A 40816-nucleotide genomic window follows, 5' to 3' on the forward strand; every position below is an offset into this window, starting at 1 on the left:
AACTATTCTGACAGTGCTCGGAATTGCAGGATTATTGTATACCGGCTATCTGCTGATGCAAAAAAGCGAAGCTTACACTAATATGAGCGTAATCGGCGTGATTGGACTGATTTTCTTCTTTGCCGGAATCGGTTTAGTAAAAAACACTAAAGACGAAAGTTAAAATTCAATTTTTATAAATTTAAACAAAATGAAAAAGGCATCATCTTAATCAGATGATGCCTTTCTTATTGACTTTATTTGTCTTTGATCTGATCATAAATCAGTTTGGTAACAATTGCTCCGAAAAGATAATATCCCACGGTCATTATTTTCTTTTGATTGCTGCTTGCTACAGGATCCGGATCGAGTCCTAATTTCTGTGGCAGAGCAATCGCTCCAACTCCCGCTAACAGACCGCTTGAGAGATTATGTGTAGTTGCTGTCGTGGCATAATAAACAGCATTACTTATAACATCTCCTGCTAGCGTTGCTGCGTAAAGCTGGTTAGGCTTATTGATTTCCAGCACAGTTCCGTCAGTTATTTTACTGAGCGCCTCTTCGCCCAATTCATTGATGTGTGGGACATCTTTACAGTTTTTTCTCACGATTTCGTGAAGCAGGTTAAGGGCAATAGCTCCTCCAAGTCCTGCGATCATTTTTTTGAACATAATATTTTTTTTGGATTTTAATTCAGATTAAAACTTAATCATTGTCTACTCTAAAGAAGTCAAGAATAGTACCAAATAAAGACTTTTTCAACCTCAAATAATTTATAATCAGGTTTAAAATTTTCTCTTATAAATGTGCTACGCCAATCTCAAAAAAAAAAATAATATTTCGTGGAATAAAGCTTTATAAAACAAAAATGTGTGACAGGAATCATATGTTTACCCCACATTTTAAGACTATCTTTGAAAAAGACTTCAACAAACTTTTCTTTATCATTAGACAGTATTATTTCTGAAAAGATGAAGTGTTCATTCAACCACAAAAAATTACAAATGAAACCTAAGAATATTCCCGGAGTTCCGAAACAGTTGAAAGGTGGCTTTCACGATTCTGAAAGTATCCTGAATTTAGAAAATAATGATGAAATCGAAATTCAGTTTCATCTCTTAAAAGAACGATTTTTAGGAGTAAGCGAATGGCAAAAATATTGTCCTGAAACTTCAGCAGATTTCAAACTCTGCAACTTTAACGGAAATGTTGTTGACCGCCTGCCACAATTGGGCGATTACATCAGGATCGATATTCCCGGTCCGGGTGGAACAGAAGGCCGTTCTTTTGACTGGACTGTGATTGACAAAATAGATTTTGATTCACCGAACAGGCTTTTAATTCAATGCAGACCCGCTCCCGATCCTAAAAAAATCAACAGCAAAAAGATTGCACATTTCTATTGCGATGAAGCAACTTCCACTTTCGTTATAGAACGTAGGGAAAAATCTTTGATGGCGGCTGTTTATGGCAGAAATGAATCTCCGAATCTAAAATCCGGCTTTGTTAATTCTGTAAGAAATATTATGATTGCCATTGGCGGAATGTTCGGACTTTCCAAGATACAGTGGGAATGTCTGGCTGAAGGAATTCTCAAACCTAAAAAATAGGAATTCGCACAATAAATTGATGTTACTTGAGAAAGAAATTTAAAAATACTGTACAAGAAAAAGGAGCTGTTAAAAAAACTGCTCCTTTTTTAGATAAAATTTAAAACTGAAGTTTGAAAGGTCCTTCAAAATAAGTATCATACGAATCTACCAGATTTCCTTTTAAATCAAATACTCCGATCGTTATATTCTGTTTGGAAAGATCCATCTCTTTCTCGGGGAATGTAATGTTGATGGTTCCTTTTGATATTTTGTCTTTTGGCATTGTGATTTTATCAGATCCGCTGAAAATAATTTCGCCATGTGCAGGCTCAAGCACTTTTACGGTTACTATTTTTTTGTCATTGGATTTGTTGAGAAACGTGTAATTGTAAGTGTTGGTAATCAAACCGTCTCTCACAAAATACGTGCTCCCTGCAGGTTTTATAAATTTAGCTTCCATATCTCCGCGGCTGTACAATAAGAATCCAAGAAAAAGTTGTAAAGCAATAAGCACGATCATAAATACCTTCATTCTACCGGTGAATTTGGTTGGTTTTTCTGTTTCAATTTCTGTTTCAGACGCATATCTAATCAATCCTTTAGGAAGTCCTACTTTTACCATTACTTCATCACAGGCATCAATACAGGCAGTGCAGTTTACACATTCCAGCTGCTGCCCGTCACGAATATCAATCCCGGTCGGGCAAACCACTACACATTGATAACAGTCTATACAGTCACCTTTGCCTTCCGCTTTTCTATCTTCACCTTTTCTCCATTTTGCTCTGTTTTCACCTCTTTTATAATCATAAAAAACATTGATGGTATCTTTATCAATTAGTACACCCTGCAATCTTCCATACGGACAAACTAGAGTACAGACCTGCTCACGAAACCATGCAAAAACAAAATAAAATGCCGCTGTGAAAAGTATAATTACAATAAAATTGGTAGGATGAGCGAGTGGTCCTTCTGCAATGGTTCTGAATACTTCCTCGTATCCAACAAGCACCATCACCATAAAATGGGTGAATATGAGAGAAAGTACAAAAAATATCGTCCATTTCAGGGCTCTTTTCCAGATTTTTTCTGCATCCCATTCCTGGCGGTCGAGCTTCATTTGCTTGTTTCGGTCACCTTCGATGGCAAATTCAATTTTTCTGAAAACACTTTCAAGAAAAATGGTTTGAGGGCAGATCCAGCCACAGAAAATCCGTCCGAATGCTATGGTAAAGATAATGATGCAGATCAAACCAACAATTGCTCCCAAAGTTAAAAGAAAGAAATCCTGAGGATAAAAAGGTTGTCCCAGAATAAAAAATTCCCTGTCAATAACGTTGAGCAGCAGGAAAGGATTGCCATTGATACGAATAAACGGTACAGCTAAATACACTGCCAGCAAAATATAGGCGACAATCGTTCTGTAATTCGTAAATTTTCCTTTCGGTCTTTTCGGAAACACCCATTTTCTTTTTCCGGATTGTTCCATTGTTCCTATGGAATCGCGATAGGTTTCAGGATCTAAAACCTGACCTTGTCCGCCACGGATTTCCTCATTTTCATTCGAAGCCATTGTTATTTTTTTTTGGTAATATATAAATTTCAGAAACGAAATTTGTAGTTATCTCTAAGGTACAAGTATAAGACCAAAGAGTAATTTAATGACATTTAAAATATTGATATAAATAAACTTATGAGTATAATCACAACAATCACTTTAAATGTCAATCTTTCATTAGATGAAAATAAAAAAGCCCCTAAAAAGTGTAACTTTTAGGGGCTGTCTGTTTCAGGTCTTATGTTTCTATGGATTATGCATTAATTGCTTTGGAATTGAGATTCGTGTCAGCAATTTTTGATAGCAAATCATTACAGTTTTTTTCTTCATTTAAAGTTAAAAGAAGATGTTTCAGGCATTCTTTTTCCTTGAGAATTTTAGCATACGCCGCAAGAGTTCCGTAGGTTGCGATTTCATAGTGCTCGACTTTTTGAGCGGCAGCAATAATTCCTGCATCACGTACAGCGCCTGGTTTTGTTTCTTCCATGATGCCTGTTCCTTCATCAAGAAGTCCCTGCATTGCATCACATTTCTTAGCTTCAGCTTTTTTCTTCAGAGCTTTGAAACAAGCTTCAAGTCTTTTTATCTGCTCATTTGTTTCTTCCAGGTGTGAACCGATGGCTTGCTTAAGCTTTGCATCAGTAGCATTTTTCTGCATTTTTGGAAGCGCCTTAGACAAAGCTTTTTCAGCCCAGTAAATATCTTTCAATGAATCTTCAAATAGATCGCTAAGATTCTTGGCAGCGTCATCTTTTGCAGGTGTTTTAGCAGATGTCTTTGCTGCAGTTTTAGCAGTAGATTTTGTTGAAGTTTTTGCTGGAGAAGTTGCTGTTTTTTTAACGGTGCTTTTTTTAGCAGTTGCTTTTTTAGTTTCCATATTTAATAATTTTGATTTTGTTGAATCAGAAATTACAATTACCAGACCATGTCTCAATAAAAGACATCTATGTGGTATCTAAATAAATTATTAACAAATAATAGATGACAAGGGAAGTGTGACAGTTTTCACCGCAAAAATTAGATTTGAATTTTTTAGTCTCACTTTGTAATTACTAAAATAAATTATCTTTAATATGATTCAACAAAACCATAGAATAGCTAAGCTATTATCTTTCAGAAGAAAGTGTCGCTCACTGGTTTGCGCGTGGAAAACGTCATCAGAACTGTAAAGAAACTTGAAAAACAGAATTTGGTGTAAATATTCAACGGAATAATTTGTTTCTGAATTTCAATAAAAATCTAAATTTTAAATAGTTATCGTATTCTGGGCAATTTCTGTCCAACCTTGCATCTTTAATACAAGAATTCGTATGACTCCAGTCATATTGAATGTGGAAGATATCCATTTAAATTTGACAATACCAACATCAAAATTTAAATTAATATGAAAACTTTTTCTTTTAATTGCCTTTTTACTGAGGCAAGAGCAATTAACTGTTCTGCAAAGAGACAGTTTCCACTAAAAAATAGATAGGTACTCAAGAACAAGCAATTTTTCACCAGAGACAAATTCTGCGTGAACGATATTTTGTGAACAAATATTGACTGATCAAATTCACTGTTAAAATTGTAGTTAGCGATATTCTGTTCACTGAAAACATTTCATTAAAAAATCTCACTTAATTAAATAATATGGATACAAACAAAGAAAACAACGACAAGTTAGATCAGCTCAATCTGTACAAAACAGACAATTCTGGAGAAAAACTGACAACCAATCAAGGTCTGAAGATTCGCAACAATCAGGATTCCCTTAAAGATGGTGAACGTGGAGCAACACTTTTGGAAGATTTTATTCTCAGAGAAAAAATCACCCATTTTGACCATGAAAGAATTCCGGAAAGAATCGTTCATGCAAGAGGCTCCGGTGCCCATGGAGTTTTTAAGTTGAATAAAAACATGCAGAAATTTACAAAAGCTAAATTATTCACTGAACTCGATAAAGAAACTCCTGTATTTGTAAGATTTTCAACCGTTGCAGGAAGCAGAGGAAGTACAGATTTGGCGAGAGATGTTCGTGGTTTTGCCATAAAATTTTATACAGATGAAGGAAATTATGACTTGGTTGGAAACAATATTCCTGTATTTTTTATTCAGGATGCCATGAAATTTCCTGATTTGGTGCACGCTGTAAAACCAGAGCCAGATAACGAAATTCCGCAGGCTGCTTCTGCGCATGATACTTTTTGGGATTTTATTTCTCTTATGCCGGAAAGCATGCACATGATTATGTGGCTGATGAGCGACAGAGCTTTACCAAGAAGTTATAGAATGATGGAAGGTTTTGGCGTTCACTCGTTCAGATTTATCAACAGTGAAGGCTCTGCATTTTTTGTAAAGTTTCATTTAAAACCTAAACTGGGTGTGCATTCAGTAGCGTGGCCTGAAGCACAAAAAATTTCGGGTGCAGATCCTGATTTCCACAGAAGAGATCTTTGGGAAGCTATCGATAACGGTGCATTTCCTGAATGGGATTTGGGAGTACAGATCGTGCCTGAGGAAAATGAATTTGATTTTGATTTTGATCTTTTAGATCCTACTAAAATTATTCCTGAAGAAACTGTTCCGGTAGAAATTATGGGAACGCTTACACTCAACAGAAATCCCGACAACTTCTTCGCAGAAACTGAGCAGATCGCCTTCCATCCCGGCCACTTGATCCCCGGTATCGATTTTACCAATGATCCATTATTGCAAGGGCGTCTGTTTTCATATACAGACACACAGCTTTCAAGATTAGGTTCACCTAATTTTCATGAAATTCCAATCAATAAATCTGTACCAAATGTTCACAACAATCAGCGTGACGGACACATGAGACAGCAGATTGCCAAAGGAAAAGTAAGTTATGAACCCAATTCTATGGGCGGAGGCTGTCCTTATCAGGCTATGATGTCAGAAGGTGGTTTTGACACGTATGGAGAAAGAATCAGCGGTACTAAAATCAGAGCGAGAAGCGAATCTTTTGTTGAGCATTATTCTCAGGCAAAATTATTCTACAACAGCCAGTCTGCACCAGAAAAAACGCATTTACAAAAAGCATTGGTTTTCGAACTGTCTAAAGTGACGATTCCTGCTATTCGTGAGAGAATGGTTTCGCAACTTAATTTTATAAATAAAGATTTGGCTCAAATGGTAGCTGAAAAACTGGGTGTAGAAGTAAAAACTCTCGAACAGCCCAACGGAAGTATTCCTGCTGACGCTGATGTAGAATCTCTGCAAAGTGAAGAACGTGAGACTTCATTAGATTCTTCAGATGCACTGAGCATGAAAAATACCGTTAAAGATTCCATCGAATCAAGAATTATTGCATTTTTGGTTGCAGACGGTTGTGATGCGAAACGTATCTCAGAATTAAAATCAAAACTTGAAGCACAAGGTGCAGTAGTACAAATGGTAGCTCCAGAAATGGCTCCGGTAAAAGCTGATAATAATACTGAGTTTACGCCTAAACATTCAATCTCAAGCACGATGAGTGTATGTTTTGATGCAGTTTATGTAGCTGGAGGAGCTGAATCTACGCAACAGTGGCTTCAGCCTGACTATAAAAACAACGTGATAGAATTTGTAAACGAAGCTTACCGTCATTGTAAGGCAATTTTCTTCGATAATGAGACAGATGAGCTATTTAAAAAGACAGATGTAGCTGATTTTCATTCTGAAGATCCAGCTGTTGTTCTGGAAAAAAACAATGATGCTGATAACAGTTTTATTACAGCAATAGCTTCTCACAGAGTCTGGGAATTTGAAAAGCACAGAAACGGATTTACCGGTAACGAAAATCAACCAAAAAATAAGTAGTATGAAAGCAGCAGTTTTTCATTCTCCAGGTAAAATTACCTGTGATACCGTAGAAGATCCTACTATTCAGGACGAAAATGATATTATCCTGAAAGTAACTTCGACTGCGATTTGTGGCAGCGATCTTCACATGTATTCCGGCGGAATTCCGCAACCCAGACCCATGGTGATGGGACATGAATTTATGGGAGAGATTGTAGAAAAAGGAAAGAATATCACCCATCTTCATCAGGGAGACAGGGTAGTAGTACCATTTCCGATTGCCTGCGGTTGCTGTTATTTTTGTGAACACGAACTTCCGGGAGGTTGCGAAAACTCCAATCCCGAAAACTATGGTCCTGAAGGTGGAATCATAACTGAAAAAGGTGGCGGAATGTTTGGCTACACAGATTTGTACGGAGGTTACAACGGAGGTCAGGCTCAGTATGTGAGAGTTCCGTATGCTAATTTTGGTCCCAGAAAAGTGCCTGATATTCTGACAGACGAGCAGGCTTTATTCCTTACAGATATTTTTCCGACCGGATACACCGGAGTAATGTGGGGAGATCTAAAAGGTGGTGAATCTGTAGCAGTATTCGGTGCAGGTCCTGTAGGTTCTATGTCTGTAAAAAGTGCTATTCTTCACAATGCCGGAAAAGTAATTGTGATTGATACTTTGCAGTACAGACTGGATCAGATTAAAAAACTTACAGGATGTGAAATAATTTTGTGGGAAGATGCAGAATCAACAGTAGAAAAAATAAGAGAAATGACCAATGGTCGCGGTGCAGATCTTTGTATCGACGCTGTGGGCTTCGAACCTGAACGTTCATTTTTGGATCGCGCAAAAGCGGTTGTTAATTTTGAAAAAGGTTCAATGAAAGTTTTGGAGGCTTGTATGAGTGGTGTAAGAAGAGGCGGAACTGTTTCCGTTTTGGGAGTGTATGCGGTTAATTATGATAATTTCAGACTCGGACAGATTTTCGATAAAGGAATTATTCTGAGAGCCGGGCAAGCTCCTGTTCACGCCATTATAGACAAACTTTTAAAATATGTCGAAAGCGGACAGGTTCGTCTGGATGACATCATTACGCATCGTCTGTCGTTGAATGACGTAGCAAAAGGCTACGAAATTTTCGACAAAAAAGAAGATGGTTGCGTGAAAGTAATTTTAGATCCTTGGAGTTAATCATTCATATTTTTTATGCTTTCTTTATTTTAAAAACAACAGCTTCATTTCAGAAGCTGTTGTTTTATTTTTGGATATAAACTATTTTAAACGAAAATTTTTCTATTGATAATTTTCAAATAATTTTCTTTCTCCAGACGTTTCACTGTTCTGATTACCGTTTCTACCCGAAGTGCCGTTAATGCAGCAATTTGTTGTCTTGTAAGTGGAATTTCGTAGGAATATTTATCCTTATTTTCACTGAAACTTTTATGATACTCTAAAGTTCCTTTAATTCTTTTTTCGGGGCTTAATGACGAGTTATTCTCCAGCATGATATATTTGTAGTACAATCGCTCAGATAAAAATCTGCGAATATCATTTGCTGCCTGAGGATTTTCGTCAAGAAGAAGATTAAAAGCTTTCTTCGGCAGTTTTAAAACTTTGCATTTTTCGAATGTTACTGCATTTACAGGATAGGTTTTGTCAATAAACAAAAGCAGTTCACAAACGCTCAGACCTTTATCCAAAATGGCGAGAATAAGTTCTTTACCTTCATCATTATAATGATTTAGTTTTATTCTTCCTTCAGTGATCTGATAATAATATTTTGGTGAATCACCTTCATCAAATATGGTTTCAGCACGCTTGAAAGTTTCTTCAACTGCACCATATTTCATTAAAAGTTCCTTTTCAATCAACATAATTGTTAGATTTTTTATTTGAATTAAAATACAGAATATCAGTAATAGTTTATTTAAAGATAAGTCATCAATATACATACCCTTATGACTGAAATCATATTATTAGTTTTAAGGTCTAAAATTTTAATCAATTTTAAAGTAAATAAAAAAGCCACTAACTGCTATTGTCACTGGCTTTATAGTATTAAAAAAGTTGTTGGATATTAAGATTTAGTAATCAGATTTTCAATTTTTTCGATAACATCGTCAATATCAAATGGTTTGCTTACAAACACATCTGCATCGCAACGTTCTGTAACCTCGGTATTTTTGGCATGAGCACTCATAATCATCACAGGAATTTCCGCCGTTGTAGGATCGTTTTTGATCTGATTGCAGACATCAGTACCCAGACCGTCGGGCATCATTACATCCAGAATAAAGATATCCGGAATTTCCGATTGATTTCTGTTGTTGAACGCTTCAATGGTAGAAAAAGAGCGTACTTCATAATTTTCAAATGACAAGAGCAGTTGTAAAGCATCTCTTATGCCCGTCTCGTCTTCAACGATATAGATAGTTTTCATATCTGTGGCTAAGCAAAACCGAAGCCAACCGATTTTTTTAACCGAAATTTTTAAAATTTATTTCTGTTATTTAAGAAATTAAAGGTATTAAAGAATAAGATTTTTAAAACTAAAATTTCAAATAGGAAGAGTAAACCAAAACGTGCTGCCGCTACCTTTTTTGCTGTCAACACCAATCTCGCCACCGTGGCGTTTAATAATTTCAGCAGAAATATAAAGCCCAAGACCCAAACCTGAATAATACTTTTCTTCATGATTTGCCCTAAAATACCTTTCAAAAAGATACGGCTGAACATCGTCATCAATACCTTCACCAAAATCCTGAACGCTTATTCTAATAAATTGATGCGATTTTTCAACATTAAGGTTAATTTCTTTCGACTGAGATGCATATTTCACAGCATTATTGAGAAAATTTACCACAACCTGATCAATCCGGTCTTCATCTGCAAAAGCCTTAGCTTCCAGATCACCAGTAATTTTCACCAAGTGACTGTCAGTTAGTCTCAGAAATTCACAGCAGGATTCAAGCATTTCCGAAACGGTGAATTCAGATTTTACCAACTCCATTTTTCCACCGCTCAGTCGGTTTAAATTGAGAAGATCATCTACCAAAACCGTTATTTTCTCAATGCTTTTAGCAGACTGTTCAATGAGTTTAGGTATTTTTTCGTGCGTTGGTTTATCTTTAAGCCTGTCTAAAAGCTGAATACTTGCTTTTAAACTTGTAATCGGTGTTTTTAATTCGTGACTTGCGATGCTCAGAAAATCATCTTTCTGCGTCTCGTAATTTTTTCTTTTGGTAACATCAGTAGTAACGCCCGTCATAAAAGCAGGATTTCCATCATCATCATAACTTGGCAAACCTGAGGCATTCATCCAGTGAAAAGATCCGTCTGGCCATTGTATTAGGTATTCAGAATGATAAGGTGTGGCATTTTTTATAGATTCACTTACTCTTGTATTGACCAGTTGTCTGTGCTCAGGAACTATGGTTTCAATTAAATCTTCAAAATCAAATTTATCACCTTTTGATCTCCCGTAATTGCTTTTGCAAACCTCACTGCAAATCATTTTACCTGATTTCAAATCTAAAGTATAAGTTCCCAACTGACCTGCTTTCAGTGCCAACTCGTATCGCTGATTGAGGTTTTCGAGTTCTTCTTTCTTGTTGATTCTGTCGGTAACATCATTGGCGATTACGATAATTGAAGTGGTTTTTCCGTTCTCATCTTTCAGAGGTTCATAGATAAAATCAAACCAGCATTCATGCAAAATTCCATCATCTTCCAGAATTGCTTTGGCTGTATTTCCTATAAACGTTTTTCCGGTTTTTAAAACATCAGCTAAAATTCCGAAATAAGGTTGTCCTTTCAACTCAGGTAATGCTTCCTGAATTGGCTTGCCAATTACTTCTCTGTCTTTCCTCCAGACTTTTAAGATCATCTCATTGGCAGTTTCTATTATTAAATCCTTACCACTTAAAATCCCGAAAGCTATCGGAGCTTTGGTAATAAATGATTTTAAACGCAGTTCGCTTTGTTCTAATTTTTTATTCGCTGAATTCAGTTTATCGTTATACCCTTTGGTTTCATCATTAATGTTGGCCAGTTTTTCAATCGTTTCAAAAGCCGAAAGTCTAAGCTCAATCTGATCCATTGCAGTTTTTGCCAGTCCCTGAAGAATTTTTCTCTGATGAAAATCAAATGCTCTCGCTTTCTGATCAATAATACAAAGAGTGCCAATTAAATGACCGTCATGTGTAGTCAATGGTGCACCTGCATAAAATCTTAAACCAAAATCTCCGATAACATTAGGATTAGACAGTAAACAGGGTTCTTTCAGAGCATCTTCAAAAACTGTAACATCATTTTCCAGAACAGCCAGGGCACAAAGACTTTTTCCACGGTTGGCTTTTTTGGCATTTCCCATCCCGAAATTGGCTTTGAAAAATACGGTTTCTGTATCAACCAAAGAAATAAGAGCAACAGGCACATCAAAAATCTGAGCCGCAAGTTGGGCAATTCCATCAAAATTTTCTTCGGAAGGCGTGTCTGTAATCCGGTATCTGTGTAAAGCTTTCAACCGTTCATCCTCGTTTTCAGGAATTATATTTTTACCAAAGGTATTCTCAATCATCGATGGGGAATTAAAAAGTTTGTAAAGGTATGGATATTTGACAATCAAACAGTATGCTAATACATTCAGCATTGTAATAACAATATGTAAAAATTGGATAGGTACAGATTTTGTTCAGCACACCTTAACTTATGATTTTTTCTGGTTTTTTATTTCTAAAATCCACCTAATCATTTCACCAAATCTACTGTTATGAAAAAGCTGAAAACAATAATTCTCAAGATATTCAAATGGTTTGGAATTTCCATTGTCACGATACTTTTTTTGATGTTTATCATTCCAATATTATTTCCGGGAACGATTTCGCAACAGGTAAAAATATTTGCCAACAAGCATCTTGCGGGCGAATTGGATTATAAAAAAACACACCTCACTTTCTTCAGGCATTTTCCTTCACTGACAGTCTCGGTTGATGAATTTCTTTTAAAAGGTTCAAAACCATTTGCAAAAGACACTCTTCTTTCAGCCAAGGAGGTTGCAGTGGGAATTAATCTTAAAAATCTGATTTTCGACGGTGAAGTAAAGATTGACGAAATTTACGTAACGGATGCTGTTGCCAATGTTTTTGTGAACACAAAAGGTCAGGCCAATTACAATGTTTATGTTGCAAAGCCATCAGAAAAACCCAAGGATACTACAAAAGGCGGTGCTTCAATAAAACTGGATTTAATAAAACTCAAAAACTGGAATATCAAATATCATGATCTTTCTGCAAGAGTTTTGGTGGATGCAAAAGGGTTGAATTATACCGGAAAAGGAGGCTTGAGTGAAGATGTTTTTGATCTTCAGACCGATCTGGGTATTGATAAACTTGACTTCAGCTTAGACCGGATTTATTACGCAAAACAGAAAACTTTACATGCAGATTTAATTACAAGAATCAATACCGATGCTTTGACTTTTGTTTTGAGGAAAAATGAATTGAGAATTAACGAACTTCCTTTAAAATTCACTGGTTTTTTAAGTATTCTTAAAGATGGATATGATTTGAATATCAATGCTGCATCAGAAAAAACAACAATTAGGGATATGATTTCAGTTTTGCCGCCACAATATCTGGAATGGGCAAAAGACACTAAAATTCAGGGGAACAGCGATCTGTTTTTCAGTCTTAAAGGGAAATTCAGTGAAGCCAAGAACCTGAAACCCAACTTAAATGCAAGACTTTTGGTAAAAGAAGGATTTGTTTCCAATGCGAAAGCTCCGGTTCCGATGAACAATCTGAATATGGATTTAAATGTTGCCTTACCGGCTTTAAACACCGATGAACTTACAATCGATCTTAAAAATTTAAGTTTTGATTTAGGGAAAAACAACAATTTCAAAGCTGTCGTAAAAACCAAAGGTTTAGACGAAATTTTAGTCAACGCAAAAATAAAAGGAGCTGTAAACCTTCAAACTCTTGATGACGCTCTGGGATTGAACGAGATTGATATGAAAGGCTTTATTGACACCGATATCCAGTCCGACGGAATTTTTAATTTAGACAAAAAACTTTTCCCAAAAACGAAAGGATATTTTAACCTGAAGAATGGCTGGCTGAAAACTTCATATTATCCAAATGCGATTCAGAATATCAACATTTTAGCAAATGTATCTAATACTGATGGTACATTTAAAAGTTTAGGTGTAAAACTCGATCCATTTAAATTTTATTTTGAAGGAAATCCGGTTTTCATCAATGCGGAACTGCAGAATTTTGAGGATTTGCTGTATAAAGTCCGTGCGAAAGGAACGCTGAATGTGGGAAGAATTTATAAAGTATTTGCTAAAAAAGGCTTCGATGTTTCTGGTTTAATTATGGCAGATTTATCTTTAAACGGAAGACAAAGCTACGCTACAACCGGTCAGTACAGCAAGCTTGATAACAAAGGAACACTGATTCTGAAAAATATTAAAGCAACCACAGAAACGCTTCCAAAATCATTTTTCATCAGAGAAGGAAATTTCGAGTTTGAAAATGAAAAAATGTGGTTCAGAAAGTTTTTTGCCAATTATGGAAAGTCAGATTTTGCGCTGAACGGGCATCTTTTGAACACCATCAATTATTTTATTGAAAGAAAAGGAACACTGCACGGAAAGTTTAATTTAAATTCAAAATACATTCTCGTTGACGAATTTATGGCCTTAAAAAGCGGCGATAATTCCAAAAAGTCCATTGATGTGGAATATGCCAAAGTTGAAAATCCAAACAGCAGTGGAGTTGTGGTGATTCCGAAAAATCTGGATGTATCTCTTGGCGTCAACGCAGGTAAAGTGGAATTTCAGGGTTTGGGATTAAATAATGTAAAAGGAACGGCATCTGTAAATTCCGGTCAGGTTTATTTGAAGAACACCACTTTCGACATTATTGGAAGCCGGATGGGCATTGATGCAAGATATCAGGATGAATCCCCGCTTACTGCCAATTATGATGTGGCTGTAAAAGTTCAGGATTTCAATGTTCAAAGGGCGTACAAAGAAATTGACATGATTAAAGAAGTAGCAACATCTGCAAAAGATGTGAAAGGAATTGTTTCCATAGACTACAAACTGAAAGGTGATTTTGATAAAAACATGAACCCTATCTATCCTTCGCTTGAAGGCGGTGGTTTGATCAATCTTCGGGATGTGGAAGTAAAAAATCTGAAAATGCTCTCTGCGGTAGGAAACGGTATTGGTTCAAAAGGTTTCGACAATCCGGATATGAAAGGTGTTGACATTGAAACGCATATCAAAAACAATCTGATTCACGTAGATAAATTTACCTTTAAAGTTTCGGTGTTAAGACCTTCTGTGAGCGGAACCACGAGTTTTAACGGGCTTCTTGACCTATTAGTCAGAATAGGATTGCCGCCAGGAGGATGGATAGGTTTGCCAGTCGTGGTAACCGGAACGCATGAAAAACCAAAAATCAAATTTCTGAGTAAAAACGGACAGGGAATTACAGAAGCACTCTACAATAAAAAAATAAATAAAGTAATCAGACAGGAGCAAAGAGCAGAAAAGAAAACCCGCAGACAGCAGCGTTTAGATAAGAAAGCTCAGGAAGCCAAAGCTAAATCTGCAGAGAAACAGATTGATAAAAATCTCAAGAAATAGAATACATTTTTTAACATTTGAAAATCATCAAAGCTTTTATTCATAATAGTTTTGATGATTTTTTTATCTTTAAATTTAAATCAGAATAAATGAATTACAATTTTGATGAAATCATCGAAAGACGAAATACGAATTCGGTAAAATGGGATTTTTTTGATAAAGATATCCTTCCGATGTGGGTGGCAGATATGGATTTTAAAATCGCTCCGGAAATTCAGAAAGCCATTACAGAAAAGGCAATGTCAGGAATGATGGGCTACCAGTTTCTCTCACCTGATTTTAAAACAAGTATAATCAATTGGTTACAAAAGCATTATCATTTCACCGTTTCTGCAGACAAAATCCTTCCGGTTCCGGGAATGCTTTTGGGCGTTTCTGCCATCATCAGAACATTTTTGAAAACAGATGAAAAAATAATCCTGCAGCCACCGGTTTACGATCACTTTTTCGAAACAGTAAAAAACAGCGGTGCAGAAACTGTTTGCAATGATTTAATTTACAAAGAAAATTCTTACTTGATTGATTTTGATGATTTGAAGGAAAAAGCATCAGACCCATTGACAAGATTTTTACTGTTTTGCAATCCACACAATCCCATTGGGAAAGTCTGGCAGGAAGAAGATCTCAGAAAAATTGCTGAAATCTGTTCTGAAAATAATGTGATTGTTATTTCAGATGAAATTCATTCGGATTTGGTTTTCGAAGGTTTCAAACATATTCCGTTTGCAAAAATTGCAGCTGATTATGATCTTATTTCGTTTACCTTGGGTTCGCCGTGTAAAACGTTTAATCTTTCAGGTTTATCTGCCGCATACATTATCTGTGATCAAATAGAAAATTTACAAAAAGTTAGAAAAACGCTTCAACAGCAGGAAACTGAATGGCTCAATCCATTTTCAGCACAAGCTTTTACCGCAGCTTACACCTTTGGTGAAGACTGGATGATGGAAATGAAAAATTACATTTTTAAAAATTATCTTTTTGCTAAAAGTTACATTGAGGATAAAATTCCTCAAATAAAAACATTTCAGGCTGAATCAACTTATCTGATGTGGCTGGACTGCAGAAATTTGAATTTAAGCTCAACAATTTTAGAGGATAGATTAATCAATGAAGCTAAACTTAAACTCAATGCAGGAAGCAGATACGGCCTGGCTGGCGAAGGTTTTATGCGGATTAATATTGCATGCCCAAGAGAAATTCTGACGGAAGGTTTGAAAAGACTTGAAAATTTCGTGAATTCTTTATAATTAAAATGTATTTCAGGCTGATTTGGCATTTTGATTGTTTAAATGTAAATACATCAAAATTATTCGATATGAAAAATTCAACAAAGATTTATTCAGTACTTACGCTGGCATTTTTATTGGCAGCTTGCCATCCGCCACCAAGACCAAAAAGACCGGAACCACCACGCAGACCCGAAAGACCAAGACCTCCGCACGGTATGATTGAAAAGAAAACGACAGATAAAATCGCAGTCTTCCAAACAGTAAAAACTTCAAAAGAAGTCTGAATATAAAGCTCCATTTCGGGGCTTTTTTTTGTTTTAAAAATGTAAATCTTGCTTTATTCAGGAGTTTTGCAGAAATTGCAGTTAAGTTTAAAATTAAAATTTAAACTTCATCACATCGCATGAACAAAATAATCTCGGAAGAATTCGGAAAAACAGCAAAAGGCGAACTTATAAACAAATATATCCTTCGCAACGAATACGGGATGGTGGTAGAAATCATCAATTTCGGAGCAATTATAACTTCATTGAAAGTTCCCGATAAAAATGGAAATTTTGACGATGTGGTTTTAGGTTTTAAAAATCCTGAAGATTATTTTAATTCTAATCAATATACCTACGGTGCAGTGGTTGGAAGATATGCCAATCGTATTGCAAATGCCAGATTTTTAATTAAAGGTAAGGAATATCAGGTGACAAAAAACGAAGGTAATAATCATATCCATGGCGGTAAACAGGGATTTGCCAACAAAATCTGGAATGCAGAAATTTTAGAAAATTCAGAATCCTGTTCTCTGGCTTTGCATTATCATAGTCCGAATGGGGAAGAAGGATATCCCGGAAACCTTTCCGTGACGGTAATTTATACACTTACAAAAGATAACGCTTTGGAAATTGAATATTTTGCCAAAACAGATCAACCAACAATTATCAATCTAACACAGCATTCTTATTTTAACCTTTCTGGAAACCATTCTCAGAAAATTACAGATCATCAGTTGCAACTTCATGCCAATCATTTTTTACCAATAGATGAGAATTCAATTCCGACAGGCAAACTTTCCGACGTGAAAGTAACTCCTTTTGATTTTAATAATTTGAAAGAAATAGGAAAAGATATCAATGCTGATCATAAGCAACTTAGCATGGGTAAAGGTTATGATCATTGTTGGGTTCTGAAAGGTTTCGGCTTGCGAAGTGTGGGAAATGTATATCATCAAAATACGGGACGAAATGTTGAAATTTTTACTACCGAGCCGGGAATTCAATTGTATACAGGAAATTTTCTTGACGGAAAATCTGAAACGAAGACAGGTGAGAAAAATAATTTCCGCACAGGGCTCTGTCTTGAAACACAACATTTTCCGGATTCGCCAAATCAAGATTCTTTTCCTTCAACAGTTTTAAATCCAAACGAAATATACAAAAGTAAAACTGCCTATCAGTTTTCTGTTAGAATTCTATAATATCAACCGTTACTTTAAGTTACTAAAATATTTTTAATTGGATTTTTTGATTAATAAAAAAAAATTCTAAATAAATTAAATAATTATTAAAAAAATACACAATCTGTTGTTTTGTGTAGAATTTGATAATTGGAATTATTACAAAAAAGGTTAAATAATTTCTACAAATATTGGTATTATGTCTAATTTATTCTACAAATAATGTGATATACCACATTTTTACCGAAAAGATATAAATTTATGAACTAAAAGATTTTTTTCTTGCTAATTGCAAAATTTTTATTAATTTTGGTGAAAAAATACAAAGATGAAAAAAATCGAGTTCCTATCAGAGGCCGGCGAAGTGCTTGGCGACGTTGCAGTTAAAGGTATCAGTGTTGCAGAAATCCAAAAATTTTTAGAAGAGATTGATAATGAAAGTTTTGAATACTTTTCACTTTATTATGACGAAGAAAATAAAATTCTTTGCATTGAAGAAGAGAGAGGTGTGATATTCCCCCAATATGGCCATTTCATTACCAAGATTTCAGAAAGTAAATACAAACATTGCTTTGAATTTGCATAAATAATAACATAAAAAACGGTACCTCAAAGTACCGTTTTTCTTTTACCAGTTTTTGTCGATCATAAAAATAAATTGACTCATCACCACGGCTCCCAAAAGGAGTTCGCGTTTATTCACTTTATCAAAAGTATCTTCGGTAGAGTGGTGATAATCAAAATATCTTTGGGTATCAACTACCATTTCAGCAAGCGGAATATCTATTTTTTTTAATGGCAAAACATCCTGAATGGCTTCTGTCTGATCAAAATCGTAAACGCCGTAAGGCAGAAAATAATTTTTCCATTCAAAAATCAACCGTCTTCGTTGTGGAGACATATCTAGCCTGAAACCTCTCGGGGAATATCCACCAGAATCTGAGCCTAATGCCAGAATATGTTTTTCTTCTTTCTTCTTAACATAAGCTGCGTACATATCGCGACCCTGACCGCCATTTTCGCTATTAGCGTACAATATGACTCTGATTGTATGATTATTTTCCAAACCTAAAGCCTTAAAAGCACGCAAAACCTCAATGCATTGCACTACACCAGCACCGTCATCGTGTGCACCTTCAGCAAAATCCCAGGAATCGAGCTGAGCTCCCAGTAAAATAATTTTCCCGTCTTTTTTTCCGGGAATTTCTGCGATAATATTTTGGTTAACTGTTTCGCCTTTAGACTGTGCAGACATATTCAGTTTTGCCTTAACACTTTGTTTAGACAATAATTTCTCCAGTTCATCAGCAGATTTTGCTCCAATGGTTACCGCAGGAATTCTTGCCTTGTCATCTGCTTCGTACACAATCATTTTGGCATGAGGAACATCGTCAGTTGATGTAGTTAGAGATCTAATAATTAAACCTTTTGCTCCTTTCTGACCAATTACGGAAGCTGCAAGAAGTTTGTTTTTTGCGGCAGCTAAGTAAGCATCAACAGTATTTACATACGTTTGATCCATCGGGTGATTAACGAAGATGATTTTATCTTTAACATCTGCGGAAGTGAGTTTGTTTAAATCTTTCACATCGTTAATCATCATTAAATCCGCAATCATATCTTTCCCATCTGTACCTTCGGAATTACCGAAAGAAAGCATTCTGATGGATTTCCAGTCACCGTTGGATGTTTTAATTTGCAGAGATTCACGACCACGAATCCAGACCGGAACTTTCACATCCTGTCTCCAGATTTTTTCTGCACCTGCTTCCTTTAGATTTTTTTCCGCCCAATCAGCAGCTTTTGTGTAACCCGCAGTTCCGCTGAATCTTGCGCCAACACCTTTCGTCAGTTCGCCCAGATTGTTGTATGCAGTTCCGTTAATCATAATTTCATCTGATATTTTTTTAAATTCAGAATGATAATTAAACTTTTCAGCTGCCGGTTTTGGCTTCTTTACAGGTTTTTTCTGTGAAAATAAAAATCCACTCAGAAAGAGTGGAAGTATAATGAGAATTTTTTTCATTTTAAAACTGCCCGAATCATTTCAGAGCATAAATTTAATTAAAAAATAAAATAATTACTGTTTCATGTCATACATTAACAATGCTGTAACCAATTTTGGTTCTATAAAAGTACATTTTGGTGGCATCCTTAACTTTAAATCCGAAATTTTAATCATATCATTAAAACTTACAGGGAAAATCCCAAATCCTACTTTGCCTTCACCATTATCTACCTTTTCTTTCAGAAGATTGATTCCTGCCAGATTGGAAGAGCCTTTTACGTAGGAAATTTTATCCGAGCTGTCTGAATCTTCGATATTTAAAATATCATTGATGATGTATTTATCTAAAAGATGATGATCCAGATTGTCCAAAGACATTTCCTGAGAACGGAGGTCATGTTTTACGTGGAGAGAGTAGTATTTCCCGTCTAAATACATAGAAATATGGAACTTCTGAGAAGGGTAGTACGGAGTTTCGCCTTTTTCGTGAATCAAAAAGTATTTTTCGATTTTCTTTAAAAATTCCTCTGTTGAAAGACCATTGAGATCAGTGACAATACGGTTGTAATCGTGAATTTTGATAGACTGGTTTGAAACGATAAAGCTGTAAACAAAATTATAAGCTTCGGTTCCTGTATGTCTTTTGTTTTTTTCCTTCAGACGCTGAGCGTGAAGCGCTGTTGAGCCAATTCTGTGGTGTCCGTCAGCGATGTAAAAAGAATCAATCTGGTCAATTACTTCTTTGAACTGCTGAAGTTTCAGACGGTTATCGATTCTCCAGATTTTATGTCTGATTCCGATGGTGTCTACATGGTTGAAAATTGGAACATTTTTTTCCTCATGATTCATCAGAAGCTCGATTTTCGGACTCGACTGATAGGTCAGTAAAACCGGTTCTGCCTGCAAATTAACCTTATCTAAATAATGAGCCAGTTTCTCTTTTTTCTGTGGAATGGTACTTTCGTGTCTTTTGATTTTTCCGTTCCAGAAATCTTCAATACTCGCAAGTCCCATTAAACCTCTGTAAACCTGTTTATTTGGATAAATCTGCTCGTACAGGTAAAATGCAGAGCTGTCCTGCACTAAAATATTTTCCTCAAGAAGTTCTTCAAAAGTTGTGCGTATTTTCCTTAGATTCCTGTCTACATCTTTAGATTTGCTCACCACATAAGGTTTTATCATATTGATATATGTATTTTCCTTCTGAGCTTTTTCTGTAATCTGAGCCTGAGTGAAATTGTCTAAAGGGTGCGTAGGGAAAGTAGACTCATGGTCTTTATGAGGTCTGATTCCGCGGAATGGTCTAAAAACAGGCATATTTTATTATATAGTTTGGTTGATTTTAATAATTTGCTCAGCAAGCTCGAGCCCGATTTTTTCCTGTGCATCCATGGTATTTCCGCCAACGTGTGGTGAAAGCGAAAGATTAGGATTCATGAGAAGAATTAATTCAGGTTTAGGTTCGTTTTCGAAAACATCAAGAGCTGCACCTGCAACTTTTCCGCTTTCTATGAAGTCGAGTAGGGCAACTTCGTTCAGAACGCCGCCTCTTGCAGTATTTACAATAAACACTCCATCTTTCATTTTTTCAAACTGTGGAGTATCAATAATATATTCTGTGGTTTTTGGTGTATTGATGCTGATAAAATCAGATTCTTTCAGAAATTCATCGGTATCGTTTGTAGAAGTGATTTCGAAATTTAAACTCTGTCCGTCAAAAAAATCCAATTTTAAAACTTCAGTTCGTGGTTTTCTTGTCAGTACCTTAATCTTCATACCTAAAGAAATTCCGATTTTTACCACTTCCTGACCGATGCTTCCAAAACCGATAACGCCTAAAGTTTTACCCGAAAGTTCACAGGCTTTGTTAAAAGATTTTTTCATTGCATCAAAATGCGTGTCACCCTCCAAAGGCATCAGCCTGTTGGATTCATGAAGAAATCTCGCAAGAGAAAAAAAATGTCCGAAAACAAGTTCAGCAACAGATTTTGAGGATGCCGTTGGTGTATTAATGACATAAAGCCCTTTCTCAATGGCGTATTCCACATCAATGTTGTCCATTCCGATACCGCCTCTTCCGACGATTTTCAAGCTTGGACAGGAATCAATGAGCTCTTTTCTTACTTTGGTTGCACTTCTTACAAGAAGAACACTGACGTTGTTTTCGTTAATAAAATCAGCAAGGTGATCCTGAGCAACTTTGTGCTCCAAAAACTCAAAGCCCGCATTTTTGAGTGCGGCTTCTCCACTTTTTGAAATTCCGTCGTTGGCTAAAATTTTCATGCTCATTTTATTTAGTGAATATCAGACATCAGAAAAAGAAAAAATCCTGTTCCAATGTCTGATATTTTACTTTTAATTATATTAAAAATTGGGTCGTCTAATATAAGTTATTTTATTGAATTCATCACATCAACCAAAACCTGCACGCTTTCAATAGGTAAGGCATTGTAAATGCTTGCACGATATCCCCCTAAACTGCGGTGACCGTTTAGCCCGCTGATGCCTGCAGATTTCCACGCAGCATCAAATTCTTCTTTCTTAGAATCATCAATTAATTTAAATGAAACATTCATCAAAGAACGGTCTTCGTCACGACAATACGTCTCAAATAAAGGATGATTATCAATGGTATCGTATAATAATTTAGCTTTGGCAATATTTCTTTCTTCAGCAGCTGCGATTCCGCCGTTGTTTTCCAAATGCTGTAACGTAAGCAAAGTAGCGTAAACAGGGAAAACCGGTGGCGTGTTGTACATCGATTCTTTAGAAATATGCTGAGAATAATCCAGAATTGAAAACATATTTTCTCTTCCTGTTTTGCCTAAGATTTCTTTTTTAATAACCACCAAAGTAACTCCGGCTGGACCCATATTTTTCTGAGCTCCGGCATAAATCAGATCAAATTTACAAAAATCCAGTTGTCTTGAAAAAATATCAGAACTCATGTCGCAAACCATTAAAGTATCTACTTCAGGAAATTCTTTAATCTGAGTTCCATAGATTGTATTGTTTGATGTACAGTGGAAATAATCGTATTCTGAACCAACTTTATAATCTTTAGGAATGTAAGAGTAATTATCTTCTTTTGAAGAACCCACCACATCAACGTCGCCTACTTTTTTAGCTTCTTTTATGGCTCCTGCAGCCCAAACTCCTGTATCCAGATAAGCGGCTTTACCACCAACCTTCAGGATATTATAAGGCACCATTGCAAACTGTAAGCTCGCACCGCCACCCAAATAAAGCACTTCATAATCATCACCAAGATTCATTAATCTTTTTACAATGGCACGCGCTTCATCCATTACAGCTACAAAATCTTTACTTCTGTGGGAAATCTCAAGAAGAGACAAACCGATTCCGTTAAAATCTAAAATTGCTTCCGCTGATTTCTGAAAGACTTCCTGAGGTAAGATACAAGGTCCTGCGCTGAAGTTGTGCTTTTTGCCCATAATTTCAAATTGTTTTTTGCAGTTTCTACGCTGCGGTTTATTTATTAGAGTTTATATTTTTAAAAGTTTAAAGATAAAAAAAAACCGCCTCATTTCAGTTGAGACGGCATATTTTATTCACCATGAAGGAAAGCTTTTTTCTCAAGCAGTGCTTCTTCTGTTTCTACGTGGTCTTCATCCGGTACACAACAGTCTACAGGACAGACAGCAGCACACTGTGGTTCTTCGTGGAAGCCTTTACATTCTGTACATTTATCTGTTACAATAAAGTAAACATCGTCGCTCACAGGTTCCTGTGGAGAATCTGCATCTATCGTAAGTCCGGAAGGCATCGTCACTTTTCCGCTGAGTTCTGTTCCTTCAGAGGCTTTCCAGTCTACGGCACCTTCATATATTGCATTGTTGGGACATTCCGGTTCGCAGGCTCCGCAATTTATGCATTCATCAGTTATTTTAATAGCCATCGCTAATTTTTTTTAAATTTGCACAAAATTACGAAATATTCCCAAACGAAACGAATTATGAATGTGGAGCAGAGAGTTTTAGAACTTGTCCAGTTAAGTGACTGGATAAAAGCATATTTATCAAAAAATCCTAAAAATTTTAATGAAAATGATCTGGAATTTGAGCAAATATTGAAAAGATCTGAAATTGAAAATCCGTGGTTTACACAGGAAAATCAAAAATCAGCTCTTGAACAGTGGGTTTCTGTTTTAAATCATTCCCAAATTGAGCAGTGGCTGAGTGAATATTCTGAAAATAAAATTCAGAAAAGAGTAGGACTTATTCTCGCCGGAAATATTCCGATGGTGGGATTTCATGATGTGATTTCGGTGATTCTGAGCAATCATATTCCGGTCATTAAATTATCTTCCAAAGACAAATCAATGCTTCCTTTTTTACTTAAAAAGTGGAAAGAATTCTCCAACGGAAATCTTCAGTATGAAATTGTGGAGAGACTTGAAGACTTTGATGCAGTGATTGCCACAGGAAGCAATAATACAGCACGTTACCTCGAGTATTATTTCAAAAAACACCATTCCATTATCCGCAAAAACAGAACTTCTGTTGCCGTGATTTCAGGGAATGAAACCGAGGAAGAACTGAAGCTTTTGGCCAAAGATATTTTCCAGTATTTTGGTTTGGGATGCAGAAATGTGACCCGACTTTTTGTACCGAAAGATTTTTTAATAGACAGAATTTTTGAAAGTTTTATTGATTTTAAAGAAATCATCAATCACAACAAATTCGCCAACAATTACGATTACAACAGGGCGGTTTATCTTCTGAATCAGGATAAATTCTGGGATAATAATTTTGTGATGCTGAAGGAGGATGAGAAATTATTCAGTCCGCTTTCTGTGATTCATTTCAGCAGATATGAAAATCTAGACGAAGTGAAAAATTATATTGCTGAAAATGAAGAAAGTATTCAATGCGTAGTTTCTAAAGCTGAAGATTTTGAAAATGCAGTTGCTTTTGGTGAAGCTCAGAATCCGGGTTTAGACACGTATGCAGATAATGTGGACACAATGAAATTTCTCTCAGAGATCTGATAATTTTTCGTATCTTCATCCTACCAAAATCCAAAATATGAAAAAGCTGATTGTCTTTTCGGCATTGATTTTATCGCAACTCTTTTTCTCCCAGACGACAGGAGGAATCAGGGTGGTTGAAAGCAAAAAAACAGACCTGAAATCTGAACTTTCAAAAGATAAGATAAAACTGTATGATTCTAATTTTCAAAGCTTTGTATCAGCGATGAAAAATTCAGATAAAACTAAAATTTCGTCTTTACTTTCAGAAAAAGTGAAGGAAATAGTTACTGATGACCATATTAAAAAACTTTCCGGAGGGATTAGTTTCGACAGAAAAATGGAAGTTTACAAAAGCGGTTATCAGACGATTATCAACAGTGAGACTTATCCTGCGATTCAGTACAAATTTGTTGATGACAAATCTGTACCGCCGGCTGACCTTGTGACGGCAATCTTCGAAGAGAACGGAAAAATTTTAGGTATAAAACCTGAATTCAGACAATAAATTTTAATTAAAAATACCCCTAATAACTTTTTTAATTGGTGTATTTCATATTTTGCAATGAAGAAGACTAGTTTATTTCACATTTTGTCTTGCATTAAATAAATTTCTGTTAAAACGCAGCATTCGTTAAATATTTCAGAATTTAAATCAGCCACAGTAAAAAACATCCGGTTATCAAACGCCCGAAGCCAACATTAGTGGATCTTACGTATAAAAAAGAAATCGACTATCTGAAACTCCGAAACGACATCACAGAGATTATCTCAAAAAATAAGCAACCGAGTTCTAAAAGAGTGATTCCGAAGAGACAGTAAAGGTTATTTAATTGTATAATATTCTGAATCAAAATACTTACTCGGTTTTATGTAAACCATTTTCCTGTCTTTGTCAAAAATCCAGAGGAATCTTCTCATGACGTCGGCTGCAAGGTAGTTTGTCTTTTGATTTTTAATTTCTCCTACAAAAAATCCAGCTGTAACGTCTTTCAAAATTATGTTTCCAAGTTTTAAAAATGGTAAAACTCCTTGTTTTGTAATGATGGATTGTCCTGCAGAGTTTTTCAATGTTTTTTCGCCTGTAATTATAAGTTTTTGGTCTAAACTATTCTCATCAGCAAATTGATTACTGTACATTAAACCTCCGGAATATCCCGATTGCAAAAGGAAGTACGCTTCCTGTTGTTTTCCGTCAATAACATTATCTGCAATGACAAAAAACTGACCATTTTCCACAAAAAGAGGAATTGCCTGATATCCTTTTAAATCCGGCGCTTTATCATAGCTGATGAACTGACTGTTATCATAATCAATTTTAAAATATCTATCTTTAAAAATCCCAGTACCTATTTTTCCATCCGCTTCGTGACCGGTAAATTCATTGTCGTAAAATCTGATATTTTTGTATTTTTCATTGCCGATTTTCAAAGTGTTTCCGTCACTTATTTCATTTTTAAATTTGATGTTCTCCGCTTTTCTAATTCTTTCAGGTGAAATCGACGCATCTTCCATCGCAATCTGAAACATCAGATGAAGCGAATCTTTGTCATTAATCAAAGTTTTGATGATAATATTATTGTGTTTGGTTAATCGGAAAGGAATTGTTTCCTGAGCATTTATAAAAAGAAAACCGGTCAATAAGATTGAGACAAGTGTAATTTTTTGGAACATTTTTCAGATATAATTTTTTCAAATATAATCAATAAATTTTTCTCTACAAATTGATATATTTTGCTTCTAAATTTTAGTTATATTCGTCTGATTAATTTAGCCAAATGACGAAACATCAACAGCGCGTGAACGAAGTTCAGCATTTTTTCGACAATAAAGATACCGTTCTCGGGTTCAGAAAACTGCTTGATTGTGCCATGGATACTCAAAACATGGAGATTTACAGCGAAGCCATCGAACTGACAGACTGGAAAGAAAAGTTCCCGACGTATACCGAAGAACTGATTGAAAAATCAAGAATTCTTCTCACAAAAATCGAAAAAATTCCCGTGCAGGAACATGTGAGGGAAAAATCTGTGCTTCGGGCAAGAAATATTCTCAAATCTTACGGCAGTAACCGCTTTTCTCTCGGTCCGGTTTCCATGGAAATCAATAAAGGTCAGGTTTACGGTCTGGTAGGAGAGAACGGAAACGGAAAAACGACTCTTTTGAGAATTTTAGCCAAAGAAATTTCTTTTAATGAAGGCGATTTGAATTATTCATTTAATCAGGAGCCAAAAGATGATTTTGATCTTTGTACCAAGCTGGTTTACATCCCGCAGCGAACTGAAAAATGGTACGGAAGTTTGAAGGATAATTTGAAATTTGTCCTTTCAAATTACGGCGTGAAACCTGAAGAAAACGAGACCCGAACGTTGATGATGATTGCCCGCCTCGGACTTTGGAATTACAAGCATCTGAAGTGGAGCGAACTGTCATCGGGTTACAAAATGCGCTTCGAACTCGCCAGAACATTGCTCAGACAGCCGGAAATTCTGCTTTTGGATGAACCGCTGGCAAACCTTGATGTGTTGGCTCAGCAGGTGATTCTGGAAGATTTAAAATCGATTGCAAATTCTGTTAATAATCCAATCGCTTTGATTTTGAGCTCACAGCAACTGTACGAGGTAGAAAAAGTTTCAGATAAAGTGATCTTCCTGAAAAACGGTCAGTACAAAGACAATTCTGAACTGAATAATGCCGAAAATGATGGTTTAATTATCGAAATTGACACCCCAGGTTCGAGAGAAAGTCTGCTGGAGGTTTTCAATGCTTTCCAACTTGAAAAACTAAATTTTAACGGTGGTGTATATGTTGCGTATTTCTCGGCAGATACTGAGTTTTATGATGTAATGTCAGCGTTGGGAAATGCCAAAACCGAAATTGTTTACATCCGGAATATTTCGTCTTCCACCAGAAGGTTTTTCGTCAATTAATCCCTCATTAATTTAAATCACAATGCAAAAAATCAATAAATTCAATCAGTTTCTGCTCGAAAAATATCCTACGGTCTGGAATACCAAAATTGTGTGGATGCTTTCGGCGGGAATTGTCGTTCATATCTTATTTTTCATTATCGGTTATCTTTCACATATCAACCCGATGTCTCTACAAACATCGAACGTTACAGACGACTACTTCCGTGACGGCATTATTCTGATTCATCTGATTATCTCCATTCTGATGATTGTCGGATGGCTGATTATGATGTTTAGAAACAATGCTTTCAAGAATTTTTATCCTAATTCCAGAGGAAAACTGTTCCTGCAGTTTGTTCAGTATTTTGTAATTATTTTTGTCTGCACTACTTTTTACTTTTCGTACATGATGGGTTTCAGGACGTTTATCAACAGTAAATATCCCGATGCCGAGATGAAACAGAACATCGAAACCATCAACCTTGGAAACGCTTTTTTAAGTCAGAATTTAGAACTGTACACGTTAGACAACCGTATTTCGCCAAAGCAGTTTTATGATTTATACTGCGAGACAGATATTAAGAAAATTGACCGCACCAAAAAATACCATGTTTATTACAACAGGGTTTATCAGTTCAATGCTGTGTATTCAAAAACGTCTTATAAAAAAGACAATTACAACCAATTTATTGTTCCCGAGCCTGAAAATTCCCAAAAAAAAGGCATTGTTTATTCTCAGAGAGACGGCAATAAATCTGAAACCTTCTTTTTTAAAAAAGAAGTTGTGGATGTTTCCTATGATATCAAATCTGATGGCCTCAGCTTCTATAACTTTTCTGATTTGTTCTATGACAACGGAAATAACGGCGGCAGCCGCGGCTACACAGGATATTACGATGAAGACAATTCCACATTTCACAATCTTGAAATAAAAAAGAAAAAGGCTGAAGTCAACAGAAAAACTGCTGAACTTTTAAATAAAAAAAGTCCTGCCGAAATCGAAAAACTTCTGTCGCAGTTTCTGAAAGTCTCCAACAAATTTGCCATCGAAAACAATCTGGATGCCAAGCAGTGGACGAAGATGGTGTACAATCCGTCAGAATTTAACGTTCGGTATTTTATCAAAAAATACAAACCAACCAATGGGGAAGAGTATGATCCCAACAATCCTCCAGCGTACGATTACGATAGTGAAACCGCTGTAACAATAGATTCTGCGGTAAGTGCAGTAGATGCAGATGCTGCGATTGTGGATGAAAACGGCAGAATTGTAAGTGACAGCATTTTGATCAGAGATTTCAATCCCGAGATAAGTTCGCAAATCTCTCCGGAAGATTATTTCAAAAAAAATACAACAGATTATTACTACTACACCGACAATCTGAAGGAGTTTTTAGAAAGCGTTGACGATGTAAAATCGTATGATTTTTTCTCTCAGAATATTCACATTTATCTTTGGATCGCATTTTTTCTGTCGACTTTTATTTTCAGTTTTAGAATTACAGGCCTAAAATCATTGTTGTTCAGCGTCATTTCTGCCGGACTTTTGGCCTTGGCTGTCACTCTGATTACAGTTTTATATGCCGTTTCAGTTTCAGGAAAAGAAGAGTTTTTTGTGGCTTACATGGTTCTGTTCATCTCGGTTTTCATCCTTTCCATCCCGATTTTTGCGATGAATAAATTCAACAAACTCATCACCTCCATCTTTGTGAATGTATCCATGAACGGTTTTGTACTTTTTGTATTTCTACTCTTCGGAATCGTCACCATTCATCAGAAAGCCGCTTGTCGCGAGATGGTTTACAATCCTGCGCAAAGTGCTGCTTACGAAGGTTGCCAATCCATCATAGATTCTTTAGGATTAGGTTTAAGCTATATCATTCTGATTTGTGGATTTATCTTTATATTTTTCTACACAAAGATTCTGCTGAAGTGGAAGGCCAGACCGGAATAATTTTTTAAAATTAAATCTTAACCTCGTAAGTTTCTTATGAGGTTTTTTAAAAATATAATTAAAAATGAATATTATTGAAACACTCATAAACGCAGATTTATTTAAGAAAACAAAAATAATTGAAAGGCATTCTTTTTTAAGTTTGGAAAATGATGTCGATACCAATATTTATTTCATTGAAAGCGGAAGTCTGAGATTATTTATTAAAGACGAATATGAAGAAAGAATCATCCGTTTCGGATATACGGGAAATATTATTGTAAGTCTGGATTCATTTTTATCAGGTAAACCTTCAAGTTTTTATATTCAGGCAATTAAAAAGTCAAAAATAAAAATAGCTTCAAAACAAGACTTTTATAAGTTTATAAATTCTTCAGACGAAAATTTAAAATTATGGACAATTATCTTAGAAGATTTGGTTTTGCAACAGATTGAAAGAGAGAAAGATTTGCTTGTAAGTTCTCCAAAAGAAAGATATGGACGAGTTTTAAAGAGAAGCCCACAACTATTTCAGGAAATTCCAAATAAGTATATTGCCAACTATCTCCGAATGAGTCCCGAGACATTATCAAGGCTAAAAAAATCTTGATTTTAATCAATATTTATCTCTTTTCAAAGCATGAGATTTGCAGTAAAATTAAATATGAAAATTCAGTCCCAGAAATTACTTAAAGATTTAAAAAGAATTACCCAACAAAACTTAGAATTTGCTGAAAATCTTTTAACAGAAGAAGATAAAAAACTCAATTTCAGACTATCCGAAAAAAGCTGGAGTGTTTTGGAGTGTATTGAGCATTTAAATCTTTATGGCAAATTTTATATTCCTGAAATAAGTAAAAAAATCAAAAAATCAGAAACAAAACCAAAAGAAATTTTCAGTTCTGGAGTTTTAGGAAATTATTTTGCTCAATCAATGCTTCCAAAGGAAAATATAAATAAAATGAAAACTTTTAAATCGATGAATCCGATTCAAAGCCAACTTGATAATAAGGTTTTGAATGAATTTATTTCTCAGCAAAAGCAAATGATTAATCTTTTGAATGAAGCAGGGAATTGTGATTTAAATAAAGTAAAAACCAGCATCAGCATTTCAAATCTGATAAAATTAAAGTTGGGCGATACTTTTAGGTTTGTGATTTATCATAATTTACGACATATGGAGCAAATTAAAAGACTTTTAAATACTCAAAAAACATTGTTTTCGAATAATTGAGAATTTATTTTAACAAATTTTATCATCCTCAAAAACCAAAATCTGACATCCATTTCGTAATTTTAGCAAAATTTAAAATAAAGTGAAAAAGTTATTATTTGCCGTTTGCATTTCGGCTTCGGCTTTCAGTTTTGCTCAGGATTATTCGGTACCGGCAGCGAGCCCGCGTCAGAAAGTGGAGCAGCAGTTTTCTATGTCTAAAATCAGCATCGATTACGGAAGACCGGGAGTGAAAGGTAGAAAGATCTTCGGTGAACTGGTTCCTTACGGACAGGTTTGGAGAGCGGGTGCAAACTCATCTACCAAGATCACATTCGGTCAGGCAGTGAATTTCGGAGGAAAAATGGTTCCTGCAGGAACTTACGGTCTGTTCATTGTACCTACAGAAAAAGACTGGAAAGTGATTTTAAACAAAGATTTCCAACAGTGGGGAGCTTACACTTACGACGCTAAAAACGATGTGGTGGATGTAACTGTTCCTGTAAATAAATTAGCAGACAAACAGGAATGGTTTGAAATTACCATCAATCCAACCGACGAAAACTCAGGAAATTTAGTGATCAAATGGGATATGGCTCAGGCTGAAGTAGCTTTGAAGCCTGCAAAACCAGATGCAGTGACAAAAATCGCAGAGAAATTGAAGGAAATCAAAAAAATAGAAGCTGACGCTGCAAAAGCAAAAAGCTAAGATTTAAAATCTATTATCAATGAATTTTTCAATTCAACCTGAATTAGAAAACGATGAATATCAGTTAATCCCCTTACAGCAAGGGGATTTTGAATTGTTGTACGAAGTTGCATCCAACCCGAAAGTCTGGGAGCAGCATCCCAATAAAGACCGCTACAAAAGAGAAGTTTTTGAAAACTTTTTTAAAGGTGCAATGGAAAGTCAAGGCGCTTTTAAAATTGTTGAAAAATCAACCGGAAATATTCTGGGAAGCTCGAGGTTTTATGATTATGATGAATCAAAAAACAGCATTTTCATTGGCTACACTTTTTATGGAACAAATTCGTGGGGTAAAGGCATCAATCCTCAGATTAAAAAACTGATGATGGATTACATTTTTCAGTTTGTTGATAAAGTGTATTTCCATATCGGAAAAGAGAATTTCCGCTCGCAGATTGCTTTGGAAAGATTGGGAGGAAATAAAATTGCGGAGGAAGAAATTGCCTATTTCGGTGAACCAGCAAGAACTAATTTTGTCTATGAAATTAAAAAGGAAAATCATTTTAGTTGAAATTATTTTCACGCAGATTTTGCTGATTGAGGCAGATTTAAATAATGTAAAAAAACTGTAAGTTCGGCTTAATCAACAAACACTAATGTATCCTTGAAAAATGTTTGTATGCTTTTATGAGTGGAACGGCTTTGTGAAACTTAAAGCAGAATTATTTTAAAAATCTTTGTGAACTTTGTGTTCAAAAATAAGCTATGAAAAAATATAAAATCCAGAAATCCCCTCTTGTCGTTCCTACCAACGACGGCAAACTGATAGAAGAACACTGGGGAAATTCTACCCAAACGCCCAACATCTCTATTGCCCACATGGTTGCGCCACCGAATTGGAGCGAGCCGCATCAGACTCCGGAATTTGATGAATTTACGGTCATTATTTCCGGCAAAAAGAAATTTGAAATCGATGGCGAAGAAGTGATTTTAGAGAAAGGGCAGAGTATTATGATCGAAAAAGGAGCCAGAGTACGGTACAGCAATCCGTTTGCGGAAACCTGCGAATATATTGCGATTTGTCTGCCTGCTTTTTCGATGGAATTGGTTAACAGAGAACAGGAAAATAATTAATATGGGATTACAAATATGTCCGAAATGTAAGGAACAGTCATTCACATGGTTTATTGGCGGGAAATTCCCTCTGCCAACATGGAGCTGTTTTGATTGTGATTACGAAGCAAAAGAAGTGGAGAGCGATAGGCAAACCTGCGAAAACTGTGGTGAAACTGCAAAAATTAAATTAAAAGATAAGGAAAAAGAATATAGTTGGTGTTCCAATTGCAACACCGTCACTGAATAATAAGAAAACCTAAAGATAAAGATTAGACTATTTATCAATGTTTTAAAAACCTGATATGTTAGTTTTTACTTCAATTTAAATCTTAATTTCATGAATTATTTCAGTAAGTTTGCCGCACTAAAATATATACATGAAACAAATTTTATCGTATGGATTATTGCTGGCTTTGGCAATTTCCACAACATCATGCGCAACTATTCTTACGGGCACAAAAGACAAGATTTCTTTTACTTCAACACCCGAAGGTGCAAAAGTTTTTCACAAAGGTGTTGAAAAATGTACAACGCCTTGCGAAGTGGAAATCCCAAGATCTCTGAGCAAGCAGACTGTCACTTTTGCAAAAGAAGGTTATGCATCTCAGGAAGTTAAGCTTACGAAAACTTTCAACGCAGTTTCATTGGTCAACATTCTTATTGGTGGAGCAATCGGAGTGGGAATTGATGCAGCAACGGGTTCTTTAACCAAATATTCGCCAAAATCTGTTACCGCAGAGTTGGTGACAAAGTAGAAAAAAGCAGTGTAGAACTTAACTACACTGCTTTTTAATTTACTTCAAAATTTCCTTCAGAAACATCAGGGTATGATTCCATGCCCTTTTAGCCATCACAGGATTGTAATCTGCTGATTTTGGGTCAGTAAAAGTGTGTTTTGAATTGGCATAAGTAATAATTTGCCAATCCGCTTTTCCATCATTCATTTCTTTGACCAGATTGTTGTAGTCCTCAGGGGTTACTCCCTTATCTTCTGCAGGGTTTTCTACTAAAATTTTAGTTGAAATCAAATCATTCGGTCTGGACTGATCTTTACCAATACTTCCGTGAATGGAAACTACACCTACAACAGGCATTTTCCCTCTTGCCACTTCCAAAGCTCCGGTTCCTCCAAAACAGTAACCAATGACCGCAATCTTTTCAGGAATGGCTCCGTTTTTCTTTAATTCTTCCAAGGCCAGAGAAATTCTCTTCTGATAAGCCTGAAAATCTTTCTTGTAAAAACCTGCCGTTTTTGATGCTGATGCATTGTCTGTCGGAATATTTCCTTCACCATAAATATCAGCTATAAATGCAACGTAGCCTTGTTTTTCTAAATCCGCAGCCGCGGTTTTCGCTTCGTCGTCAATGCCTTTCCAAGCGGGAAGAATGAGAACTCCGGGAAGTTTTTTTCCTGCATTTGAAGTAACTAAACCATTGAGTTTTTGTGCGCCGTCCTGGTAAGAAACTTTTTTAAGATTTTGACTGAAAACTGTTGCTGAAGTGAGTAGAAGTATGGACGAAAATAATAAGTGTTTCATATATAAATTTTTAAGTGAATAATTACACATTGCGTATGCAAATGTTACGCTAAAAAATATCCTATCTGTTTAAATTTTCACTGGTAATCAGTTTGTCAATCGCTGCATTGAAATTCGCTTTTGTAATTCCAGAAACTTTTTCCAGTATATTAAAGTAATTGTCCTGATTTTCACCGTCAAATTTCCCACAGTTTAAAAGTTCTAATACACCATTGAATCCTTTTTCTTTTTCAATTTTTTTAATGATCAGTGCATTAATAAGATTTTCAAGGTAAAGTGGGGTTGAAGGGAGGCTAAAATTTTCTTTAGTACCGTAAAGCGACAGCCAATCTGTTTTTTGAGAAACTGGATAAGCGTTTTTAAAATGAATCCATATCTGTTCCCATTTATAAAAAGGAGATCCATCGTTGATATATGAATAGCCTTCCAAAACAGGCACATACAGATTATTTATTGGGTATTTCTCATTAATCCTAGCTTTCCAGAGGCTGGCAAAAGAAAAATCATCCAGCGTTCCTTTTTCTGTAGCAACAATCATGGTACTTTGAGTATTATCTCTTGCCAATTCCACTCCCAGAAAAAAAATATTTGGAGAGTTATCCCGTTTGTAATCAATTCCCAGCATTTCGTAAGCAATGAAAATATCATCGACACAATACACTTTAGTGGGAATTTTCTGTTCTTTTAAAGTTAAACTCAATTGATTGTTTTTCGCAATAAAATCTCTCAGATTTTTTTCATCAATCTCCTTTTCAGAATAAAAACTGTAATTTTCAATGGTTTTTAATTTCCAGTGGGTCAAATTGTTCTTTATTATTGACGACACAATATATTTGCTGTTAATTTCCAATATTGTGATTTTAATTTTTGCTACAGAATTTTTTATTTCCTTGTCCTCATAGTAGCAATTCAGATGTATTGTGAAGTTATTTTTGTTACCCGATTCAACAGATGTAACCTCGTACATCAGTGTGTATATGGTGCTGAATACTTTGCTGTTCTGTAGTTTTCTAAGCTCATTCAGAAACAGCCATGTTTCCAATTTATTTTCAGGATTTACAATCGTTAAGTCTTCATTTTTGATAGTTTTTTCCAAAAAAAATTGATTTACTACATCAATCATTTTTTTTCTTTTCAAAGGATCTTCTACGACATTAAAATGGTTATTAATTAAAACTTTCGACTGCGAAAAGGTAAATACCGAGAACATTAAAAATGAAAAAAGAACTACATTTCGGATCATCACTTGTTGGAATTTAAGATTTATAGAAAGTATAATTTCCCTCTTCGAATTTCGCATTAATATGCTGCAAACCATTCGTCAAAACAATTTCAGACGCACCGATGATGGAGTTGTATCTTGCAGTCTGTTCAAAAGTTTTTTCCGTTAATTTAATTTGCGGCGCTTTGCACTCGATCAGAATTTTAGGCTCTGTTTTTTCAGTAATTAAGAGGTCAATTCTCTTGGTCAAACCATTCAGGACAATCTTTTTTTCAGTAATTAAAGCTGATGTAGAGTACGATTTCACCGTAAGATAATAATGAATCCAGTGCTGGCGAACCCATTCTTCAGGCGTGAGCAAAAGGTAAGTTTTGCGCACCAAGTCATAGATAAAAAACTTATCTTTGTCTTTCTTGAATTTAAAATCAAAAGTTTCCTGAAAATTCAGTTTTGGAAGTTCCATTTATACGATGAAAGAATTAGATTTAATCCTCAAAAATATTAAAAATAAAGAAGTTTTACCGATTTATTTTTTCCACGGAGAAGAACCTTACTTTATTGATATTGCTGTAAAAGCCCTCGAACACGACTTTCTAAGCGAAGACGAAAAGGCATTCAACCAAACTGTAGTCTACGGAAAAGACACCACATACCCCGAAATTCTTTCTCTTGCCAGACAGTTTCCGATGATGGGCGACAAACAGGTGATCATCGTAAAAGAAGCTCAGGATTTGAGAATGGCAGAGGTGGACACCAATGCTCTGGAAACCTACTTTGAAAATCCCGTACCATCAACGGTGCTCGTTTTTGCCCACAAACACAAGAAATTAGACAGCCGGAAAAAAGTAACCAAACTTCTGGACAAAGGGAAATTTTTATTCCTCAGCGAGTCGGTTAAAGACTTTAATCTTGCCAAATGGATTGCAGATGAATGCATCAGACTTAAAATAAAAACCGCTCCCAATATTTCTCATCTCCTTGCAGAATATCTCGGAAACGACCTTTCCAGAATCGCCAACGAATTGGGAAAACTCAAAATTATTTTGAAGGAAGGTGAAGTTTTAGACGGTACGCTGGTAGAAAACCACATCGGAATTTCCAAGGAATACAATGTTTTCGAACTGCAGAAAGCTTTAGGTTCAAAAAACGTTGATGCAGCGATGAAAATTGCGTATTACATGGGCAAAAACCCAAAAAACAATCCATTTGTAATGATGTTGGCGAGCCTGTACAATTATTTTTCAAACGTCATTATCTACAACACAATGCTCGGGCAGTCGCCACAGTCTATTGCTTCTCAAATGGGCATCAATCCTTATTTTGTGAAAGATTTTGCCGAAGCTGCAAGGTTTTATCCGCTGAAACATGCGACAAGAGTTATTTCTACTTTAAGGGAATTTGACATGAAAGGAAAAGGTCTGGGTGCCGTAAACATGGATGATGCCGAGCTCATCAAGGAACTGGTGTACAAGATTATTAATATTGACAAGATAAAAACGAAAGTGTGAAGGTGAATTGTGAAATGTAAATTGTCAATTTTCTTTTGTAAGTAAATTTTTATTTGGGCGACAAATTGACTGCGTCGAAAGTCAGTTTTGATATTTTTTATTATGGCGACAATTTCCGCCCTCCATTCCCGCTTTTTTGTGCCACCGCATTTTCCTTGGCTTACAAAAAGAGCTCCACTCAGGTCGGGTCGCAAAGTGTTTTAGATAGAACATACTAGCCATCAATTACAATTATAACATTGTTATCAGCACTCTGTATTTAAAATGAACAAAAAATTAGTATTCATATTTCTTACTTTAAATTTGTTCGTTTACTTTTTTCTTGATCTATATATTTAAGCAACCACAAATCAGCACTGCAGCGTAGGTTCGTTTTTTGGAATTACATTTTATATTATAGGAGCTTTGAGTACAATATTTTCTTTAATAGATTATTCAAAAAATAAAAAACTTAAAAAATTTTCTCTTTCTAATTTTGATAGCAATATTACTAATTGTTTGGGGAAGTAGATTCAGAACCATTGTATGTCAGGGGTGTATGATTAGTGGTTAAAAAATAATGTGAACATTAAGTTATACAAACAAGTGAAAGTAGTTCATCGACTTTTAACATATTAAATATTGACAACTATCATTAAATTTTCTTTAATAAAACATTAAAAATTCCGACCTTAGCACCCTTGAAAATGACAAATAAATTATGGAGCAAAATATTTTAGATTGTGTGATTGTTGGTTCCGGACCTTCTGGTTTTACCGCAGCCATTTATGCAGCAAGAGCAGACCTTAAACCCGAATTGTACACAGGTCTGGAGCCAGGTGGACAGTTAACAACGACTACAGAAGTTGATAACTTCCCAGGTTATCCCGCAGGGATTACAGGTCCTGAAATGATGATGGATTTGCAGAAACAGGCAGAAAGATTCGATACAAAAGTGCACTACGAAATGATTACCAAAGCTGAATTTTCAAAAGAGGAAGGCGGTATTCACAAACTGTATGCTGGAAACAAGGAAATTTTAGCAAAATCTGTAATTATTTCTACCGGAGCGACAGCAAAATATCTTGGTCTTGATGACGAGAAAAAATACAATGGAGGAGGAGTGTCAGCATGTGCTACATGTGACGGATTTTTTTACAGAGGAAAAGATGTTGTAGTAGTCGGTGCAGGAGATACAGCTGCTGAAGAAGCGACCTATCTTGCTAAATTGGTTAATAAAGTGACTATGTTGGTAAGAAAAGACGAGTTCAGAGCTTCAAAAGCAATGATTCACCGAGTTGAAAATACTCCGAATATTGAAGTGAAATTCCACCACGAATTGATCGGAATTGAAGGTGAAAATAATTTGGTAGAAAGAGCTGTTGTCATCAACAATCAGACTCAGGAAAAATCTACCGTAGACGTTCACGGAATTTTCATCGCCATCGGACACAAACCGAATACAGATATTTTCGTAGGTCAAATCGATTTAGACGAAAACGGATATATCGCTACTGAAAAAGGTTCTACAAGAACCAATCTTCCGGGAGTTTTTGCAGCTGGTGACGTTCAGGATCACATCTACAGACAGGCGATTACAGCGGCAGGAAGCGGTTGTATGGCGGCTATGGATGCTGAAAAGTATTTGGCTGAATTACATTAAGTATTGACTTCAAAATATGAAAACGCACCTAAAGGTGCGTTTCTTGTTTTGTGAAAAACATCTAATTTTTATTGAAAATTTAAACAAATCTGAAACTGATCCTAAATGAAAAATCTACTTTTTATCTTTCTCGGTGGAGGCGTGGGAAGTATCGCAAGATATTTAATTTCTGTCTACACAAAGAAACTTTGGACAGTAAACTCATTTCCGATGGGAACTTTTGTGGTCAATATTTTGGGTTGTCTGCTGATAGGTTTTCTCAGTTCTTACTTTTTGAAATTTGATAATTACCTCAAATATCTTTTGATAACAGGATTTTGTGGCGGCTTTACAACATTCTCCGCATTTTCAGTTGAAAATTATTCACTGTGGCAGAATCATGATTATTTTACTTTAATAATTTATGTTTTTTTAAGCATAATTTTAGGCTTTGGAGCCGTAATTTTAGGAGTGAAAGCAGAAACTTCAATTTAAGGTATATCTTTAATAAAATTAATTTAACTGATATTTAAGGAATTAATAATTAAACTTAAATTTTATTTAAATAATATTTTGTCAGAATTTAAAAACATTATATATTTGCACCACTGAAAACAACGATACAATCGGAGTTTAAGGAGAGATGGCAGAGTGGTCGATTGCGATAGTCTTGAAAACTATTGACTGTAACAGGTCCGGGGGTTCGAATCCCTCTCTCTCCGCTGAAAGGGTCTTCAATACGAAGACTCTTTTTTTTTTCATATACAAGAAGTCCTTTGTCTTTCATTTTCAAAGCATTATGTGAAAAAATACCAAGCATAGTAGGTGTTCGATAGATGCCGTTTTCATAATAGAGATTGCTGTCGAACACTAAGCTTACAAATTCCCTTTTTTCTATTGTATTTGCCCGTGAATATATTTGTCTTATGTCATTTAAGCAGTTAAGATTTTTCTCTAAGATTTTATATGCTTTATTCTGATTGGTACTTAATCTCTCAATACTTGAGTTTAAAATTTTAATCTCATTGTTGTATAGATTTGACCATCTTTCGAAAGTTTCTTTTGTTATATCGTTCTTTATCCACTTATCTTCTACTGAATATAAGTTTTGTTCAGTCTCTAATAATTTTTTTTGATTTTCTTTGAGAACGAGCTGATTCTCCTTGAGTTCTGAGTCAAGGGATTTTCTACATGAAAGTTTAATTTTTTTTATGTTCTCAATCGATAAACTCATGAGATCACAGATTTTTAAAAACTGCTCATGTGACTTTATTGCACTGATATTATTATGCTTCGAATGTTTGCATTTATAATAGTAATAGTATCTACCGGCTTTGCCTCGAGATGGCGCTCCGGATAGAGGTTGCCCACAATGACATTTTAATACCCCTCTAAGTGGTAGATTGTCATCTATCACGGTTTTAATCTTCAAAGGGCGTTTCATTTTTTCCTGAACAATTTTCCACGTAAGCAGATTTATTATGGGTTCGTGAATAGCCGGAAAAAGTCCCCCAGCATACTCCTTATATGATTCCACTTTTAAAAAGCCGGCGTATACAGGATTACTTAAAACTCTTTCCACGGCCATATTCCCTTTTCTGTTGAAACCCATACTCACAGCATTTTCTTTTATTAAATATAATGGTGTACCTCCTAGATACGAGTCATAAATAAAACGAACTATTTTTGCTTCTGCTTCATTAATTACCAATTTTCTATCCTTTCTTTCACCTTGCTTAGTGTAGCCAAAAGGGGCATCTTTATAAACAAAACGACCCTCTTTTGCTTTTGCAGTATAAATTCCACCCTTTACCTTTATGCTTCTGTTAATGTTATCTTCTTCAGCTAAAAGCAGTTGCAGACCTGCACGGAAAAAACTTCCCGGAGTATTATAATCGAAGGTAATACCCTCAGTAACACTAACAATTTGGATATTGTATTTTTGTTGCAAAAGTTTCACTAAACTCATCGCTTCACCTGCATCTCGACTAAATCTATCAAGTTGGTCAACCAAAAGATAATCTACTGAGCTGTGATGTTTTGTGATGAATTCTCTTAATTTATTAAAATCAGGACGATCAAATGTTCGGGCACTTTTACCTCTGTCAATAAATGTATCAACTAATGTTACATCATTAAATGCTAGCCATTGATCTGTATACAGCTCTTGCCTTTCAATCGATCCATTACTTTGTCCTAGTTGACTGAATCTTAGATATCTTATCGCACGTTTCATAATATTCTTTTAAGGTAAGCGAAACAATTATTTTTACAATCAGTTTATTTAATAATTCCTCTTTCTCCTCTTCGTTTTTCTGTTTGAAGGTTAAGATTTTTTTTTCTATAAAAGAGTTGTCTTTATTATCATTATTTCTTTCCATCACTTCATACATTTATATTAGATAATCCATAGTAGATATCTAACATACTTAGAAAGAGGATAGTTGCACTGGGTGTGGCGTTATAGAGTCAATGTGGGTATTATATGGCTTTACCATCTAAGAAATCTTAAAATTAAATGACAGGTTATTTCTTAGGGAATTATAGCAAGAATTTGCGCTAAGTTACTTATTATCTGTAATTTGTACAATAATTTCTGTTAAAATTTCAAAAATGAATAATCTATAGGTAATCACAAGATTCGTAAAGTTTCATTGTCATTCTTGAATAGTAGAATTTTTTATAAAAAAACAAGTAAAGAGAATGCTAAGGTATAGCAACATTGGATATGCAAATAAAAATTCCAGTTAAAGTTAAGCTACATTTTGATAAATTTTATTTTGATTGTTAAATTCTTCTATTGTTTGGTAATTTAGAGTAT

The 40816-nt window shown here is 35.4% G+C and carries 39 protein-coding genes, 1 tRNA gene and 1 pseudogene (1 of these 41 running past the window's edge); 23 read left to right on the forward strand and 18 right to left on the reverse strand.

The features are described 5' to 3' along the window. A protein-coding gene (locus AC2A1G_RS15915; RefSeq protein ID WP_484047891.1) for a hypothetical protein crosses the window boundary here: on the forward strand, window positions 1–163 show its 3' portion. It extends 23 nt beyond the left edge of the window; only the last 163 of its 186 coding nucleotides appear in the window; the start codon falls outside the window, past its left edge; its stop codon occupies window positions 161–163. 73 nt (window positions 164–236) lie between these two features. On the opposite strand, the gene AC2A1G_RS15920 is transcribed toward AC2A1G_RS15915, so the two are convergent. Further along, window positions 237–650: a hypothetical protein gene (locus tag AC2A1G_RS15920; protein WP_484047892.1), complete on the reverse strand. Its 414-nt coding sequence runs from the start codon at window positions 648–650 to the stop codon at window positions 237–239. 333 nt (window positions 651–983) lie between these two features. Here AC2A1G_RS15920 and AC2A1G_RS15925 point away from each other — a divergent pair, with 333 nt between their 5' ends. Further along, window positions 984–1589, forward strand: coding sequence for a hypothetical protein (locus AC2A1G_RS15925; protein ID WP_484047893.1), 606 nt, complete (start codon window positions 984–986; stop codon window positions 1587–1589). 100 nt (window positions 1590–1689) lie between these two features. Here AC2A1G_RS15925 and ccoG read toward each other — a convergent pair whose 3' ends face one another. Both ccoG and AC2A1G_RS15935 read right to left on the reverse strand, forming a co-directional pair. Then, window positions 1690–3144 (reverse strand): cytochrome c oxidase accessory protein CcoG, encoded by a 1455-nt coding sequence (gene ccoG, locus AC2A1G_RS15930; protein WP_484047894.1) that lies wholly within the window; start codon window positions 3142–3144, stop codon window positions 1690–1692. 238 nt (window positions 3145–3382) lie between these two features. Beyond that, a complete protein-coding gene (locus AC2A1G_RS15935) occupies window positions 3383–4006 on the reverse strand; it encodes a YciE/YciF ferroxidase family protein (protein ID WP_484047895.1) in 624 nt (207 codons plus the stop codon). Between the two features lie 755 nt (window positions 4007–4761). Between AC2A1G_RS15935 and AC2A1G_RS15940 the strand changes: the two genes are divergently transcribed. Both AC2A1G_RS15940 and AC2A1G_RS15945 read left to right on the forward strand, forming a co-directional pair. Then, on the forward strand, window positions 4762–6930 hold the full coding sequence (locus AC2A1G_RS15940; protein ID WP_484047896.1) for a catalase: 2169 nt from the start codon (window positions 4762–4764) through the stop codon (window positions 6928–6930). Between the two features lies 1 nt (window position 6931). Continuing rightward, the gene (locus AC2A1G_RS15945; RefSeq protein ID WP_484047897.1) at window positions 6932–8098 is read left to right on the forward strand and encodes a zinc-dependent alcohol dehydrogenase; all 1167 of its coding nucleotides are present in this window, start codon (window positions 6932–6934) and stop codon (window positions 8096–8098) included. An 86-nt stretch (window positions 8099–8184) separates the two neighbouring features. Here AC2A1G_RS15945 and AC2A1G_RS15950 read toward each other — a convergent pair whose 3' ends face one another. From AC2A1G_RS15950 to AC2A1G_RS15960, 3 genes are all read right to left on the reverse strand, one after another. Further along, window positions 8185–8781 carry a Crp/Fnr family transcriptional regulator gene (locus AC2A1G_RS15950; protein WP_484047898.1) on the reverse strand — a complete coding sequence of 199 codons (597 nt, stop codon included), beginning with the start codon at window positions 8779–8781 and terminating at the stop codon, window positions 8185–8187. A 203-nt stretch (window positions 8782–8984) separates the two neighbouring features. After that, complete coding sequence (locus tag AC2A1G_RS15955) at window positions 8985–9347, reverse strand: response regulator transcription factor (RefSeq protein WP_484047899.1); 363 nt, start codon at window positions 9345–9347, stop codon at window positions 8985–8987. 117 nt (window positions 9348–9464) lie between these two features. Next, window positions 9465–11486, reverse strand: coding sequence for an ATP-binding protein (locus tag AC2A1G_RS15960; RefSeq protein WP_484047900.1), 2022 nt, complete (start codon window positions 11484–11486; stop codon window positions 9465–9467). Window positions 11487–11678: 192 nt separating this feature from the next. Here AC2A1G_RS15960 and AC2A1G_RS15965 point away from each other — a divergent pair, with 192 nt between their 5' ends. Both AC2A1G_RS15965 and AC2A1G_RS15970 read left to right on the forward strand, forming a co-directional pair. After that, window positions 11679–14567: an AsmA family protein gene (locus tag AC2A1G_RS15965; protein WP_484047901.1), complete on the forward strand. Its 2889-nt coding sequence runs from the start codon at window positions 11679–11681 to the stop codon at window positions 14565–14567. Window positions 14568–14656: 89 nt separating this feature from the next. Beyond that, a complete protein-coding gene (locus tag AC2A1G_RS15970; protein ID WP_484047902.1) occupies window positions 14657–15817 on the forward strand; it encodes a MalY/PatB family protein in 1161 nt (386 codons plus the stop codon). 88 nt (window positions 15818–15905) lie between these two features. Here the strand turns inward: AC2A1G_RS15970 and AC2A1G_RS15975 are convergent, their stop codons facing one another. After that, on the reverse strand, window positions 15906–16097 hold the full coding sequence (locus AC2A1G_RS15975; RefSeq protein ID WP_484047903.1) for a hypothetical protein: 192 nt from the start codon (window positions 16095–16097) through the stop codon (window positions 15906–15908). A gap of 105 nt (window positions 16098–16202) precedes the next feature. On the opposite strand from AC2A1G_RS15975, the gene AC2A1G_RS15980 reads away from it, so the two are divergent. After that, complete coding sequence (locus tag AC2A1G_RS15980) at window positions 16203–17267, forward strand: aldose epimerase family protein (protein ID WP_484047904.1); 1065 nt, start codon at window positions 16203–16205, stop codon at window positions 17265–17267. Window positions 17268–17574: 307 nt separating this feature from the next. After that, complete coding sequence (locus AC2A1G_RS15985) at window positions 17575–17832, forward strand: hypothetical protein (protein ID WP_484047905.1); 258 nt, start codon at window positions 17575–17577, stop codon at window positions 17830–17832. Between the two features lie 42 nt (window positions 17833–17874). On the opposite strand, the gene AC2A1G_RS15990 is transcribed toward AC2A1G_RS15985, so the two are convergent. The 5 genes from AC2A1G_RS15990 to AC2A1G_RS16010 all read right to left on the reverse strand — a co-directional run bounded on the left by AC2A1G_RS15990 (window position 17875) and on the right by AC2A1G_RS16010 (window position 23173). Beyond that, window positions 17875–19272 (reverse strand): M28 family peptidase, encoded by a 1398-nt coding sequence (locus AC2A1G_RS15990; protein ID WP_484047906.1) that lies wholly within the window; start codon window positions 19270–19272, stop codon window positions 17875–17877. A 54-nt stretch (window positions 19273–19326) separates the two neighbouring features. Next, window positions 19327–20571, reverse strand: coding sequence for a DUF1015 domain-containing protein (locus AC2A1G_RS15995; RefSeq protein WP_262147519.1), 1245 nt, complete (start codon window positions 20569–20571; stop codon window positions 19327–19329). 6 nt (window positions 20572–20577) lie between these two features. Further along, a complete protein-coding gene (locus tag AC2A1G_RS16000; RefSeq protein WP_484047907.1) occupies window positions 20578–21537 on the reverse strand; it encodes a D-2-hydroxyacid dehydrogenase in 960 nt (319 codons plus the stop codon). 107 nt (window positions 21538–21644) lie between these two features. Beyond that, window positions 21645–22709: a 3-phosphoserine/phosphohydroxythreonine transaminase gene (gene serC, locus AC2A1G_RS16005; RefSeq protein ID WP_484047908.1), complete on the reverse strand. Its 1065-nt coding sequence runs from the start codon at window positions 22707–22709 to the stop codon at window positions 21645–21647. A gap of 113 nt (window positions 22710–22822) precedes the next feature. Then, window positions 22823–23173 (reverse strand): 4Fe-4S binding protein, encoded by a 351-nt coding sequence (locus AC2A1G_RS16010; RefSeq protein ID WP_056079778.1) that lies wholly within the window; start codon window positions 23171–23173, stop codon window positions 22823–22825. A gap of 57 nt (window positions 23174–23230) precedes the next feature. Here AC2A1G_RS16010 and AC2A1G_RS16015 point away from each other — a divergent pair, with 57 nt between their 5' ends. Continuing rightward, window positions 23231–24265 (forward strand): acyl-CoA reductase, encoded by a 1035-nt coding sequence (locus AC2A1G_RS16015; RefSeq protein WP_484047909.1) that lies wholly within the window; start codon window positions 23231–23233, stop codon window positions 24263–24265. Between the two features lie 37 nt (window positions 24266–24302). Next, window positions 24303–24752 carry a peptidylprolyl isomerase gene (locus AC2A1G_RS16020; protein WP_484047910.1) on the forward strand — a complete coding sequence of 150 codons (450 nt, stop codon included), beginning with the start codon at window positions 24303–24305 and terminating at the stop codon, window positions 24750–24752. A 317-nt stretch (window positions 24753–25069) separates the two neighbouring features. On the opposite strand, the gene AC2A1G_RS16025 is transcribed toward AC2A1G_RS16020, so the two are convergent. Beyond that, window positions 25070–25918, reverse strand: coding sequence for a hypothetical protein (locus AC2A1G_RS16025; protein WP_484047911.1), 849 nt, complete (start codon window positions 25916–25918; stop codon window positions 25070–25072). 104 nt (window positions 25919–26022) lie between these two features. On the opposite strand from AC2A1G_RS16025, the gene AC2A1G_RS16030 reads away from it, so the two are divergent. The 9 genes from AC2A1G_RS16030 (at window position 26023) to AC2A1G_RS16070 (ending at window position 32861) form a co-directional block, all read left to right on the forward strand. Further along, window positions 26023–27174: an ABC transporter ATP-binding protein gene (locus AC2A1G_RS16030; RefSeq protein ID WP_484047912.1), complete on the forward strand. Its 1152-nt coding sequence runs from the start codon at window positions 26023–26025 to the stop codon at window positions 27172–27174. 22 nt (window positions 27175–27196) lie between these two features. Further along, window positions 27197–29110 carry a hypothetical protein gene (locus AC2A1G_RS16035; RefSeq protein ID WP_484047913.1) on the forward strand — a complete coding sequence of 638 codons (1914 nt, stop codon included), beginning with the start codon at window positions 27197–27199 and terminating at the stop codon, window positions 29108–29110. 64 nt (window positions 29111–29174) lie between these two features. Further along, on the forward strand, window positions 29175–29699 hold the full coding sequence (locus AC2A1G_RS16040) for a Crp/Fnr family transcriptional regulator (protein WP_484047914.1): 525 nt from the start codon (window positions 29175–29177) through the stop codon (window positions 29697–29699). A 54-nt stretch (window positions 29700–29753) separates the two neighbouring features. After that, window positions 29754–30323: a DinB family protein gene (locus AC2A1G_RS16045; RefSeq protein WP_484047915.1), complete on the forward strand. Its 570-nt coding sequence runs from the start codon at window positions 29754–29756 to the stop codon at window positions 30321–30323. An 82-nt stretch (window positions 30324–30405) separates the two neighbouring features. Then, window positions 30406–31011, forward strand: a complete 606-nt coding sequence (locus AC2A1G_RS16050) for a DUF2911 domain-containing protein (RefSeq protein WP_484047916.1) — start codon at window positions 30406–30408, stop codon at window positions 31009–31011. A 19-nt stretch (window positions 31012–31030) separates the two neighbouring features. Beyond that, window positions 31031–31561 (forward strand): GNAT family N-acetyltransferase, encoded by a 531-nt coding sequence (locus AC2A1G_RS16055; protein WP_484047917.1) that lies wholly within the window; start codon window positions 31031–31033, stop codon window positions 31559–31561. 194 nt (window positions 31562–31755) lie between these two features. Then, window positions 31756–32124, forward strand: coding sequence for a cupin domain-containing protein (locus AC2A1G_RS16060; RefSeq protein WP_484047918.1), 369 nt, complete (start codon window positions 31756–31758; stop codon window positions 32122–32124). A gap of 1 nt (window position 32125) precedes the next feature. Beyond that, complete coding sequence (locus AC2A1G_RS16065) at window positions 32126–32353, forward strand: hypothetical protein (RefSeq protein ID WP_484047919.1); 228 nt, start codon at window positions 32126–32128, stop codon at window positions 32351–32353. Window positions 32354–32483: 130 nt separating this feature from the next. Next, window positions 32484–32861: a PEGA domain-containing protein gene (locus tag AC2A1G_RS16070; RefSeq protein ID WP_484047920.1), complete on the forward strand. Its 378-nt coding sequence runs from the start codon at window positions 32484–32486 to the stop codon at window positions 32859–32861. A gap of 39 nt (window positions 32862–32900) precedes the next feature. Here AC2A1G_RS16070 and AC2A1G_RS16075 read toward each other — a convergent pair whose 3' ends face one another. The 3 genes from AC2A1G_RS16075 to AC2A1G_RS16085 form a co-directional block, all read right to left on the reverse strand. Then, window positions 32901–33644, reverse strand: coding sequence for a dienelactone hydrolase family protein (locus AC2A1G_RS16075; protein ID WP_484047921.1), 744 nt, complete (start codon window positions 33642–33644; stop codon window positions 32901–32903). A 61-nt stretch (window positions 33645–33705) separates the two neighbouring features. After that, window positions 33706–34740, reverse strand: coding sequence for a hypothetical protein (locus AC2A1G_RS16080; RefSeq protein ID WP_484047922.1), 1035 nt, complete (start codon window positions 34738–34740; stop codon window positions 33706–33708). Window positions 34741–34900: 160 nt separating this feature from the next. Next, window positions 34901–35329, reverse strand: coding sequence for a type I restriction enzyme HsdR N-terminal domain-containing protein (locus tag AC2A1G_RS16085; RefSeq protein WP_484047923.1), 429 nt, complete (start codon window positions 35327–35329; stop codon window positions 34901–34903). A 7-nt stretch (window positions 35330–35336) separates the two neighbouring features. Here AC2A1G_RS16085 and holA point away from each other — a divergent pair, with 7 nt between their 5' ends. From holA to AC2A1G_RS16105, 4 genes are all read left to right on the forward strand, one after another. Next, the gene (gene holA, locus AC2A1G_RS16090; protein ID WP_484047924.1) at window positions 35337–36374 is read left to right on the forward strand and encodes a DNA polymerase III subunit delta; all 1038 of its coding nucleotides are present in this window, start codon (window positions 35337–35339) and stop codon (window positions 36372–36374) included. A 700-nt stretch (window positions 36375–37074) separates the two neighbouring features. Continuing rightward, window positions 37075–38016 carry a thioredoxin-disulfide reductase gene (gene trxB, locus AC2A1G_RS16095; protein WP_484047925.1) on the forward strand — a complete coding sequence of 314 codons (942 nt, stop codon included), beginning with the start codon at window positions 37075–37077 and terminating at the stop codon, window positions 38014–38016. Between the two features lie 105 nt (window positions 38017–38121). Beyond that, window positions 38122–38490 (forward strand): fluoride efflux transporter CrcB, encoded by a 369-nt coding sequence (gene crcB, locus AC2A1G_RS16100; protein WP_484047926.1) that lies wholly within the window; start codon window positions 38122–38124, stop codon window positions 38488–38490. A 142-nt stretch (window positions 38491–38632) separates the two neighbouring features. After that, window positions 38633–38717: transfer RNA gene (locus AC2A1G_RS16105), tRNA-Ser, on the forward strand. A 725-nt stretch (window positions 38718–39442) separates the two neighbouring features. Here AC2A1G_RS16105 and AC2A1G_RS16110 read toward each other — a convergent pair. Both AC2A1G_RS16110 and AC2A1G_RS16115 read right to left on the reverse strand, forming a co-directional pair. Next, window positions 39443–40231 (reverse strand): annotated as a pseudogene (locus AC2A1G_RS16110) (recombinase family protein); the annotation flags it as partial. After that, window positions 40182–40376, reverse strand: a complete 195-nt coding sequence (locus tag AC2A1G_RS16115; RefSeq protein WP_484047927.1) for a hypothetical protein — start codon at window positions 40374–40376, stop codon at window positions 40182–40184. The pseudogene AC2A1G_RS16110 and the gene AC2A1G_RS16115, both read right to left, overlap by 50 nt. Between the last annotated feature and the right edge of the window lie 440 nt (window positions 40377–40816).

This window comes from Chryseobacterium sp. HNCC26DJ240 (assembly GCF_057180485.1).

Bases quoted from the DNA above. Each gene is read 5' to 3' on its own strand.
- AC2A1G_RS15920 (WP_484047892.1), bottom strand. From the start codon at position 650: ATGTTCAAAAAAATGATCGCAGGACTTGGAGGAGCTATTGCCCTTAAC.
- AC2A1G_RS15925 (WP_484047893.1), top strand. From the start codon at position 984: ATGAAACCTAAGAATATTCCCGGAGTTCCGAAACAGTTGAAAGGTGGC.
- ccoG (WP_484047894.1), bottom strand. From the start codon at position 3,144: ATGGCTTCGAATGAAAATGAGGAAATCCGTGGCGGACAAGGTCAGGTT.
- AC2A1G_RS15935 (WP_484047895.1), bottom strand. From the start codon at position 4,006: ATGGAAACTAAAAAAGCAACTGCTAAAAAAAGCACCGTTAAAAAAACA.
- AC2A1G_RS15940 (WP_484047896.1), top strand. From the start codon at position 4,762: ATGGATACAAACAAAGAAAACAACGACAAGTTAGATCAGCTCAATCTG.
- AC2A1G_RS15945 (WP_484047897.1), top strand. From the start codon at position 6,932: ATGAAAGCAGCAGTTTTTCATTCTCCAGGTAAAATTACCTGTGATACC.
- AC2A1G_RS15950 (WP_484047898.1), bottom strand. From the start codon at position 8,781: ATGTTGATTGAAAAGGAACTTTTAATGAAATATGGTGCAGTTGAAGAA.
- AC2A1G_RS15955 (WP_484047899.1), bottom strand. From the start codon at position 9,347: ATGAAAACTATCTATATCGTTGAAGACGAGACGGGCATAAGAGATGCT.
- AC2A1G_RS15960 (WP_484047900.1), bottom strand. From the start codon at position 11,486: ATGATTGAGAATACCTTTGGTAAAAATATAATTCCTGAAAACGAGGAT.
- AC2A1G_RS15965 (WP_484047901.1), top strand. From the start codon at position 11,679: ATGAAAAAGCTGAAAACAATAATTCTCAAGATATTCAAATGGTTTGGA.
- AC2A1G_RS15970 (WP_484047902.1), top strand. From the start codon at position 14,657: ATGAATTACAATTTTGATGAAATCATCGAAAGACGAAATACGAATTCG.
- AC2A1G_RS15975 (WP_484047903.1), bottom strand. From the start codon at position 16,097: ATGGAGCTTTATATTCAGACTTCTTTTGAAGTTTTTACTGTTTGGAAG.
- AC2A1G_RS15980 (WP_484047904.1), top strand. From the start codon at position 16,203: ATGAACAAAATAATCTCGGAAGAATTCGGAAAAACAGCAAAAGGCGAA.
- AC2A1G_RS15985 (WP_484047905.1), top strand. From the start codon at position 17,575: ATGAAAAAAATCGAGTTCCTATCAGAGGCCGGCGAAGTGCTTGGCGAC.
- AC2A1G_RS15990 (WP_484047906.1), bottom strand. From the start codon at position 19,272: ATGAAAAAAATTCTCATTATACTTCCACTCTTTCTGAGTGGATTTTTA.
- AC2A1G_RS15995 (WP_262147519.1), bottom strand. From the start codon at position 20,571: ATGCCTGTTTTTAGACCATTCCGCGGAATCAGACCTCATAAAGACCAT.
- AC2A1G_RS16000 (WP_484047907.1), bottom strand. From the start codon at position 21,537: ATGAAAATTTTAGCCAACGACGGAATTTCAAAAAGTGGAGAAGCCGCA.
- serC (WP_484047908.1), bottom strand. From the start codon at position 22,709: ATGGGCAAAAAGCACAACTTCAGCGCAGGACCTTGTATCTTACCTCAG.
- AC2A1G_RS16010 (WP_056079778.1), bottom strand. From the start codon at position 23,173: ATGGCTATTAAAATAACTGATGAATGCATAAATTGCGGAGCCTGCGAA.
- AC2A1G_RS16015 (WP_484047909.1), top strand. From the start codon at position 23,231: ATGAATGTGGAGCAGAGAGTTTTAGAACTTGTCCAGTTAAGTGACTGG.
- AC2A1G_RS16020 (WP_484047910.1), top strand. From the start codon at position 24,303: ATGAAAAAGCTGATTGTCTTTTCGGCATTGATTTTATCGCAACTCTTT.
- AC2A1G_RS16025 (WP_484047911.1), bottom strand. From the start codon at position 25,918: ATGTTCCAAAAAATTACACTTGTCTCAATCTTATTGACCGGTTTTCTT.
- AC2A1G_RS16030 (WP_484047912.1), top strand. From the start codon at position 26,023: ATGACGAAACATCAACAGCGCGTGAACGAAGTTCAGCATTTTTTCGAC.
- AC2A1G_RS16035 (WP_484047913.1), top strand. From the start codon at position 27,197: ATGCAAAAAATCAATAAATTCAATCAGTTTCTGCTCGAAAAATATCCT.
- AC2A1G_RS16040 (WP_484047914.1), top strand. From the start codon at position 29,175: ATGAATATTATTGAAACACTCATAAACGCAGATTTATTTAAGAAAACA.
- AC2A1G_RS16045 (WP_484047915.1), top strand. From the start codon at position 29,754: ATGAAAATTCAGTCCCAGAAATTACTTAAAGATTTAAAAAGAATTACC.
- AC2A1G_RS16055 (WP_484047917.1), top strand. From the start codon at position 31,031: ATGAATTTTTCAATTCAACCTGAATTAGAAAACGATGAATATCAGTTA.
- AC2A1G_RS16060 (WP_484047918.1), top strand. From the start codon at position 31,756: ATGAAAAAATATAAAATCCAGAAATCCCCTCTTGTCGTTCCTACCAAC.
- AC2A1G_RS16065 (WP_484047919.1), top strand. From the start codon at position 32,126: ATGGGATTACAAATATGTCCGAAATGTAAGGAACAGTCATTCACATGG.
- AC2A1G_RS16070 (WP_484047920.1), top strand. From the start codon at position 32,484: ATGAAACAAATTTTATCGTATGGATTATTGCTGGCTTTGGCAATTTCC.
- AC2A1G_RS16075 (WP_484047921.1), bottom strand. From the start codon at position 33,644: ATGAAACACTTATTATTTTCGTCCATACTTCTACTCACTTCAGCAACA.
- AC2A1G_RS16085 (WP_484047923.1), bottom strand. From the start codon at position 35,329: ATGGAACTTCCAAAACTGAATTTTCAGGAAACTTTTGATTTTAAATTC.
- holA (WP_484047924.1), top strand. From the start codon at position 35,337: ATGAAAGAATTAGATTTAATCCTCAAAAATATTAAAAATAAAGAAGTT.
- trxB (WP_484047925.1), top strand. From the start codon at position 37,075: ATGGAGCAAAATATTTTAGATTGTGTGATTGTTGGTTCCGGACCTTCT.
- crcB (WP_484047926.1), top strand. From the start codon at position 38,122: ATGAAAAATCTACTTTTTATCTTTCTCGGTGGAGGCGTGGGAAGTATC.
- AC2A1G_RS16115 (WP_484047927.1), bottom strand. From the start codon at position 40,376: ATGGAAAGAAATAATGATAATAAAGACAACTCTTTTATAGAAAAAAAA.